We start from the raw sequence: 55,915 nt of genomic DNA on the forward strand, positions 1-55,915 counted from the left end.
TCGCCGTCCGCCTTCCCGCCGGTCGCCTTGCCGTGAAGGCTCCCGAGGGTGGCGTGAGCTCACTGCTGGCGGAGGTTGCCGACGAGCTCGGCGGACCGCTGCACGCCCTCTCCCGGGGTCAGAAGCAGCAGGCGGTTCTGATGCTCGAGGCCCGCGGTGCCTTCGAGTACCGGAAGTCCGCGGAGATCGTCGCCGAGGCGCTCGGCGTCACCCGTTTCACCGTCTACAACTACCTCAACCGGGCGCGCGACTGACCCGGCTTTTCAACAAACTGTTGACGACGGGCGAGGCGGATGCCACTCTCGTCATACGGAAAGTCGATTTCGGGATTCGAGAAGGTGTGATCCGTGGACCTGCAGGAGTTCAACTCCGCTCCGGCCGACCGGCTGCGTCCGATGCTGGCGGCCTGCTGTGACGTTCCGCGCTGGGTCGACGGACTCCTGGCCAAGCGGCCGTACGGCGACCTCGCCGCATTGACCGCGGTTGCCGACCAGTCGCTGCGAGAGCTCGACGACGACGAGGTCGATCGCGCTCTCCAGGCGCACCCACGGATCGGGGACCGCCCGCAGGGCGCCGGCACCGAGGCCGCCTGGTCGCGCCGGGAACAGTCCGGCGTCGGCGAGGATCCCGGGGTCCGGGAGGCCCTTGCCGAGGGCAACCGTGAGTACGAGCAGCGGTTCGGCCGGGTGTTCCTGATCTGCGCCACCGGCCTGTCGGCGGAGCAGATGCTCACCAGCCTCCGCCGCCGGCTCACCCATGACGACGCCACCGAGGTCGCCGTCGTACGCGAGGAACTGCGCAAGATCGCGTTGCTCCGACTCGCCAAGGTGGTGGAGGCATGAGCAGCCTGAGCACGCATGTTCTCGACACGGGCCTGGGCCTACCGGCGCACGGTGTTCCGGTTCGCCTGTCCAGGGTCACCGGCGACCAGGACGTCGTACTGGCGACCGGTACGACGGACGACGACGGGCGGATCGCCGAGCTGGATCCGGCGCTGCCGGCCGGCACGTATCGGCTGTGGTTCGACGTCGCCGCGTATGCGGCCGCATCCGGCCAGGACATCTTCTTTCCCGAGGTCACCGTGACCTTCACGGTCGCCGACGAGCGGCACTACCACGTCCCGTTGCTGCTCAGCCCATTCGCGTTTTCCACCTACCGAGGGAGTTGAGCCCGATGGCCATCCACCTGGGAGCCAACCAGTACGGCAAGGCCGAGAGCCGCGTCGTCCGGATCTACCGCGACACGCCCCGCCACCAGATCCGCGACCTGAACGTCTCGTCTGCGCTCCGCGGCCGGTTCGAGTCCGCACACACCACCGGTGACCAGAGCGACGTGCTGCCGACCGACACGCAGAAGAACACCGCGTTCGCCTTCGCCAAGGAGAAGGGCGTCGGCGCGATCGAGGACTACGCGCTGACGCTGGGCGCGCACTTCCTGGACGCGTCGCCGGCGGCCGACGGCGCGCGGATCGAGGTGGAGGAGTACGCCTGGGAGCGGATCTCGGTCGACGGCCAGGGGCACGACCACTCGTTCGTCCGGGCCGGCAGCGGCGTACGGACGACGGTCGTCAACGTGGAGGGTCGTGGTGACGAGCAGAAGCGGTACGTCGTCTCCGGCATTCGCGATCTGGTCGTGCTGAAGTCGACCGGGTCGGAGTTCCACGGGTTCCTCAAGGACAAGTACACGACGCTCCCGGAGACGAACGACCGCATCCTGGCCACGTCGCTGGTCGCGCGGTGGCGGTACGACCACACCGAGGTCGACTGGGACAAGTCGTACGACGAGATCAAGGGACTGCTGCTCGAGCAGTTCGCGAAGATCCACAGTTTCGCGTTGCAGCAGACGCTGTACGGGATGGGTGAGGCTGTCCTGCAGCAGCATCCGGAGGTCGCGGAGATCAAGTTCTCGGCGCCGAACAAGCACCACTTCCTGGTCGATCTGAGCCCGTTCGACGTGGAGAACCCGGGTGAGGTGTTCATCGCCGCGGATCGCCCGTACGGCCTGATCGAGGCGACTGTGGTCCGGGATGACGCGAGTGACGCCGGCAATGCGTGGCACGCCGTACCGGGTTTCTGCTGAGGCAGTGATGAACACGATCGTGATCGACGGGGCGGCCGTGGTCACGGTCGATCCGGAGCGGCGTGAGTTCACCGGGCATGTGGTTGTCCAGGGCAACCGTATTGTTGCTGTCGGCCCTGGTCCGGCGCCGGCGTACGGGGCGCGGGTGATCGACGGACAGGGATGTCTCGTCACACCCGGCTTCGTCAACACACATCAGCATCTGTATCAGTGGGTGACCCGCGGTCTCGCGGCCGACGCGACGTTGTTCGGCTGGTTGACCACGCTCTATCCGGTGTGGGCGGGGATCTCGGACGAGTCCGTGTACGTGGCTGCTCAGGGTGCGTTGGCCCAGCTCGCGCGGACGGGGTGCACGACCGCGGCGGATCACCACTACCTGTTCCCGCGGGACAGCAAGGATCTGCTGGCCGCGGAGATCCAGGCGGCCGCGGAGGTCGGGCTGCGCTTCCACCCGGCGCGTGGATCGATGGATCGCGGGCAGAAGGACGGCGGGCTGCCGCCGGACTCCGTGGTCGAGGACCGGGACGAGATCCTCGCCGCGACCGAGGCCGCGATCGACCGCTGGCATGATCCTTCGCCGGATTCGATGCTGCAGATCGTGGTCGCGCCGTGCTCGCCGTTCAGCGTGAGTGGCGACCTGATGCGCGACGCGGCTTCGTTGGCCCGGCGTAAGCGGGTCCGGCTGCACACGCACCTGGCCGAGACCACCGACGAGACCCATTGGTGCCGCGAGACCTTCAATTGCACGCCGTTGGAGTACGCCGCTGAGCTCGGGTGGACCGGGTCCGACGTGTGGTTCGCCCACGGCATCCACTTCGACGACGCCGAGATCAAGCGCCTCGGCCAGACGGGCACCGGCGTTGCCCACTGCCCCAGCTCGAACGCTCGCCTGGGCGCCGGCATCGCCCGAGCCGCCGACCTCCGCGCCGCCGGCAGCCCCGTCGGCCTGGGCGTAGACGGTGCCGCCAGCAACGAAGCCGGCAGCCTCATCGAGGAACTCCGCCACGCCCTCCTCTTCGCCCGAGCCCGCGGCGGCCCCCAAGCCCTCGGAGTCCGCGCCGCCCTCGAAATGGCCACCCTCGACGGCGCCAGAATCCTAGGCCGCGAATCCGACATCGGCTCCCTGGAACCAGGCAAACTAGCCGACCTAGCCCTCTGGAACCTCAACACCCTGCCCCATGCCGGCATCCCCGATCCGGTAGCCGCCCTGGTCCTCAGCACACCCCCACCCCTGGCCCTACTCCTCGTCAACGGCCGCCCAGTCGTGGAACACGACACAGTCCTCACTGTCGACGAAGGCACCCTGGCAACCCAGGTCGCAGAAACCCAGCACAACCTCCTCACCAAATTCGCCTGACTCCTGCTGTGCCAGCGCAGATTCTGCCCACCCCGCCTCTCGCGGGGTGGGCAGGCTGATTCTGGCTAGTGGTGGAGGAGTTCGCCGTCGATCCAGACGGCTTGGATGTCGGCGGGGGTGCCGAGGGTGAAGATGCGGGAGAGGGTTTCGTCGGCGTCGTTCGCGTGGGCGACGCCTACGGCGAGGGGAGAGCCGTCGGCGGGGCGGAGGAGTTGGGCGTCGAAGCGTTGGCCGACACTCAGGTGGCCGACCTCGTCGAGGCCGAGTGCCTCGGCGCCTGCGGCGGTGGCCAGATACAGCAGGTGGGCGGAGCTCAGGGCGAGCCCGTGGTCACCGAGCAACTGTTGGCAGAAGTAGGCCTGGAGGCCTTCCTTGAGGAGGGAGAAGCCGGTGCCGGCGCCGACGTCCGACCCGAGGGCCACGCGTACGCCGTGCTGAAGATGCCGGCCGAGTGGGAACAGCCCGCTGCCGAGCGCGGCGTTGCTGGTCGGGCAGTGCGCGACGGTCGCGCCACCGAGGGCGAGCGTCTTGAGCTCGACGTCGGTCGGGTGCACGTTGTGGGCGAGTACGCAGCGGCGGTCGACCAGTCCGTGCCGGTCGTACGTCGTGACGTAGTCGCTGCCGCCGAAGAGATCGGCCACGGTCGCGATCTCGGCCTCGTTCTCGTTGACGTGCGATGTGAACAGCGCGCCCGGGACGGCCTCCATCAGTTCGCGGCAGGTCGCGAGCAGGTCGTCCGTGCAGGACAGCGAGAAGCGAGGTGTGACGGCGTACCGGTTCCGGTCGACGCCGTGCCAACGGTTGGCCAAGGCAAGCGATTCGGCGTACGCGCGGACCGGCGTAGTCAGCAGCTCCGGCCGCAGCAGCCGGTCACTCAGGACCAGTCCACTGGTGATCCTCAGTCCGACATTCGACGCGGCGTTGAAGAGTGCATCCACGGCGTCGGAGTAGTGCGCCCCGAAGACCAGCGCCGAGGTCGTCCCGGCCGCCGCGAGCCCGCGGACGAACTCGCCGGCCACCCCGGTCGCGTAGGCGACGTCCGCCATCCGCGCCTCCTCGGGCAGCGCGTACCGATCCAGCCACTCGAGCAGCGGCAACCCGAGCCCGCCGACCGCCCGGATCTGCGGGAAGTGCACGTGCGTGTCCACGAAACCAGGCAGTACGACGCCACCGCTCAGGTCGACGACCCGCTCGGCCGGGTGCGCCTGCCGGATCTCCAGGAAGGGGCCTCGGGCAACGATGACGCCGTCCTCGACCAGCAGGCCGGCGTCGGAGTCGACCCGCAGACTGCCGCCGGTGAACGGGTTGTCCGGGGTGTCGAGGAACGTGCCTCGGAAGATGGTCATGCCTTCGCCTCACGCTGAGCCGGCGTAGGGCGACGCTCGGCAGATCGGGCCGACGCGGGATGCCGCTCGGCGGAGAATTGCTGCAGGAGCCAGGCCGCGACGCTGACCGCGATGACGACCGGTTCCTTGCCGGGCAGATCGGGGAGCCCGATCGGAGTCGTGATCCGATCGATCGCCTCCGAGGAGTTGCCGTCCTCGGCGAGCTTGCGGCGGAACCTGGCCCACTTCGCCCGCGAACCGATCAGCCCGATGGTGGCGAGCTGCTCGTTGCGGATCGCGGCGTCGCACAACGCGGCGTCCTCGGCGTGGTCGTGGGTCATCACCAGCGCGTGGGTGCCCGGCGGCAACTCGCCGACCACGAGCTCCGGCAGCAAAGGCACCTGATGGACGTGCACCTGAGCCACCGCGTCATCGAGCACCGCGAGCCGCGACGCGGTCAGCTGATCCGGCCGCGAGTCGACCAGATGCAACTCGATGTCGTGCCGGGCCAGGATCCGTGCGAGCTCGAGCCCGACATGGCCGATCCCGAAGATCGCCACCGACGGCACCACCGGCAGCGGCTCGAGCAGCAGCTTCACCTCGCCGCCGCAACACTGAACACCATGCTGGTACGGCGCTTTGTCCGACAGCGCGACCTCGAGCACTTCAGGCTCGACCACGCCGTCCGCGATCATCGCCCGGCCGCGCTCGACGGCCACCGACTCCAGGTTCCCGCCCCCGACCGTCGACCAAACGTTGTCAGCGGCAACGACCATCTTGGCCCCGGCCTCCCGCGGCGCGTGTCCACGGACAGACATCACCGTGACCAGCACGCCCGGTCGGCGCCCGGCGCGCAGCTGCTGGACAGCCTTCATCCACTCCATGAGTCACCACCCCGTGCGCGATCCAGCGCCCAATAGACCGCCTCCGGTGTGGCAGGCGACGGGAGGTCGACGCTAGTCCCGGCAGGACCGAACGCGGCCGCGGCCTGGCGCAGGGCCTCCCGGACGGCAAAGGCCAGCATCAGTGGCGGCTCACCAACCGCCTTGGAGCCGTAGACCGCGCCATCCTCGTGGGCCTTCTCCAGCAGCCGGACGTTGAAGACCTCCGGCATCTCGGAGAAGCTCGGCAGCTTGTAGGTGCTGGCCGCCTGCGTCGCGAGCCGTCCGCGTCGATCCCCGTCGCTCTCGTCCCAGCGCAGATCCTCGAGCGTCAACCAGCCCGTCCCCTGAACGAACCCGCCCTCGATCTGGCCGATGTCGATCAACGGGCTCAGGCTGTCGCCCACGTCGTGCACGATGTCGACCCGCCGCAGCGTGTAGGCACCGGTGAACCCGTCCACCTCCACCTCGGCCGCGGCAACGCCGTACGCGAAGTACTTGAACGGCTCGCCGTGCATGGCGTTCGCGTCCCAGTGCAGTCCCTCGGTGCGGTAGAAGCCGGCCGCCCACAACTGCACTCGCTGCAGGTAGGCAGCGCGGACGAGCTCGTTCCACTCGACGCCGTCTCCGGAGAGGCCGCGTACGACGCCGTCGACGAAGCGGACGTCGTGTGGGCTGATCCCGAGCCGCCCAGCCGCGACCTGCGCGAGCCGCTCCTGGATCTGCTCACAGGCGTTCTTGATCGCTGCGCCGTTGAGATCGGCGCCGGACGACGCGGCCGTGGCCGAGGTGTTCGGCACCTTGTCGGTCCGGGTCGGAGCCAGCCGCACCCGGGCCAGCGGCACGCCGAGCGTGGTCGCCGCGACCTGCAGCATTTTGGTGTGCAGGCCCTGGCCCATCTCGGTGCCGCCGTGGTTGATCAGCACCGACCCGTCCTTGTAGACGTGGACGAGCGCCCCGGCCTGGTTGAACGCGGTCAGGTTGAACGAGATGCCGAACTTCACCGGCGTCATCGCGATCGCCCGCTTCACATGAGCGTGCTCCGCGTTGAACCGCTCGACGGCAGCCTGCCGGGCGGCAACCTCTCCACCGTCCAGAACCTGGCTCCAGCAGGACTCGAGCCGGTCCGCGTGCCGCACCGGCTGTCCGTACGGCGTCGAGTCGCCGACCTGGTAGAAGTTTCGCCGGCGCAGCTCCAGGGCGTCGTACCCGAGCAGCGGCGCGCACCGACCGAGGATGTCCTCGATCACGAGCATGCCCTGCGGTCCGCCGAAACCGCGGAACGCGGTCTGCGACGTCTTGTTCGTCTGGGCGATCCGCCCGTCCACGCGGATATGAGGAATCTCGTAGGCGTTGTCGATATGGCACATCGCCCGCGCCAGCACCGGTTCGGACAGATCGAGGCTCCACCCGCCGTCCGCGGTCAAAGTCGCGTCCAACGCGACCAGCCTGCCGGCGACGTCGAACCCAACGGTCCACGAGCTGTGGAACCCGTGCCGCTTGCCCGACATCGTCATGTCCTGCGTGCGATTGAGCCGCAACCGCACCGGCCGGCCGGTCAACGTCGCGCCGAGCGCCGCGATCGCGGCGAAGCCATGCGGCTGCATTTCCTTGCCGCCAAAGCCTCCGCCCATCCGGAGGCACTGCACGGTCACCGCATGGCTGGCCAGACCGAGGACATGCGCGACGATCTCCTGCGTCTCGGACGGATGCTGCGTGCTGCTCTGCACGAAGATCTGACCGCCCTCGTCGACCAGTGCCAGCGCCGCATGCGTCTCCAGATAGAAGTGCTCCTGCCCGGCGAACTCGAACTCGCCTCGGAACACATGCGCCGCCCCGGCCAGCGCACCATCCACCTCGCCTCGCTCCAGGTGCCGCCCGATGCCCTGGAAGCTCTTGGCCGCGATCGCCTCGCGCACCGTCACCAGCGAGGGCAGCGGCTCGTACTCGACCTCCACCGCCAGCGCCCCGAGTCGCGCGGCCTCCAACGTCTCCCCGAGTACCCAGCACACCGCATGCCCGTTGAACATCACCTCACCCGGGAACAACGGCTCGTCGTGCTTCACCCCCGCGTCGTTCACCCCGGGTACGTCGTCCGCCGTCAACACCCGCACCACACCCGGCACGTCGTACGCCGGCTTCACCCGGAGGGCCGTGATCCGGGCGTGTGTGTGCGGCGATTGGACCGGCCACGCGTGCAGGACATCGCGGGTCCGTTGCACGAGATCGTCGGTGTAGAGCGCCGTTCCGGTGACATGCAGCGCGGCACTCTCATGCGGCAGTGGTACGCCGACCACCGCCTGCGCGGGCCGTTCGGACAACGAACTCATGCGCTGGCCCCCTCGTCAGCAAAGTAGAACCGGAGCAGCGACTGGCCGAGCATCGCCGAGCGGTACGACGCACTCGCGCGGTGGTCGTCCATCGGCGTACCCTCGGCAGCCATCACCGCGGCTGCCTCCCGGGCCGTCCGCTCGGTCCACGGTCGACCGATGAGTGCCGCCTCCGTGGCTCGCGCCCGCAGTGGTGTGGCCGCGGCGCCGCCGATTCCGATCCGGGCCTGCCGTACGACGCCGTCCACCACGTCGACGGCGTACCCGATGGCGACGCTCGAGATGTCGTCGAAGCGCCGCTTGGCGATCTTGTGGAACGCGGTCAGTGGCTCGAGCGGCAGCGGAAACACGATCGTCTTGATCAGCTCGTCGGGCGCCTTCAGCGTCTCCCGGTAGCCGGTGAAGTAGTCCGCGAGCGCGACCACTCGCTCGCCTCGGCGCGAGGCCAGGACGATCGACGCATCCAGGGCGAGCAGTGCGGGCGGGGTGTCGCCGATCGGCGAACCGGTGCCCAGGTTGCCGCCGATGGTCGCGCCGTTCCGGATCAGCCGGGACGCGAACTGCGGGAACATCTCGGCGAGCAGCGGTACCCGTCCGGCCAGCCGCCGCTCGATCTCCGTCAATGTGAGCGCGGCGCCCAGCCGGACCTCGTCCGGCCCGAAGGAGAACTCGCGTAGCTCGGCCAGCCGGTCGATCGCGACGGTCAGTGGCGGGCGGGAGCCGAAGATGTTCACCTGCACACCGAGATCGGTCGACCCCGCCACGACCTGCGCCTCGGGCCGATCGGCCAGCAACTCCAGGACGTCGTCGAGCGATCCGGGCCGGACGAACTCCGCCTCACCCTTCACCATCCCGGTGGCCGCGGCCGGAGGCGGCGCCGAGTCCCGGCGTACGGCGAGCGCGTCGTTCTCGGTCGGGTCACCGAGTGCGTACGCCGCGTCCCGGATCGGCCGGTAACCGGTGCACCGGCACAGGTTCCCGCTGAGCGAATGCAGGTCGAAGCCGTTCGGACCGTGCTCGTGATCGAGGTGGGCGGACGCCGTACGCCCGGGGCGGTAGTACTCGGCCGCCATGCTGCAGATGAAGCCCGGGGTGCAGTAGCCGCACTGCGATCCACCGCGGACGGCCATCTCCTCCTGCACCGGGTGCAGTGCCGCCGGCGATCCCAGCCCTTCCGACGTGACGATCTCCTGACCGTCCAGGGAGCCGATCGGCAGCAGGCAGGCGTTCACCGCGGTCCACTCGGTCTGGGTGTCGATGCCGGGCCGGGCCACCAGGACCGAACAGGCGCCGCATTCGCCTTCGGCACAACCTTCCTTGGCTCCCGTAAGGCCTCGGTCGCGGAGCCAGTCCAGCACGGTGGTGTGGACGGCGACATCGCCGATCGCGGTGTCCTCGCCGTTCACCTTCACCGCAGGTGCTCGGAGTGCCTGTGTTGTCATCGGTTACTGCTCCAGCGTGTTCTTGCACTATGAATCGGGTTGGCGTCGGAGAGGAAGTCGTCGAACCGGTATCCGGCGATCTTCGCGATCTCGAGCAGCGCGGCGGCGTGCTCCTGGTTCTCGCAGTTGCCGAGCCGCTCCCGGCCCTGCTCGACGATCCGGTCGAACGAGTCAGCGTCCCGGACCGAGATGACCAGCGGGAAGCCGAACCGCTCGCGGTACGCCTCGGTGATCGTGGCCAGCTCGTCCCGGTCCGGATCGGCCAGGAAGGTCAGGCCCTTGTCCGACTGGTCCCGCAGCGAAGCCTCGCCGCTGAGACCGTCGGCGACGAACTGCGAGCCGAGCTGCGGGTACGCCTCGATCAGCTGCCGCTGCTCGTCGTGCGAGCCGGAGAACAGCGCCTCCTGGAAGGACCGGCGCAGCGCGTGGGTGTCGGCGAAGGGCCGCATGTCCCAGGCCCGCTCGACCGCCCAGCGCGGCCCCTGGAACAGGCCGGCGAAGGTCTCGACGAATTCGTCGCGGCTCATCTTGTTCACCTGGTCCAGCCGGATCGAGTCGCCCGGTTGGCCGGCGACCGCGGGTCCGTAGTCCTTGCCGACGTGGTGGAACAGGATGTTCAGGCCGATCGCGGTCAGGCTGCCCAGCGTGATGCCGCTGCCGAAGATGATCTCGGCCCAGCCCGGGACCGCCTGCGCGACCTGCGGCTGCGCGGTGACGTACATCGCCAGGCCGACACTGGTCGCCACGATGACGACATTGCGGTGATCGTGGAAGTCGACCTTGGCCAGGGTCTGGAAGCCGACGACGGCCACGGTCGCGAACATGGCCAGCGCCGCGCCGCCCAGTACCGGGTGGGGGATGCCCGCGACGACCGCGCCCGCCTTCGGCACCAGGCCGATCAGGATCATGATCCCGCCGGCCGCGGCGACCACCCAGCGGCTGCGGACCCGGGTCAGCCGGACGAGTCCGACGTTCTCCGCGAAACACGTGTAGGGGAAGGAGTTGAAGACACCGCCGATCGTGGTGGCCAGGCCGTCGGCCCGCAGCGCACGGGCGATGTCGTTGCGGCCGATCCGCTTCTCCACGATCTCGCCGGTCGCGAAGACGTCACCCGTCGTCTCGACCGCGGTGATCAGCATGACCACGACCATCGAGATGATCGCCGCGATCGAGAACTTCGGCCAGCCGAAGTAGAACGGCTGGGTGACGCCGACCCAGGCCGAGTCGGCGACCGCGCCGAAGTGGGCGTCGCCGAAGGCCCACGCGACCATCGTGCCGGCGACCAGGCCGACCAGGACGGCGATCGTCGCCATGAAGCCCTTGAAGACCCGCTGGATCAGCACGATCAGGCCGAGCGTCCCGAGCGCGTAGGCCAGGTTCTTCCCGCTGGTCGGGTCGGCCTCCGGGCCTGCGCCGCCGACCGCGTCCCCGGCCGCCACCGGCAGCAGCGCCAGGCCGATGATCGTGATCACCGATCCGGTCACCACCGGCGGGAAGAACCGGATCAGCTTGCTGAAGAACGGTGCGATGAAGAAGGTGGCCAGACCGGCGACCAGTACGGCGCCGTAGATCACCAGCAGGCCGTTCGTGCCGCCGCCCGCGGCCAGGCCGATCGCGATCATCGGCGACACCGCCGTGAACGTCACGCCCTGCAGCAGCGGCAACCGGACGCCGACCTTCCAGAACCCGACGGACTGGATGATCGAGGCGATGCCGCAGGTGAACAGGTCGGCGTTGATCAGGTGGATGAGTTGCTGGGTGGTGAGCCCGATCGAGTTCGCCAGCAGGATCGGCACGATCACTGCGCCGGCGTAGAACGCGAGGACGTGCTGCGTGCCGTACACCGCGAGCTTGCCGACCGGCAGGACCTCGTCGACGGGGTGGCGGCTGGCACGGCGGCTCGGTCGCAGGGTGGCCTTCATCGGGACACGCTCCTTGGCGTCGGCAGGTTTGACCTGCACGCCAGCATCTGCTCACCGCGGCCGGGATTGCACCCGATGAACCTCCGAAGTTGAACCGCTGATGAACACCCGCCTTTGGAGGATCACACAATCACAGTGATTTCAGGGCCAGGAACACGTCGACCCGGTCCTCGAGCCGCGACAGATCGCGTCCGGTCAGTTGCTCCACGCGTTCGATCCGGTAGCGAACCGTGTTGACGTGCAGGTGCAGCGACTCCGCCGTACGCGACCAGGAGCACGAGCAGGCGAGGAACTCCTGGAGCGTCGCGAGCAGGTCGGCATGCGTCCGGCGATCGTGCTCGAGCACCGGACCGAGGACCCGGTGCGTGTAGGTACGCCGTACGTCGTCGGGCAGCGTGGCGAGCAGGAGCACATGCGATGCGACCTCGTCGGAGGTGACCACCGACACCGGCGCTCGTCCGGCCCCGGCCGCGCGCTGTGCGAAGCGAGCCTCCTCGAGCGCGCCTGCCAGCGCGTCGATGGTGGTCTCGCCGCTGATGCCGACCGCGAGCCGAGCCCGGACGAGCCCGGGAGCAAGCCGCCCGAACGCCCGCCGCATCTGCTCTGGCAACCCCGGTACGAACGGCAGGAACCCGACCAGCAAGCCGTCGCGGCCAGGCGCGACCACGGCCGGACCCACGGTGAGAGCGACGTCCTCGAACAGGCTGAGCGCCACCTCACTCGGTCCGTCGTCCCGCAGTTCGGCCACCGCGACGACCATCGGCCGCTCCGCGTGGGATCCGGCCTGCCGCAGCCGTACGGCGACCTCCGCATGCGGCGCCCCGGACTCGACCAACGCCAGCGCATCCGCCACCAGCGGCCGCAGTGCCCGTCGCCCTTCGTCGCGCCTCGCCCGGTCCAGCGCAGCGATCGCGCACAACTCGTGCACGGCCTCGACATGATCGTGGGACCACTGCGTGTGGTCCCCTTCGATGACCAGCACCCAAGCCGTGAGCCGATTGCCGAGCCCCGATCCCACCGGGAACAGGCTGTACGACGCACCGCCGGCCTCGGCCACCGCCGGTGTGCGATCGGCGGTCAGGAACCGCCGCGTGACCACGTCGAGCGTCTCGGCGTCCAGCTCACCCGGCCCGGGTACGACGTGCCGCCCGGTGGACGTGAGCACGCGGCAGTCGTGGCCGATCTCGGCGGAGATCCGGGCCGCGAGCTCGTCGAGGCTGCGGCCGGCCGCGATCGACGACAGCAGCTGGCGCTGCCGGACCAGACTCGCGGAGAGGCGGGCTCCGGTCTCGGCCGACCCTGCCGCGGCGACGTACTCGGTCACGTCCGCGAACGCGATCTCGATCGGTACCTCGATCAGGGTGACCTCGTGCCGGCGGCAGGCCGCGAGCAGGTCGTCCGGGACTTCGCCCAGTAACGCCTTGCCCGCCAGGATCGTGGCGGCACCCCGGCCGGCCATCGAGGCGACGAACAGTTCGCTGTCCGCCGGGCGCCGGCGCCAGACCAGGCCGGTGAGGACGACCTCGCCGCCGTTCAGGTAGCGGCCGGGTTCGAGCAGATCAGTGGTCACCAGGCGACCGGTCGGACGGTCGAGCGCACCGCCGGCGGAGTGCAGGAGGCGGAGCCCGAGCTCCGGCGCGTCCAGCAGTTCTGACAGGAGCACGACATACCTCCTCTCGGCCTGGTCTTAGAGGAACGTACAACGCGCGCCCGTACGCGAGACAGCGCTAGCGGCCGGCTTGGCCGGGCGCTTGACGGTCTCGACACGACCGCCTTATGGTCATTTCGCAGAACAGAATTTGACTTCCGCAATACGGAAAACATGGAGTTGCCATGAGCCACCCACTGCGCCACACGGTGAACTGCTCGCTGCTGTTCACCGAGCTGCCCCTGCTGGAGCGGCCCGCGGCCGCCCGGCGCGCCGGTTTCAGCGCCGTCGAGTTCTGGTGGCCCTTCGTCGAGGCGGTGCCGCCGGACCGGCAGGTCGAGGCGTTCGTCACCGCGATCGCGGACGCCGGCGTCCAGTTGACCGGCCTCAACTTCTTCGCCGGCGACATGCCGGGCGGCGACCGCGGCCTGGTGTCCTGGCCGAAACGGTCGAGCGAGTTCCGGGACAACGTCGAGGTCACCGTCGGGATCGGCGAGCGGCTCGGCGCCCAGGGATTCAACGCCCTCTACGGCAACCGGGACGACGCTCACACCGAGGCCGAGCAGGACGAGCTCGCGGTCGAGAACCTCGCCCTCGCCGCCCGCGCGGCCGCCCGGATCGGCGCCACTGTGCTGGTCGAGCCGGTCAGCGGTGCGGACCGGTACCCGCTGCGGACCGCGGCCGACGCCCTGGCCGTGATCGATCGCGTCCAGGCGGCGTACGACGTACCGAACCTCGGCCTGCTCGCGGACCTCTACCACCTCGCGGTCAACGGCGACGACGTCGACCGGGTGATCGCGGAGCACACCGACCGGGTCGCGCACGTGCAGATCGCCGACGCACCGGGCCGCAACGAGCCCGGCACCGGCACCCTCCCGCTCGACCAGCAGCTCAGCGCCCTCGCGGCGCAGGGGTACGACGGCTGGGTCGGGCTCGAGTACAAGCCGTCCACCACCACCGACGAAAGCTTCGCGTGGCTCCCGTACGAGCGCCGCTGACCAGGAGACTGACATGACGAACATCGCCTTCATCGGCCTCGGCATCATGGGGAACCCGATGGCCGTTCACCTCGCCAACGCCGGTCACACCGTGGCCGGGCTCGACCGCAGCCCGGAGCGGGCCCAGACCCTCGTCGACGCCGGCGGCCGGGCCGCCGGCTCGATCGCCGACGCGGTCAAGGGCGCGGACGTGATCTGCGTGATGGTGCCGGACTCGCCCGACGTCCAGGCCGTCCTCGAAGGAGAGGACGGTGTCTTCCAGCAGGCCGAGACCGGCACGCTGATCATCGACTTCTCCAGCATCCGGCCCGACGTCACGCAGCAGCTTGCCGAGCAGGCACGGGCGCTCGGCTTCCGGCTGCTCGACGCCCCGGTCTCCGGTGGTGAGGCGGGCGCGAAGAACGCCGCGCTGTCGATCATGGTCGGCGGCGAGGCCGACGACTTCGCCGCCGCCAAGCCGCTGTTCGACGTCGTCGGCAAGACCGTCGTCCACGTCGGCCCGAGCGGCTCGGGCCAGACGGTCAAGGCCGCCAACCAGCTGATCGTCGCCGCCAACATCCAGGCCGTGGCCGAGGCCGTCATCTTCCTGGAGGCGTACGGCGTCGACACCAAGGCGGCCCTGGAAGTCCTAGGTGGCGGGCTGGCCGGTTCCGCCGTACTGAACCAGAAGAAGGAGAACATGCTGTCGCGCTCCTTCCAGCCCGGGTTCCGGATCGACCTGCACCACAAGGACATGGGCATCGTCACGGCGGCCGCGCGTGAGGCGGGTGTCGTCGTACCGCTCGGTGCGCTGGTGGCGCAACTGGTCGCATCCGCTCGGGTGAACGGCGACGGCGGTCTCGACCACTCCGCGCTCCTGCGTGGCGTCGAGCGCCTGTCCGGAAAGGAGATCGGCTGATGACCCGGATGCGCGCGGTCGACGCCGCGGTCCTGATCCTGGAGAAGGAAGGTTCCACGCAGGCGTTCGGGCTGCCCGGTGCCGCGATCAACCCCTTCTACAGCGCGATGAAGAACCACGGCGGGATCAAGCATGTGCTGGCCCGTCACGTCGAGGGCGCCTCGCACATGGCCGAGGGCTACACCCGGGCCAAGGCCGGCAACATCGGCATCTGCGTCGGTACGTCGGGACCCGCCGGGACCGACATGATCACCGGCCTCTACTCCGCGTCGGCAGACTCGATCCCGATCCTGTGCATCACCGGCCAGGCGCCGGTCGCCAAGCTGCACAAGGAGGACTTCCAGGCCGTCGACATCGCGTCGATCGCCAAGCCCGTCACCAAGTGGGCCGTCACGGTGATGGAAGCGGCGCAGGTGCCGGGGACGTTCCAGAAGGCGTTCCAGGTGATGCGTGAGGGCCGGCCGGGGCCGGTGCTGATCGACCTGCCGGTGGACGTGCAGCAGACGCAGATCGAGTTCGACATCGACACCTACGAGCCGCTGCCGGTGTCACGCCCGGCCGCGACCCGGGCGCAGGCCGAGAAGGTGCTGTCCTTCCTCGCCGCCGCCGAGCAGCCGCTGATCGTCGCCGGTGGCGGGATCGTCAACGCGGACGCGGCCGACCTGCTGGTCGAATTCGCCGAGCTGACCGGGATTCCCGTCGTACCGACGTTGATGGGTTGGGGCGTGCTGCCGGACGACCACCCGCTGATGGCCGGGATGGTGGGGCTGCAGACGTCGCACCGCTACGGCAACGCGACCCTGCTGACCTCCGATCTGGTGCTCGGCATCGGCAACCGCTGGGCGAACCGGCACACCGGCGGCCTCGAGGTTTACCAGGGCCAGCGGAAGTTCATCCACGTCGACATCGAGCCGACGCAGATCGGGCGGGTGTTCGCGCCGGACTACGGCGTCGTGTCCGATGCTCGCGCCGCGCTGGAAGTGTTCGTCGAGGTCGGGCGAGAGTGGGCCGCCGCGGGCAAGCTGCCGGACCGTTCCGTGTGGGCGGCGGAATGCTTGAAGCGCCGTACCGTGCTGCAGCGCAAGACGCACTTCGACGTGGTGCCGATCAAGCCGCAGCGCGTCTACGAGGAGATGAACCGGGCGTTCGGACCCGAGGTCCGGTATGTCAGCACGATCGGGTTGTCGCAGATCCAGGCGGCGCAGATGCTGCACGTCTACCGGCCGCGGCACTGGATCAACGCCGGCCAGGCCGGGCCGCTCGGGTGGACCGTGCCGGCCACGCTTGGGGTCGCGGTCGCCGATCCGGACAGCACGGTGGTGGCGTTGTCGGGTGACTACGACTTCCAGTTCCTGATCGAGGAGTTGGCGGTCGGGGCACAGTTCAACATCCCGTACATCCACGTGGTGGTGAACAACTCGTACCTGGGGTTGATCCGGCAGGCGCAGCGCGGGTTCGACATGGACTTCTGCGTGCAACTCTCGTTCGAGAACATCAACAGCCCGGAACTCAACGGCTATGGCGTCGACCACGTCAAGGTCGCCGAAGGCCTGGGCTGCAAGGCCCTCCGCGTCTTCGAGCCCGAAGGCATCCTCCCCGCCCTCGAGCAGGCGAAGAAGCTGATGGTCGAACACCAGGTCCCGATCGTTGTCGAGATCATCCTCGAACGCATCACCAATGTCTCGATGGGCCTCGAGATCGACAACATCACCGAGTTCGAGGACCTCGCCGAGGTCCCCGAGGACGCGCCCACCGCCCTGGCGCTGCTCGACTGATGCCTTCGCTCCCAGGGCCTCGGGTGGTCGTTGCCTCCGACAAGTTCAAGGGCACGCTGACCAGCGCGGAGGTCGCCGCCGCGGTCGATGCGGGCGTACGGCGAGTCCGCCCTGACGCCACCGTGGTCGCGATCCCAGTAGCCGACGGCGGCGACGGCACCTTGGCCGCCGCCGTCGCCGCCGGCTTCCAGTTGGTGCCGGTCACTGCGACCGGCCCCACCGGCGAACCAGTCCACACCGCCTACGCCCGCCGCCGCGCATCCGCCGACCGCGGCGCTCCGCCCGACCGCGGCGGTCCACTCGACCGCGGTGCTCCGCTCGACCGTGGTGCTTCACCCGACCGTGGTGCTTCACCCGACCGTGGTGCTTCACCCGAAGGCGGTGTCGGTGGAGATGCGGCGCGCGGTGGCTCCAGCGGTCGTGGTGATGTCGCCGTCGTCGAGCTGGCCGATGTCTCCGGCCTGGTCCGGCTTCCCGGCGGCCGGCCGGCTCCGATGTCCGCGACCTCCTACGGCACCGGCGAGCTGATCGCGGCCGCCATCGATGCAGGCTGCAGCAAGGTGATCCTCGGCATCGGTGGCAGCGCCTCTACTGACGGCGGCGCCGGCCTGGTCCACGCCCTCACCAGGACCGAGTCTCTCGACCTGCCCGCACTCCGCCAACGGCTTCGCGGAGTGGAGATCGTCGTCGCGTGCGACGTCGACAACCCGCTGACCGGACCGAAGGGTGCCGCGGCCGTCTACGGTCCACAGAAAGGCGCCACCCCCGAGCAGGTAGCCGATCTCGACGCCGCGCTCACCCGCTGGGCCGACCTCGTCGCCCGCGAGACCGGCCGCGACCTGCGCGACGCGCCGGGCGCTGGAGCAGCAGGTGGGGTGGGGTTCGCCGCACTCGCACTCCTGGACGCCGACCTCCGCCCGGGGATTGAGCTGGTGCTGGAGCTGGTCGGCTTCGACGAGCAGCTCGCCGGCGCAGACCTGGTGATCACCGGCGAAGGCGCCCTCGACGAGCAAACCCTGCACGGCAAAGCCGTAGCCGGCATAGCCGCAGCCGCCGCGAGAGCACCCGCCCGAGCACCCAGCTCGGCCGGAGTACCCGGCTCGGCGGGAGCACCCGGCTCGGCCGGAGCACCCGGCTCGGCGGAGACACGCCGCTCCGCGCCCGGCTCGGGCGGGGCACCTGGCGCCTCTGGCTCCCCGGCAGCTCCTGGGATCCCGGTGGTTGCGGTGTGTGGGGTCAACCGGTTGGACCGTGAGCAGCTGCGGGCGGCTGGCGTGGTTGCGGCGTACGCGCTCACCGACCTGGAGCCCGACGTACAGCGGTGTATTGCTGAGCCCGCGCCATTGCTGGAGCGGGTTGGGGAGTGGATCGCGAGGGAGCACCTACGATGACTGCAAGTGAGAGGGGCATCGCATGAGCGCGCTGGACCTTCTGATCCGGGCCCGCCGGGTGGTGCGTGCCGTGGGGGAGACGGCCTGTGCCGTGGGGGTCCGTGACGGGCGGATCGTCGCGATCGCGCCGTACGACGCCGATCTCGCGGCCGAGCGGCACGTAGAGCTGGCCGACGACGAGGTGCTGCTACCCGGTCTCGTGGACTCCCACGTCCACGTCAACGACCCCGGTCGGACCGAGTGGGAAGGCTTCACCAGCGCGACGCGAGCAGCCGCAGCGGGCGGCGTCACCACGATCATCGACATGCCGCTCAACAGCATCCCGCCGACTTGCGACCTCCCGGCGCTCGAGCTGAAGCGCAAGACCGCGCAGCCTCAGGCGTACGTCGACATCGGCTTCTGGGGCGGCGCGATCCCGGACAACGTCCCGGAGCTCCGCCCACTCCACGAGGCCGGCGTCTTCGGCTTCAAGTGCTTCATGCTGCACTCGGGCGTCGACGAGTTCCCGCCGCTGGACCAGAGCCAGCTCGAGGCCGCGATGGCCGAGATCGGCGAGTTCGACGGGTTGCTGATCGTGCACGCCGAGGATGCGCATCGGATCGACGAGGCCCCGCCGCCCGACGGCGCCAGCTATCCCGCGTTCCTGCGCTCCCGCCCGCGCGTGGCCGAGAACGCCGCCGTCGTCGAGGTCATCGAGCTCGCGCGCCGGTCAGGCTGCCGCGTCCACATCCTGCACGTCTCGAGCGCCGACATCCCGCCGAGGATCGCCAGAGCCCGCGACACCGGCGTACGCATCACCGCGGAGACCTGCCCGCATTACCTGACCTTCAGCGCCGAGGACATCCCCGACGGCGCCACGCAGTACAAGTGCTGCCCCCCGATCCGCGAAGCCGCCAACCGTGAGATGCTCTGGGAGGGGCTCCGCGACGGCACGATCGACATGATCGTCTCCGACCACTCGCCGTCGACGGTCGACCTCAAACACCTCGACACCGGCGACTTCGGCACCGCCTGGGGCGGTATCGCCTCCCTGCAACTCGGCCTGCCGGCCGTCTGGACCGAGGCCCGCCGCCGCGGCTTCACCCTGGTTGACGTCGCCCGCTGGATGTCCGCCGCTCCGGCCGCGCAGGTAGGACTGAAGAGCAAAGGCCGGATCGAGGTCGGCTACGACGCCGACTTCTGCGTCCTCGCCCCCGACGACACCTTCGTCGTCGAGGCGAAGTCCCTGCAGCACAAGAACGCCATCACGCCGTACGACGGACGCACGCTCGACGGCGTCGTCCGGAGCACCTGGCTCCGCGGCCACCCCGTCGACATCGAGGCAGCCCCGCGTGGCGGCCTGCTGACCCGAGGAGCACAACGATGACCTACTACGCCCCGAAGGGTGGACTGCCTGCGCAGACCGACCTCACCACCGACCGCGCGGTCTTCACCGAGGCGTACGCCGTCCTTCCGCGCGGGACGATGCGCGACATCGTCACCAGCCGGCTCCCGTTCTGGGACGGCACCCGGCTGTGGGTGATCGCCCGGCCGCTGTCCGGGTTCGCCGAGACGTTCTCGCAGTACATCGTCGAGGTCGCGCCGGGCGGCGGCAGCGACAAGCCGGAGACCGACCCGGCTGCCGAGGCCGTCCTGTTCGTTGTCGAAGGCAACTTGGTACTCACGGTCGCCGGCGAGAAGCACGCGCTGGCGCCGGGTGGGTACGCGTACCTGCCGCCGGGTGGCGACTGGACGCTGCGGAACACGACTGACGCGACCGCGACCTTCCACCTGGTTCGGAAGGCGTACGAGCGGATCGAGGGCATCGACGTACCGCCGGCCTTCGTCACCAACGAGGCCGACGTCGAGGGTCGCGAGATGCCGGGCACCGAGGGTCGATGGAAGACGCAACGGTTCGCCGATCCGGACGACGTCCGACATGACATGCATGTCAACATCGTCAGCTTCGAGCCGGGCGGGGTGATCCCGTTCCCGGAGACGCACGTGATGGAACACGGCCTCTACGTCCTCGAAGGCAAGGCGGTCTATCTCCTCAACAAGGACTGGGTCGAGGTCCAGGAGGGCGACTTCATGTGGCTCCGCGCCTTCTGTCCCCAGGCCTGCTACGCCGGCGGCCCGGGCCGCTTCCGCTACCTCCTCTACAAAGACGTCAACCGCCACCCCAAACTCCCGCAGCGATTCCTCTAGCCGAGCCTCTTACTGAGGAAGATCCGGCTGACACCGGCCTCGCTCGGGATCCGCCCGAACTCGGTCCACCCGTGGCGTTTGTAGAAGTCGGGCGCCTGGAAGTTGATCGTGTAGACGACGCCGCTGACACAGCCCCGGTGCCGGGCCTCGGCTTCTGCCTGCTGAAGGATCCTGCTCCCGAGGCCCGACCCGCGCAGCGAATCCGGCAGGTAGAGCAGGTCGACGAACCACAACCCCAGCGAGGTCCGGCCGGTCAACCCGCCAAGGGTCTGCCCGGTCGAGGGGTCCTTCACGAACACAGCCAGTGCCCGCCGATCCTGAACCCCGCTCGCGCTAAGGTTGAACTCGTCCAGCGAATCCGCGACCACGGCGACGTCGGCATCGGCCGGCTCGTCGGTCAGTACGACGTCGAGCGCGGGCTGGGTGTCCACAATCGGACCGTATCCGCGGCCTCCGACAGTTCTGTCGACCAGTCTGGCGGAGCTGCACGCGGAGCCGGCTCTTGCGGTCGTGCTGTTGACGTCGCCTTGAAAGTGCCAGTAGGAGTGACACGGAAGACGAAGCCGTGGGGTGTGGTCCATTCCAGAGTCTTGTAGTCGAGGCGATGGACGGTCCAGCCGTGGGCGTGGGTCTTGACCCGGTGGCCGAAGCGTCCCAGCGGTGCGAGGTTGGTGGTGTTGGTTTGGCCTGGTGGGCCGAGGGGGTCGTAGGGCTGGATGTGGTCGAGGTCCATGGCGTGGTGGGTTTCTTGGGTGCCGAAGGGGAAGAGTTCGACGGGGTGGGTGAGTTTGACGCGTTCGCGGATCCGGTCGGGGATTTCGTAGGCGTCGACGCTGACGGCGTCGTTGAGGTCGATGACGGGCTTGACGCTGTAGGGGCCGTGCCCGATGAGTTCGGCCAGTTGGTCGGCGAGCAAGGGGCCGATGGCTTCGGCGCGCAGTACGCCGGTGCCGGTGGCGAGGGTGTGGTCGGTGAGGTGAACGTAGATCTCGGTCTGGCCAGGGCGTCGCCGTCCACTGCCGCTGGCCGCGCCCATGCGGTTGGTGCCGGTTGGAGTGTTGGGGTGGGTGTAGGCGTCGAGTTTGATCTTGGCCAGGCGGGCGTGCAGGGCTCGTTGGGCGGCGGCGTCCAGGGGCTCGCCGCCGTCGGGATCGATGCGCAGGCCGGGATCAAATGGGTCGAACGCCTGGATCGGCACGGTGTCTGGGGTGTCGAGGGGGTCAGGCAGGTCGCTGACGCTCGGGTGGGGTGCGTCGCGGTCGGCCTCGTCGTCCTGCCCCGGCTCGGTCCAATCGTCCGCTCGGTCATCGAGGAGGTCCGCATCGCACCGCCACGCAACGGATCTCGTCCCGGGGTCGGCGACAGCGCTTCCTCGTACGTCGGACTCGACCGGCGGGGTCGGGGCGATGAGGTGGCCGGGTTCGGCGAGGTGGTCGGTCAGACCTCCAGCCGGGCTGGTGTCGTGGCTGGTTGTGTGACGGCCATGGTTGTCAGCCTCAGGGTGCTCAAGGTCCGGAGTGGTGATACCCGAGGCGGAGGGGTCCGGCACGGTGATGTCCAGAGCCAGGATGCGCGGAGCGGCGTTCGGTTCGATGGTGTCCGTCGTTGCGGCGGTCGGCACGGTGGGACTCGGGGTGCCGGCGGTCGGCGCAGTGTCCGGAGCGGTGGAGGTCAGCGCGGCGTCTGGGGCGCCCGTGGTGACTGGGGCGTCGGTGGTGGCGGGGGCGTCGGTGGTGACTGGGGTGCCGGCGGCGGCTGGGGTGTGGAGGCGGTGGTGGCGGGCTTGGGTGAGGAGTTCTTCGGTGAAGCGGGGGTCGGCGATGATGCCGACCGCGTCGGCGCGGCGGTGCTGGACTGGGCGGGTGTCGCCGAAGGTCTTCAGGGCCTCGGCGATGTCGGCGATGGTCGCGTCGTGGCGGATCACCGCTCCGCAGGAGGCCTTGATGTACATCGTCTTGGTGCCGTGCTGGTTGGAGCGGCCGACGAACACGCCGCGTTCGCGGGCCTGCTCGGCGGCCTCGACCCTGGCCAGGTCGGGTTCGGCGTGCAGCTTGGCGGCCTTGACGATCTTGTCCAGCCGGTACGGCGTGATCGAGTCCACCAGTCGCGCGACCCGCTGGTCGACGTAGGCGGCGGCCTCCTCGGACAGCTTCGCGCAGTCGGCGACGATCCGGCACGCCTTCCACGGGGTCGCGTCGCCGGCCAGGACCCTGGCCCAGGTGAAGGGGAACCGGTGCCGCAGCGCCAGGGCTTGGCCGAGGTAGTCGGCGGCGACCCGCGGGGAGATGCCGAGCATCACCGCGAACTCGGCGATCGCGAACTCCAGGATCTCCGGGCAGCCGTCACCACCCAGCACCACCGCCCGCTCCCGCCCGTCGCAGGCACGCCGGCCCGGGCCGCCCGGGTGGGCCGGGTTGGTCAAGTTGCCCGGCTGGCCTGAGTGGTCCGGGTGGGCGGAGTGGGCCGCGTTGGTCAAGTTGCCCGGCTGGCCTGAGTGGTCCGGGTGGGCGGAGTGGTCCGGGTGGGCGGAGTGGTCCGGGTGGGTCAAGTTGCCTGGGTGGTCGCGGTGGGCGGGGTGGCCCGGGTGGGCAGTGTGGGCGGAGGGGTGGTGGCGGTCGGCGTAGATCAGGGCGTGTTCGAGGAGGCGGGCGTCGGATCGGTTGGCCTCGGCGCGGTGTTCGGCGGCCGATTCCAGTAGGTCGGCCGTCGACAGCGACTCCAGGTCTCCTTCGAACATGTGTGCGATTCTACGCACCGCCATAAGGCAGCGGCAACTCCATCGAGGCGCCGAAAGCCCTTATCCACAAGGGGAAACATCACACGGCTCTGGAGAGGAGAACTGGATAACCAACGCCGCCCGATCGACCCCGACTGCTTGTTGGGTGCAGATCCAGGCGGATGTCAGACGCTGATGGAGACTCGGCGTTCGGGCGGGGTCAGCGGGTCCGTGATCAGGCGGGCGTGGCGCTCGACGTCGTAGCGGGAGCCGTCGTACGCGAGGCGTTGGCGTTCGAGGCCCTCGGAGAGGAAGCCTGCGCCGGCGGCGACCGCGCAGGACGCGGGGTTGTTGAGGCGGTGGCCGAGCTCGAGCCGGTAGAGGCCGGCGTCGTGGTGCGCCCAGTCGGCGAGGGCGCGGAGCGCGTCCCGGGCGACGCCCTGGCCGCGGACGTCGGCGAGGGTCCAGTACCAGGTCCAGCCCACCTGGTGGCGGTCGATGTTCGTCACGGCCACGCACCCGATCGGGTGGTCGTCGGCATCGGCGACGGCGTACACGTGCCCGTTGTCCAGGTCCGCGACGCGGCCGATCCAGTCCACCGCGGACGCCCGGTCCACGATGCCGCCCTGGGTCCTCATCTCGGGATCCTGGTGAGCCGCGGCCAGCCGCAGCGCGTCAGCCGTCCGCCACCGCCGCAGCCCCAGCTCCCCGAGCGCGTATCCCATCCATCGAATCTACCGCCCACCCCGCAAGAGCAACCGGGCTCCCGGCGCGTTCACGCCAGCGCGATCACGCCGATGAGCCCTACCAGCCCGGTCAGGACCTCCACGAGCCGGTCGCCGGGTGGGATCTTCCCGTCGTAAGCCCAGTACGTCTGTTGCTGCGCCCAGGTGAACGTCACCCCGCGCGCCGTCGCGAGGCAGCCGCCGAGTGCGATCCCCGCTCCAAGGATGAGCCCGATCGGCAGTACCCGAGAGGTCGGCGTGGTTGTGGTCGCCACCACGACCGCAGCCAGCCACCCGATGCCGGCAGCCGCCAGGCGCCGGCGGCGGACTCTCGTGATCAGTCGCAGCAAGAGGATCGCGGCCGGCCAGGCGACATGCACGGCAATCAGAACGGTGCGTGGCACTAGGAGAGGATAGGGCGTATGGGATATCTGGATTTCAGGGATCAGGTTGTGGTGGTGACGGGCGCCAGTAGCGGGATCGGGGCTGCGGCGGCGGTGGGGTTCGCGGAGACCGGGGCGACGCTCGCGCTGCACTACCACCGCAACGAGGAGGGCGTGAAGCACACCGTGGGCGCGGTGCAGACGGCCGGCGGTACGGCGTCGTTGCACCAGGCGGACCTGGCCGACCCGAAGTCGGCCGACGCCTTCATCGACGACGTACTCGCGCAGCACGGCCGGATCGACGTGCTCGTGAACAACGCCGGTGACCTGGTCAAGCGGTCGCCGGTGGCCGACGTACCGGACGAGGAGTTCCACCGGATCCTGGACGTGAACCTGACCTCGGTGTTCGCGCTCAGCCGCCGGATCGTGCCGGTGTTCCGCGCGCAGGGTGGCGGCGCGATCGTGAACGTGACCTCGATCGCCGGCCGGCACGGCGGAGGCGGCGGCTCGGTCGTCTACGCGACCAGCAAGGGCGCCGTCAGCACCTTCACCCGCGGCCTCGCCAAGGAACTGGCTCCCGACGGCATCCGGGTGAACGCGATCTCACCCGGCGTCATCAAGACCCCGTTCCACGACCGGCACACCGGCGACGAGCAGATGACCGCGATGATCGCCACCATCCCGATGGGCCGCACCGGCACCCCGCACGAATGCGTCGGCACCATCCTGTTCCTGGCCTCCGACCGGATGGCCTCCTACGTCACCGGCCAGATCATCGAGGTCAACGGCGGCCAATTGATGCCGTGAGCAAGCTTTCCGGCCGGAACAGTGCGTTGTGGTCCAGCACCTCGCCGGCCGGCAGGTAACCCAGCTCGTCCAGGATCGTGTGCAGCCGCGCGCTCGACCCGCTTCGCTTGTCCTCGACCAGCAGAGCGCGTGGCTGCAACCGCTTGAGCGTGCGGGTCGCTCCCGAGAGGGCCGCGATCTCCCCGCCTTCGATGTCGAGCTTCACCACGTCGAGGCGGGTCAACGCGTGCTCCCGTGCCCAGTCGTCCAGCCGGATCACGGGCACCTCCTGGACGATCGCTCCGTCGCCGTAGAGGGAGCGCACCCCGGCGTCAGCCGCGTCGTACCGGCTGTCCGCGCGCAGGCTCGCGTGTTGCTTCCACTCGCCCAGCGCCGCCGGCACGACCTCCAGTGGGAGCCCGTTGCGCGCGGCCGCCGTACCGAGCTTGGCGACACAGTCCACGGCCGGCTCGACCGCGATCACCCGTCCGCCGCCGAGCTCCTCCAGCCGCTTCGCCACCGTCAGTGCGTGGACTCCGATGTTCGCGCCGACGTCGAGGACGACATCGCCCTTCTGGAGCTCGGCCCGCAGGAACCGTCGGACGGCGGGTTCGTAGCGGCCGGCGTAGTACAGGATCGCCTGGAGGTTGTCCCGCAGGTCCAGTTCCAGCCCCACGCCCTGCCTCCGGACGAGGACCGTCGTAGACCAGGTCGGCGGGATCTTCACGAGCTCCGGGTTCTGATCCGCGACGCGCGGCGAGATCCGCAGCGCGATCCGGTGCACTCCGGCGTCGCTCAGTCCTTCGAAGAAGCCGACCAGACGGGCGGTACGACGTGCCGCGGGTGATCCCAGCACACGCCCCACGGCGTGGGCCAGGCTCCACGCGGCTCGTCGTACCGCTCCGTCCCGAACGGCCATGACCGTCCAGTACCCAGTTAGCGCGAAAGTGTGCGGAACCGGTGTGCGGAGAGTGGCAGGAAGACTGCGATGAGCAGCAACGGGGCGATCACTGCGGCGATCTCCGCGTGGGTGCCGATCCAGGTGGCGGTGGCGGAGGGGTCGGGGTTGCCGAAGAGGGCGCGGGAGGCGGTGGCGGTCGCGGACAGCGGGTTCCACTGGGCGATGGTGCCCAGCCAGGACGGCATCGTCGACGTGGCGACGAAGGCGCTGGAGAGGAAGCCGATCGGCCAGACCAGGACCTGCACCATCGTCACGCTCTGCGCGTTCTTCACGGTCAGCCCGATGAAGATCCCCACCCAGAGCAACGCGAACCGCAGCAGCAACAGCAACCCGAACGCGGCCAGCGCGGACGGCACACCTTCGTGCCACCGCCAGCCGAGCGCGAGCCCGGTCGCGACCAGCACGAGCAGCGTCACCGCCGAGTCGAGCATGTCCGCGATGCACCGCCCGAGCACGACCGCCGCCGAACTCATCGGCAGCGACCGGAACCGGTCCGTGACACCTTTCGCGGCATCTGTCGTGACCGCCGTCATCGTGCCCTCCAGCCCGAAGAGCATCGCCAGCGCGAAGATCCCGGGCACGAGGAGCTCGTAGTACGACTCGCCGTCCGGGAAGTCCATCGCCCCACCCAGCAACGCACCGAACATCAGCAGCATCAGCACCGGGAAGAACCAGTTGAAGATCACGATCCCCGGCTGCATCCGCCAGTGCACGAGCGTCCGCCGCGCGATCGTCCAACTGTCCGCCAGCGCCCAGCCCAAGGCCGTCACGCCGCCATCTCCGTCCCCGTCAGATGCAGGAAGACCTCGTCCAATGTCGGTCTGCGCAACGTGATGTCCTCCGGCTCGATCTTTGCCTCGTGCAACGAGTTGGCCATCACCACGAGCGCCCGCGTACGGTCCTTCACCGGCACGCTGATCCGTACGTCGCCGACCCGGATCTCCCCGTCCGCCAAGGGTTCCGCCAACTGCAGGACCCGCGGCACGTCGGCGGGATCCGCGAGTACGAGATCCAGCCAGTCGGACCCGAGCTGCGTCTTCAGCTCGTCCGGAGTGCCCTCGGCAACGACCTTGCCGGCCTTGAGCATCGAGATCCGGTTCGCCAGTTGATCCGCCTCCTCCAGGTACTGCGTGGTCAGCAGCACCGTCGTCCCGCCGTCGACCAACTGCCGTACGGCGGACCACACCTCGAGCCGCCCGGCCGGGTCCAGACCGGTCGTCGGCTCGTCCACGAACAACACGGCCGGCGCCACGATCAGACTCGCCGCCAGATCGAGCCGCCGGCGCATCCCGCCGGAGTACTTGCTGACCGCCTGCCCCGCCGCCTCCGTCAGGCTGAATCGCTCGAGCAACTCGTCCGCCCGGCGCAGCGCCTTCGAGTGGCCCAGGTGGCTCAGCCGGCCGAACATGACCAGGTTCTGCCGCCCGGTCAGTACGTCGTCGATCGCGGCGTACTGGCCGACGAGTCCGATCCGGCGTCGGACCTCGGCGCCTTGCCGGCGGACGTCGTACCCCGCGATGGTCGCCGTACCCGAGTCCAGCTCCAGCAGCGTGGACAGGATCCGCACCGCCGTCGTCTTGCCGGCGCCGTTGGGGCCGAGCAGGCCGGTCACGGTGCCGGCGGTGACCTCCAGGTCGAACCCGTTCAGCCCTGCCCCCTCGGTGCCGCCCTGGTAGTGCTTCCGTACGCCGACGGCCTCGATCACACGTTCCGTTGTCACGTCCCACCTCTCGCCCGGTTGAGTCGTAGAGTGTACCGTACACTGTACGACTCAGGTACGATCGGGACAACGACGAGCGGCTGGAGTTAGTTCCTTGGCTGGAAAGAAGGTGGCGGCGCCCGATCCGGCGCGCAGTCTGGCGCTGCTCTGGGGGAGCCACACGAAGCCCGGCCGCTCCGGTCTGACCGTCCGCGCGATCGTCGATGCGGCGATCGAGCTGGCCGACGGCGGAGGGCTCGAGGCCCTCTCGATGCGGATGGTCGCCGAGCGGCTGAAGGTCGGCACGATGTCGCTCTACACGCACGTGCCCGGCAAGGGCGAGCTGACCGACCTGATGTTCGACCGCGTGTACGGCGACCTGTACGCCGACGTCGACGAGCCGGCGCGGCAGCTCGGCGGCTGGCGTGGTGCGCTGGAATTCATTGCCCACCGCAACTGGGACGTCCTGACCGCGCACCCGTGGATCCACGAGGTCCCGACCATGCGTACAGCGCTGGGCCCGAACATCACCGCGAAGTACGAGGCCGAGCTACGCCCCCTCGACGGCCTCGGCCTGACCGACGTCGAGATGGACTCGGCTCTGACCCTGGTCCTCACCCACGTCCAGGGCACCGCCCGCGCCGGTGCCGAACAACTCCGAACGCAACGCGACTCAGGCCTCACCGACGAGGAGTGGTGGCGTCAGATCTCCCCGACGCTCACCCACGTCATGTCAGGTAGCGCCAAGCACTTCCCCGTTGCCGGCCGCGTAGGCACCGCGGTCGGCGAACACTTCCAATCCGTCATCGATCCGGCCCACGCCCTGACGTTCGGGCTGACCAGGATCCTCGACGGCATCTCCCTGCTGATCGATTAGCTGTTGAGCAGGTCTTCGAAGGGAGTGGGGTTGTCGTACGGGTCGGCGTGGGTGGGGGTCTCGTGGTGGAGGGCGGCGACCAGTTCAGTGGCCGCCTGGGTGATGCGGCTGCGGAGTTTCGCGGCGTTGGGACCCCAGTCGGTGGAGGCGGCGTACACGCCGGTGGGGACGGGCAGCGCCTTCAGGTAGGCGAACAGGGGCCGGAGGGCGAACTCGAGCACCAGCGAGTGGCGCTCGGTGCCGCCGGTCGCGGCGAGCAGGACGGGCTTGCCGGCCAGGGCCTGGTCGTCCAGGACGTCGAAGAACATCTTGAACAGGCCGCTGTACGACGCGCTGAAGGTCGGGCTGACCACGATCAGCGCGTCGGCCGCGGTCACCGTGTCCAGAACGGTTTGCAACGACGCCGTCGGGAAGCCGGTGAGCAGGTTGTTGGTCAGGTCGTGGGCGTGGTCGCGCACCTCGATCAGCTCGACCCGGGACGCGATCCCGCGCCCGGACAGCTCGTCCTGCACCGCGGCCGCCAGTTGGTCGGCGAGCAGCCGGGACGACGACGGTGTCGTCAGCCCGGCGGTCACCACCGCGATCACCCGTTCCGCAGGTGCGGTCATCGGGTCGGCTCCTCGATCGTCTCCAGGTCGTGCGCCCGCTCGGCCGCGGCCTTCAGGGAAGCATGCGTCGGCGCGTCCGGCACATGCGCCGGCTTCTTCGCCGCGAACTCCTTCCGCAGCACCGGAACGACCTCTTCACCAAGAATGTCCAGCTGCTCCAGCACGGTCTTCAGCGGCAACCCGGCGTGGTCCATCAGGAACAACTGACGCTGGTAGTCGCCGAACTCCTCGCGGAAGGACAGCGTCCGCTCGATCACCTGCTGCGGGCTGCCGACCGTCAGCGGCGTCTCCCGGGTGAAGTCCTCCAGCGACGGGCCGTGTCCGTACACCGGCGCGTTGTCGAAGTACGGCCGGAACTCGTTGACGGCGTCCTGCGAGTTCTTCCGCATGAAGACCTGACCGCCGAGCCCGACGATCGCCTGGTCCGCGGCGCCGTGCCCGTAGTGCTCGAAGCGCTTGCGGTAGAGCTCGATCATCCGCTTGGTGTGCGTGACCGGCCAGAAGATGTTGTTGTGGAAGAACCCGTCACCGTAGTACGCCGCCTGCTCGGCGATCTCGGGAGACCGGATCGAACCGTGCCAGACGAACGGCGGTACGCCGTCGAGCGGCCGCGGGGTCGACGTGAACCCCTGCAGCGGCGTACGGAACTTGCCTTCCCAGTCGACGACGTCCTCGCGCCAGAGCCGGCGCAGCAGGGCGTAGTTCTCGACCGCGAGCGCGATGCCGTTGCGGATGTCCTGACCGAACCACGGGTACACCGGACCGGTGTTGCCGCGACCCATCATCAGGTCGACCCGGCCGTCGGCCAGGTGCTGCAGCATCGCGTAGTCCTCGGCGATCTTCACCGGGTCGTTGGTCGTGATCAGCGTCGTCGAGGTGGACAGGATGATCTTCGACGTCTTCGCCGCGATGTACCCGAGCTGCGTGGTCGGCGACGACGGCACGAACGGCGGGTTGTGGTGCTCACCCTGCGCGAACACATCCAGCCCGACCTCCTCGGCCTTCAGCGCGATCGCCACCATCGCCTTGATCCGCTCGGCCTCGCTCACGGTCGTCCCAGTCGTCGGGTCCTCGGTCACGTCCCCAACACTGAACACCCCGAACTGCATCGGTCCTCCTCGCCTAGATAGTTCACTATTAAACTACTCTTGCTGGGAGAACGCCAATCCCCCGCGAGTCATTCCATCCTGCCCGGTGAACGCCCGACGGCCCGCGATCCACGGGGGATCGCGGGCCGTCGGCTGCGCCGGTCAGAGCGTGTGCGGCTCGAGGAGCTCGTCGTCGCCGGTGAGGGCGGCGGCTATGCGGCGGTGCTTGGTGGCTTCGTCGCGGCGGGACTGGCGTTCGAGGGTGCGGGCGAGCATGAGGTGGGCGTAGTACTCGGTGGGCTCGCGTTCGACGACCTCGAGAAGGTGCTCTTCGGCGGGCTTGAGGAGGGCCGCGTGGTAGTAGGCGCGGGCCAGCAGCAGCCGGGTGCCGACGTCGTCGGGGGTTTCGTCGACGACCGGGCGGAGGGCGCGGATCGCCCCGCGGTAGTCCCGGTCCTCGAAGTATTGCCGGCCAAGGCCGTAGCTCAGTGCGCGCATGTCTTCCATGGCGGGCCTCCTGTCATCTCGGGAACGAGACAGGAACACCACGCGGCGCGGAGCTATTCCGCGCCGCGTTCCGGCGTCAGGCGGCGTCGAGGGTGGCGACCTGGTCGGCGGTGAGCTCGAGGTCGACAGCGGCGTACGAGTCGCGAATGGTCTCCGGCCGGCTGGAGCCGGGGATCGGGATGACGTACGGCGACTTGGCCAGCATCCACGCCAATGTCAGGCGCTGGGGGCTGACGCCGAGTTCGGCGGCGAGTTGGTGGAAGGCGGGGTGCTTGGTGCCGAGATCGCCCGCGTTGGAGATGCCGCCGAGCGGGGACCAGGGCAGGAACGCGATGCCGAGCTCGTCGCACAGGTCGAGCTCCGGCTCGCTGGAGCGGAAGGCGGGAGAGAACTGGTTCTGCACCGAGACGAGGCGGCCGCCGAGGATCTCGTTGGCCTGCTTGATCTGGGCCGGGTTCGCGTTCGAGATGCCGGCCAGCCGGATCTTGCCGGCGTCGAGCAGGTCGCGGATCGCCCCGATCGAGTCCTCGTACGGCGTCTTCGGGTCGGGCCGGTGGAACTGGTACAGGCCGATCGCCTCGACACCCAGCCGCTTCAGGGACGCGTCGGCGGCCTCGAACAGGTGCTTCGGTGAGCCGTCGACGGTCCAGCTGCCGTCCCCGGGCCGGAGGTGGCCGCCCTTGGTGGCGACGAGCACGTGCGACGTGTCGCCGCCGTACGACGCCAGTGCCTGAGCGATCAGGGATTCGTTGTGACCGTCGTCGGTCGCGGTCAGGTGGTACGCGTCGGCGGTGTCGATCAGGGTGATCCCGGCGTCGAGCGCGGCGTGGATGGTCGCGATCGACCGCTCCTCGTCGGGCCGGCCCTCGATCGACATCGGCATCCCGCCGAGCCCGATCGCGGACACCTCGACGTCGCCGATGCGGCGGGTCTTGTTCGTGTCAGCTGCCATGACTCCAACCTCGCGCGCGACCGGCGTCGATTCCAACAGGAATATCCGCACAGACTCAGCACTTCTGGTACTGAATCCGCGTCAAGGCAGGATGTTCCCATGCAGATTGACGAGCGGGTACGGCGAGCCAGGCCAGAGGACGTCCCGGCGATCGTGGAGCTGGTCTACGGACTCGCCGAGTACGAGCGAGCCCCCGACGAATGCCACCTGACCGCGGCGCAGCTGGAGACCGCCCTGTTCGGGGACGCCCCCGCGGTCTTCTGCCACGTCGCCGAACACGAGGGCGAGGTGGCCGGCTGCGCGCTGTGGTTCCTCAGCTTCTCCACCTGGCGCGGCGTCCACGGCATCTACCTCGAAGACCTCTTCGTCCGCCCCGAAACCCGCGGCACCGGCCTCGGCAAGGCCCTCCTCACCGCCCTCGCCCAGGAATGCGTCACCAACGGCTACGAACGCCTCGAATGGTCCGTCCTCAACTGGAACACCCCCGCCATCGACTTCTACAAGTCCCTGGGCGCCGGCCCCCAAGACGAATGGACCACCTACCGCCTAACCAACACCGCCCTAACCCACCTGGGCTCATAACCCCGGAAACGCCCGCCGCAGTTCGCTGATCCCCTCGCGCTCCCGCTCGTTGCCGAAGGCCCCTAAGGCGAGGACGATGGCGTCGAGTGCGGCACGCAGGGGGTCCTCGGCGTAGGCCGCGAAGAGCATGGTCGAGAGCTTCTCCATGGGGTCGAGATCGTCGTTCCAACCCCACTGCCGCGTAACCAACCGGTCGCCCGACTGGCCGTCGCCGACAGGACCGCGCATCTCGGCACAGGTGCGGAGGAGTCCCCAGAGATCCGCACCGCGATCCATCCCGTCGAGCGCGGCCGCGATCCACCCTAGGCGGCTCAGCCCTGCCTCCTGCAAGGCGCGCCGTGACGCCCACCGTGCGACGGAGCGTTGGACCTCCGGTTCAGCACTCACCAACCCGTCCACCAGCGGCCGGTCGAGGTGCGCCACTTCCTGCGCTGTCCAGGAGACCTCCCGCAGCCGTGGGGTCGGGAGCGCGCCACCCCATCGCTCCGCCTCCTCCGCGAGGCGTCGGTCCTCCTCGAGCTGCGCGCGTTCGCGCTTGATCTCCGCGAGTTGCGCCGGGGTCGGCTGTTGCCGTGCGTACTTGTGCCAGTACGCCGCCTGCTTGCCGGTCTGTCTGATCACGCGGTCAGGCGCAGATGGTGCCGGCCAGAACTGCAGGAGGTAGCGATCGACCAGCGGCTCGTCGTCCATCGGCGGTCCGGCCTGATGCCCGGCATCCATTCCCCAGCCGGAGTACCGCACCCGGTAGCTCACCTGCTCCAGGTCCAGCGGCCAGTACCCCTCACCGCCCCAACCCTGCAGCGCCGCCGCACCCAACGGCCGGTACGACGCCTCGACAACCTCGTCCGCGCTGAACTCGACCGACGGCATCTTGTCGTGCACCTCGACCACAAACCCGACTTTGCCAGTGTGCAACCCAGTGATCAGAAACAACTTCCCCTCGACCGCCGCCCCGCACAACCCGTTCCGCTGCCCGGCGAAACACTCACCGAGGTCGGCGTAGTTCTCCGAGCTCTCCACATAGATCTGCGCGTAGGCGACCCACGCAGGCCCACTCATCACCGTCCGCATCATTCGCCGTTCAGGTCCTTGAATTCGCGGGTCACTGTTGGTGTCGTCAGCCCAAGTCTCCGTAGCACTGTGGATCCCCCCACCTCGATGATCGGGCCCTATTTGAAGCACACGCGGAGGCGGCGGTTCAAGACTGGCCGGTTGCAGCTTCCTGCAATTCGTCGGCGTGGGCTTCGACCCACGCGCGCGTCAGGCGGATGTCGTTCGGTATGTCGAGGTCGCGGAGGTGCTGCATGGCCGGGTCACCGGCGGCGGCCTGGGCGTCGATGCCGTCCACGGTGCGGGACTGCCACCACAGCACCGTGGGGACGAGCGCGGTGAGATCGGCCGGACCGTAGCCGGCCAGTAGCGCCTTCCACTGCGGGACAGCCTGGTCGAGGCTCACGAGGTCGGCGTACTGCCAGCAGATGAAGGCAACGTCGTGGATGCGGGCACCCGGGGCGGCGATATCCCAGTCGATGAAGGCGATCGCGCGCGACCCGTCGTGGGTGTAGACGGTGTTCTTCGGGGAGAGGTCGTTGTGGCAGACCACCTCCTGGTCGCCGGCGAGCACCGTACCCGCGGTGAGGTCGTGGAACTCGCGGACCAAGCGGCCCACCGAGTGCAAGGCACCAATGGACGTGACGGCGGGCTTCCACGGCCGCTCCCACGCGACGTACCCGTCGACGAAGCTCAGCCGCTCCCGACCGTCCGCATCCACACCGAGAAACCGCGGCGCGCCACCCCACCCTTCCAGCAACCGCAGCAGATCATGGACGAACCCGGCTCGCTCACCGGGCTTCCGCAGTACGGCGTCTCCTTGCCGCACCACCACGTTCACGAACCCGCCGCGCAACTCCACCTCGTCCATCCGAGCAGCCTACGAGCGGCGGTGTTTCGCGGCGTACATAGCCTGGTCGGCCTCGTGGAGAAGGGTGTCGAGGTCGCTTGCGTCCGGCGTGATCGGGACGGTGCCGATGCTCGTCGAGACCTCGACCGCGATGTTCGGCAGTGGTCGGCTCACCGCGGACTCGAGGCGGGAGATCAACGTCGTCAGGTCCTCACCGGCGATGTCCTCGGCGAGTACGGCGAACTCGTCGCCACCGAGACGGGCCACGGTGTCGCCGTGGCGGACCGCGGTGGACAGTCGGGCGGCGATCTCGCGCAGGGCGTGGTCGCCGGCCTCGTGTCCGTAGCCGTCGTTCACGAGCTTGAAGTGGTTCAGGTCGCAGAACAGCAAGGCGCCTGGCCGGCCGGTCGCTCGGGTCCGCTCGAGGACTGAGGTGAAGCGGTGCTGGAGCAGCCGCCGGTTCGGCAGACCGGTGAGGGGGTCGTGGGCGGCGTGGTGGCGCAGCTCGCGTTCGGCGTCCTTGCGGGCAGTCACGTCGTCGATCTGGATCAGCAGGATCCGCGGCTGGCCGTCACCCTGCTCCACGAGCGCCGCCGTACCGCCGAGCCAGATCTCGTTCCCGCTGGGCTGCGAGAAGAGCCGCTCGAACCGGTACGCGGCGTTGCCATCAGCAACCTCGTCGAGTTCGCGCCGGGACTGCCCGGGCTCCTCGTCGCGGAGGAAGTCCGGCAGACGGGCGCCGAGCAGTTGATCGGCGTCGTACCCGGTGATCCGGCAGAAGGCGTCGTTCACCCGCAGCACCCGGCCCGCGTCGGGCCCGTCGAAGGCGATCGTCGCCATCCCGTTCCCGGCGCCCTCGAAGACCATCCGGAAGGTGGTCTCACTCGCCTCCAGCCGCGCTTTCTCGGCCCGGAGCTCATCGGTCAGCCGGGCCTTGTCGATCGCCAGCCCGGCCTGGGTGGCGAAGATCTCCAGCAACTCCCGGTGGATCGGCCCGGGCCGGCGCTGATCCTCGGGCAGGTCGACCGCCAGCATCCCAACCAGGTCACCGTCCGGCGAGTACAGCGGCGCGAACAGCGCGTCGAGTGGATGCCACGCGGACGGATCGTCGGACACCGGTACGTCGGGCACCCAGCCGACCACCTCGCCCTCCGGCAGCCGCTCGTGCGGCACGAAGCGCAGGCCGCCCCACTTGTCCGCGATGGCGAACTCGGCGTCGAAGATGTCCGCCGCGCTCACCCGGCCGAGCAGGGCCTCCCGAGCCTCGGGCGACCCGGCGACCGCGAACACCTCGAACTTCCCGTCGGCATGGCGCAGATTCAGTACGGCGATGCCGAACCCGAGCCCGTCGACGACCCCGTCGACCACAGCCTGCAGGGTCTCGGCCAGGCTGCGCCCCGCACCCATCCGCACGCTCACCTCGTAGAGGCGGCGTACGGCCGTCAGCCGGACCGATGGGTCGTCGTTGGGCACGCGTCGAGAATAGGCCGATCTCACCCGACGTGAGCAGTTGTCATCGTCGTTGATCCGGTTAAGCGTTTGTCAGTACCGGATTTCGGTCAGCCCGCGGTAGCTCCGTTCGGCCGACTGCCAGGCGTCGGCCGGCTTGTCGTGCTCGACCAGCCACTGCTCGACCCCACCCTCGGTCGCGTAGGCGAACATGCCCGCGAAGTCGAGCTTGCCCGCGCCGACGTCCTCCCAGGAACCGTCCGCGGCCATGTCCTTGACGTGCAGCGCCGGGAACCGCCCGGGGTGCTCCTGGAAGTACTTCGCCGGGTCGTGGCCGCCGTCGACCACCCAGTACAGATCCAGCTCGAAGCCCAGCAGTTCCGCGTCCACGTCGAGCAGGATGTCGTACAGAACCTGCCCGTCGATCGCATCGAAGTCGCGCCCGTGGTTGTGGAACAGCAGCTTCAGGCCGGCATCACGCGCGGCCTTGCCGGCCTCGGTGAACGCGGCCGCCGCCGTCTTGAACCCCTCCACGGAGTGCATCTCGGAAGGAATCGACGGTACGACGATCCATTGCGCGCCCAACGTCTGTACGTCGGCCAGCGCACCGGCCCAGTTGTCCGTCATCCGGGGGTAGCCGACGTGCTCGAGCACGATCGACAGCCCGGCGTCGTCGGCGAAGGAGCGGATCTCCTCGGCGCTGTGGTCGAACCGCCCACTCACCCCCACCGTGCGATACCCGATCCCGGCGAGCCGCTTCAGCGTCCCCGGATAGTCCTCGGCCAACACCTCCCGCATGGTGTACAGGTGCATTCCGATGCCGTCGGCGGGGATACTCATACAGGCAGCTCCTCAGCTACTAGATGACGTGTTCCTGATAGCGCGCCAGCGCCAGGTCGAAGACCTCTTGTCCCGGCGCGTCCCACAGCTTCTGGTTGAAGATCTCCACTTCGATCGGACCGTCGTACCCGGCCGCGTCACAGGCCTCGCGCAGCCGGCGCAGCTCGATCGAACCGTCGCCCATCATGCCGCGCCCGAGCAGCGTGTCCGCCGGCAGCGGAACCACCCAGTCGCTCACCTGGTAGGACAGGATCCGCTCGCCGGCCCGCTCGATCTGCCGGTAGACGTCGGCGTCCCACCACAGGTGATACGCGTCCACGATCACACCCACCTGCGACGCCGGGAACTGCTCGGCCAGGTCGAGCGCGCCACCCAGCGACGAGACCACGCACCGATCCGAGCAGAACATCGGATGCAGTGCCTCGACCGCCAGCTTCACCCCACGCTCTGCCGCGTACGGCGCCAGTTCGGCCAGCCCATCGCGCACCATCGAACGAGCGCCGTCGAGATCACGCGAGCCTGGCGGCAGACCACCGCTGACGAGCACGAGCACGGACGTCCCCAGCGTCGCGGCCTCGTCGATCGCCCGCCGGTTGTCCTCGATCTTCGCCTTCCGCTCGGCCGCATCGGTCGACGTGAAGAATCCACTCCGGCACAGCGACGACACCTTCAGTCCCGCGTCCGTGACCAGCCGCGCTGCCTTGTCGACGCCGTACTCCTGGATCGGCTCGCGCCACAGGCCGATCCACGACAGCTCGGCCTTGGCGCTGGCCGCGACCACGTCCTCGAGCGGCCAGTACTTCGTCGTCGCTTGGTTCAGGCTGTAGCGGTTCACGCGTCGACTCCACCTACACGCAGCAGTTGCCCGAACCGCTCGACGGCGAGCTCCGGATCCGTGAGTACGCCGGCTTGGTCGGCAAGGCGGAAGGTGTCAGCCAGATGCGGGAGCGACCGCCCGGTCTGCAGCCCACCCACCATCGAGAACCCGGGTTGGTGCCCGTTCAGCCAAGCCAGGAAGGCGATTCCGGTCTTGTAGTAGTACGTCGGCGCCGAGAAGATCTGGCGTGCCAGCGGGACCGTCGGCGCGAACACGCGGTCGTAGGTGTCGACGTCGCCGTCGTCCAGCGCCTTCAGGGCGGCCGCGGCCGCCGGGGCGATCGCGGCGAAGATGCCGAGCAGAGCGTCGCTGTAGCGGTTCTCGTCGCCCTTGATCAGCGAGGGGTAGTTGAAGTCGTCGCCGGTGTAGAGCCGGACGCCCTCCGGCAGACGGTTGCGCAGGGCAACCTCTCGGGAAGCGTCCAGCAGAGAGACCTTGATACCGTCGACCTTTGTCGCATTGTCGACAATCAGCTCGACCACGACGTCGGCCGCGGTGTCGAGCGAGTCGCTGCCCCAGTAGCCGTCCAGCGCCGGGTCGAACATCGAGCCCAGCCAGTGCAGAATCACCGGCCGGCTCGATTGGCCGAGCAGGTGGTCGTAGACCTTGCGGTAGTCGTCCGGCGAACCGGCCGCCGCGCAGAGTGCCCGACTCGCCATCAGAATCGGCTGCGCGCCAACGTCCTCGGCAAGCGAAAGCTGCTCCTCGTACGCCGCGGTCACTGCGTTCAAGGAGTGGTCGCCGCGCGAACCGGCGGCGGGTCGGGCCGCGGTGGTGAGCTGGTCTGTGCCGACCCCGACCGCGATCCGCCCATCGGGTGCTTCGGCTGCGGACCGCCGGATCAGCTCCTGGGTCGCCGACCAGTCGAGGCCCATCCCGCGTTGTGCGGTGTCCATCGCCTCCGCCACGGACAGCCCGAGTGACCACAGGTACCGCCGGAACCCCAGCGTGTGCTCCCAGTCGATCACCGCGGGCTGTCCGGGCGAGTTGTCGCCCAAGGGGTCGGCGACAACATGCGCAGCCGCGAAGGCGAGTCGCGACCGGGCCGGCAAATAGGGGCCCTGGGCAACTGGAGTTCCGGCCAACCGATAGGCCTCCAAGCCGCCGGAGCCGGTGGCGCCGACCGACGCGCCGGTCGGCAGGCGCAGTTCCAGCGTCACAGCCGGCCCTCGAGGTCGAGCGGCGGGACCTCGAGCTTGCGGCCCTCCCGCCACGACTGCAGGCCGAGCTCGGCGAGCTGCACGCCCTTGGCGGCCTCGACGAAGTCCCAGGTGAACGGCGCGTCCTCGACCACGTGCCGCAGGAACATCTCCCACTGCACCTTGAAACCGTTGTCGAACACCTCGTTGTCCGGCACCGTCGCCCACTGGTCGCGGAACTTCTCGGTGGCCGGCAGGTCCGGGTTCCAGACCGGCTTCGGCGTCGCGGACCGGTGCTGGGCCCGGCAGTTGCGCAGGCCGGCGACCGCGGAACCCTCGGTGCCGTCGACCTGGAACTCGACCAGCTCGTCACGGAACACCCGGGTCGCCCACGACGAGTTCAGCTGCGCGACGATGCCGCCCTCCAGCTCGAACACGCCGTACGCCGCATCGTCCGCGGTGGCGGTGTACTCGTTGCCCTGTTCGTCGACCCGGGTCGGGATGTGGGTCGCGCCCTGGCAGTAGACCGACTTCACCGGGCCGAAGATGTTGTCGAGCACGTACCGCCAGTGGCAGAACATGTCGAGGACGATGCCGCCGCCCTCTTCCTGCTTGTAGTTCCAGGCCGGCCGCTGGGCTTCCTGCCAGTCGCCCTCGAAGACCCAGTAGCCGAACTCGCCGCGGACCGAGAGGATCCGGCCGAAGAACCCGCCGTCGACCAGCCGCTTCAGCTTCCGCAGGCCGGGCAGCGACAGCTTGTCCTGGACGATGCCGTTCTTCAGGCCGGAGTCGCGGACCAGCCGGGCCAGGTCGACCGCGGCCTCCAGGCTCTCGGCGATCGGCTTCTCGCAGTAGATCGCCTTGCCGGCCTCGACCGCGGCGCGGACCCCCTTCTCGCGCAGCTGGGTGAGCTGGGAGTCGAAGTAGATCTCGACGTCCGGCTCGGCCAGTGCCTCGGCCAGGTCGGTGGTCCACCGGGTCAGGTCGTACTGCTCCGCGATCCGGCGCAGCTTCAGCTCGTTGCGGCCGACCAGGATCGGCTCGGGGATGATCATCGTGCCGTCGGCGGAGGGTAGGCCACCCTGCTCGCGGATCGCCACGATGGAGCGTTCGAGGTGCTGGCGCAGGCCCATCCGGCCGGTGACACCGTTCATCACGATGCCGACGCGTCGCTCGTTCACTGTTCTGCCTCTCGCGAAGTGATGTCGTAGATGTCGAGGCGACCGCACATGCCGTGCCGGCCGAACTCGGTGGGAGCGGGGAGTTGATGGAGTTCAGCGGTCTGTAGGTGGGGTGCCGTACCGGCTTCCAGCGCGTCGAGCGCGGCGCCGGTCTCGTCGGCCAGGCTGCGGGCGCCCTGCTCCCAACGCTTGCGCCAGTCCGCCAGCTGTGGCTGGACGATCCGTACCGCGGCTGCGTAGAAGTCGTCCAGGCCCGACGGGCCGTTCGCGTCGAAGGACTCACGCAGTACGGCGAACCCTTCGAGCGCGAGGTCACGCCGGGCGATCGCGGACGGCGTCCGGGCCGCACCCTCGCCGGTGAGCATGGTCGCCTTCAGGTACGTCTCGCGGTCGGTGAGGTGCTCGGGCGGGAGCGTCAGTACGGCGTCGCCGGCCTCGGGGAGACCGGAGTTCGACATCAGGGCGAGGATCTTGAGGCCGCCGCCGTTGACCAGCCGGTGGATCGTGCCGGGGTCGAACCAGACGACGGTGCCCACCTGCAGTGGGGTCTCGGTGAAGCCCTTCGGGTTGAGGGTCTGGACCGCACCGGAGCCGGCCATCACGTAGTAGCCCTCGGAGCAGGCCAGGTGGACGTGCGGCGCACCGCCGACCAGGCCGTCCGGTGCCGCGATGTCGTACACCGTCAGCAACGAGATGCCGATGCCGCCGGGCAGCGCCGCGGCGGAACCTGGCGCGTAGTCGCACATGCCGGCCTCCCTCCCAACCCCGGAAAGCCCTTTCCAAGGCTTGTGACCGCAACCTTAGGTGGGCTGTCACGAGGAGTCAACCTGTAACGGAAAGCGATCTCCGACCACATCCGGTCAGCTACAAGGAGTTACTTCGGGATCTGAACTGACGATGGCGAGGGAGAAGAAAGTGGGGCAAGTGGGAGGAGGGGTGGGTGGGACCAACCGGGTCACGGTCAGGCGCGGATTGACGCGATGGCGGCGGACCAGGTGGTGCGGCGGGTGGTGCGGGCTGCGGTGGCGAGGGTGGGTTCGAAGACGCGGTAGGTGCGGGTGCTGGACCAAGTGGTCGGCCGGCCGAGCGTGGTCCAGGCGAGTTCGGCGGCGCCGACGGCGGAGATCTCGGGGACGTCGGCGACTTCGACCGGGTGGCCGAGGAGGTCGGCCTGGGTTTGCATCAGGAGGTCGGAGACGGTGGCGCCGCCGTCGGCGCGCAGGCGTCGGGGCGTGCCGTCCGTGGCCGGGATGGTTTCCGCGATGTCGCAGATCTGCTGTGCGACCGCGTCGACGGCGGCGCGGGCGATGTGGGCGCGCGTGGTGGAGTTGCTCATCCCGGTCAGCGCGGCCCGGGCCTGGCGATCCCAGTGCGGCGCTCCGAGACCGGCGAACGCCGGCACCAGAACGACGCCGTCCGCAGCGGGAACCGTCGCCGCCAGCTCCGTCAACGCGCCGACATCCGGCAGACCGAGCATCGCGGCCGTCCAGGCGAGCGCCGCGCCGGACGACACGATGTTCCCCTCGACTGCGTACAGCGGCTGGTCGGTCAACCAGGCCAGCGTGCACCCGCCCGGGATGAAGCCCTCGACCGGAGTCATCACCGACGACCCGGTCCCGTACGTCGCCTTGATCATCCCGGCGCGCACGCACCCTTGTCCGTACATCGCCGCATGTGAATCCGCGAGTACGGCGACGATCGGGATCCCGTCGCGCAGCCCCGGAACCCCTGCTGTCTCGCCGAATCCGGCGTTCGACGCACGCACATCCGGCAGCGCCGACCGCGGTACGCCGAATGCGGCCAGCAACTCGTCCGACCAGTCGAGCTCGCGTACGTCGTACAGCAAGGTCCGTGACGCGTTGCCGGCGTCGGTCAGGTGCTCGCGGCAACCAGTCAGCCGGTGGATCAACCACGAGTCCACGGTGCCGACGTGATCAGCACCCGTCTCCGTCAGCAACCAGTGAAGCTTCGGCGCGGAGAACATCGCATCCACTCGCAGCCCGGTACGCGAACGCACAAGTTCATCGGTGGATGGAGGCAAGGATGCACACCATGCGGCCGTACGCACGTCCTGCCAACCGATGACCGGGCCGACGGCCTCACCCCGGCGGTTCCACCCCACCATTGACTCGCGCTGGGTGGACAAGGCGATCCCGACGATCTCCACCCGCCGCGCGAGTTCGCTGTGTTCCGCGGCGGCGAGGCAGGACGCGATCGCCCGCAGGACGCTCTTCCACAGGTCGTCGGCGTCCTGCTCGGCCCACCCCGGCCGCGGAGTGGAGAGGCCGACCGGCGCGGATCCGGTCGCCAGCACGCCGCCGTCGGCGCTCACCAGGACCGCCTTCGAGTTCGTGGTGCCCTGGTCGATCGCGAGTACCGCTCGCACCATCGAACCCTCCGGATCTGACAACTTTCAACCGAGCTCTTGACGGGACTCTAGCGTCGTGACGACACTCGTCGCGACAAGCTATGCACTACTGAATATCTATTCGCAGTAAGGGAGCCACGGTGAGACCGACCAGACGGCGGGTGATCATCGATACCGACGCCAAGAACGAGGCGGACGATCAGTTCGCGATCGTGCACGGGCTGTTGTCGCCCACCTTCGACATCCGCGGGCTGATCGCGGCCCACTTCGGCACGCGGCGGTCGGACCGGAGCATGGCCGAGTCGCGCGAGGAGATTGACCTCCTTCTGGACCTGATGGACCTCACCGGTCAGGTCCCGGTCGCGAACGGCGCGCCGACCGGCATCGCGGACGAGCAGACCCCGCTGGACTCGCCCGGTGCGCGGCTGATCATCGAGGAGTCCAAGCTGGCGTCGAAGGACGATCCGCTGTTCGTGTCCTTCCTCGGACCGCTGACCGACATGGCGTCGGCGATCCTGCTCGACCCGGAGATCGTGCACCGGGACGTGATCGTGATCTGGATCGGCGGACGCGGGTACTACGGGCACACGTCGTACCCGGGGATCGAGTTCAACCTGTCGAACGACATCCACGCCGCGAACGTGGTGTTCGGCTCCGGCATCCCCGTCTGGCAGGTGCCCAGCGACGTCTACACGAAGGTGTCGGTCGGATACGCCGAGCTGGACGAGAAGATCGGCGACGCCGGCCCCCTGGGCAAGTACCTGATCGAGCAGTTGCACGAGTGGAACGCGACGTACCACGGCGAACCGATCGAGTCCCGGTCCCTCGGCGACTCGCCGGCGATCGCGCTGATGCTCTACCCGAGCAGCGGGAACCTGCGCGTCCGTCCGGCTCCGCGATTCGGCGTCGACGGCTGGTACCTGCCCGGCACCAACAACCCGATCAGCGTGGTCGAACAGGTCGACGTCCGGTTCCTGCTCGAGGACATGTTCGCCAAGATCCGCCGCTTCGCCCGCCAAAGGAGCACCTCATGACCGACCTGCCGGTTTTCGGAGCGGGGATCTGGCACTTCGCGACGTACAAGGATCGCTATGCCACCGACGGCTACGGGCCGCCGGTGGGGCTGCTCGAGCAGATCGACCGGGCCGGTGCTGTCGGGGACCTGTCCGTGGTCGACCTGAACTGGCCGTTCGCCGGGTACGACGGGACCCTCGACGACGTCAAGGACGCGCTGAAACGCAACAATCTCAAGGCGATCGCGATCACGCCCGAGATCTACACCCGCGACTTCGTCAAGGGCTCGCTCACCAACCCGGACCCCGCCGTCCGCAGGCAGGCGATGGAGCTGTTGCATCAGGCAACGGAGTTGGCGAAGGACCTGGGCTGCTCGTACGTGAAGCTGTGGCCCGGCCAGGACGGCTGGGACTACCCGTTCCAGGTCGACTACCACGACATCTGGAACCTGGCGCTGGACGGCTTGAGGGAGCTCGTCTCCGCGCACCCGGACATCAACTTCGTGATCGAGTACAAGCCGCGCGAGCCACGGGTGAAGATCATCTTCCCGAACGTCGCCCGCACGCTGCTCGGGATCGAGAAGATCGGCCTGCCCAACCTGGGCATCCTGCTCGACTTCGGCCATTCGCTCTACGGCCAGGAGACGCCCGCCGACGCGGCCCAGCTGGCGATCGACTACGGCCGCCTGTTCGCCATCGACGTGAACGACAATCTGCGCGGCTGGGACGACGACATGGTCGTCGGGTCGGTGCACCTGGTCGAGACCTTCGAGTTCTTCCACACCCTGCGGAAGAACAACTGGGAAGGTGTCTGGCAGCTGGACCAGTTCCCGTTCCGGGAGGACAGCGTCGAGGCCGCGAAGCAGGCGATCCGGTTCCTGAAGGCGGTGCACCACGCGCTCGACGTACTGGATGACGACGCTCTGGCCGCGGCGCAGGCTTCGCACGACGCGCTGGCCGCGCAGAAGCTGGTGCAGAAGGTGCTGCTGAGTTCGATGGCGGAGCTGGCATGACGCTGACGGTCGAACACACGACCATGCCCGTGCTCGGGCGGCTGCCGATCCACAGCAGTCGCGCCGAGCAGGTCGCGCACATTGCCGAGGCCGCGCAGCAGATCCGGATCCAGGACCTCAAGCTGGTCCACCACGCCGGTGCCGGGCACATCGGCGGAGACTTCTCCGCCATCGACATCCTGGCGACCCTGTACGGCGCGGTGCTCGACATCTCGCCAGAGACGGTCGCCGACCCGGAGCGCGACCGGTTCATCCTGAGCAAGGGGCACGTCGCCGGGGCGCTCTACACCACGCTGGCGGCGTTCGGCTTCCTGCCGGTGAGCGAGCTGGCCACGTTCCTGAAGCCGCTGTCCGCCCTGAACGGTCACCCGAACCGGACCAAGGTCGCGGCGGTCGAGGCCAACACCGGCCCGCTCGGACACGGCCTGCCGGTCGCGGTCGGGCACGCCTTGTCGGCCAGACTCGACGGGTCGTTGCGCCGTACGTATGTGCTCGTCGGGGACGGCGAGCTGCAGGAGGGCAGCAACTGGGAGGCGATGATGGCGGCCTCGCAGTACCAGCTGGATCGGCTGACCGTGATCGTGGACCGGAACCGGCTGCAGCAAGGTGCGACCACCCAGGAGACCAACGACCTGGATCCGCTGCCGGAGAAGGCGACGGCGTTCGGGTTCGCGGTGGTGGAGGTGAACGGTCACGACCACGGCGAGCTGCTCGACGTACTGTCCGCCGCACCGGTCCGGTCGGGCAAGCCGACGTTCGTGATCGCCCACACGCACAAGGGCCACCCGATCTCGTTCATGAGCGACAACGTCGCGTGGCACCACCGGGTGCCGGACGCGGCGGAGTTCGAGCAGGCGCTGGCCGAGTTGGCGCGCTACGACAGGCGGCCGGCATGACCATCGTCAGCACCTCGATCGCGGACCAGCCGAGATACGACTGCCGGGACGCGTACGTCGAGACCCTGGCCGAGCTCGCGCACGCGGACCACCGGATCGTCGGCGTGGTGAACGACTCGGTGGGCTCGAGCAAGCTGAACAGCTTCCGCGAGGCGTTCCCGGACCGGCTGATCAACGTCGGCATCGCCGAGCAGGACATGGTCGGGGTCGCCTCCGGGCTGGCCAACGGCGGCCGGATCCCATTCGTCTCGGCCGCGTCGTGCTTCCTCACCGGGCGCGCGCTGGAGCAGATCAAGGCCGACGTCGCCTACTCGAACGCCAACGTGAAGTTGTGCGGTATGAGCCCGGGCGTCGCGTACGGCGAACTCGGCCCCACGCACCACTCGATCGAGGACATCGCGTGGCTGCGGGCGATCGCGAATCTGACCGTGATCGTGCCGGCCGACCCGATCGAGACGGCGGCGGCGCTGCGCTGGGCGGCCGCCTCTGAGGGGCCGGTGTTCATCCGGGTCAGCCGGATGAGCGTGCCGAAGGTCTACGCCGATGACTATGAGTTCGAGTTGGGCAAGGCGATCACGGTCCGGGACGGGAACGACGTGACGCTGATCAGCAACGGGACCGTGCTGTGGCGGGCGGTCGCCGCGGCCGAACGGCTCGCCGAGGAGGGCATCTCGGCCCGGGTGCTGTCGATGCCGACGGTCAAGCCGCTCGACACCGGCGCCGTGGTCGCGGCCGCGCGGGAGACGGCCGGAATCGTCACTGCCGAGGAAGCGGTGTCCGGTGGCGGTCTTGGCGGTGCCGTTGCGGAGACCGTCGTACAGCAGCATCCGGCGCGGGTGTCGATCCTCGGGATCCCCGAGTTCGCGCCCACGGGGTCGGCCGGCTATCTGCTGGACCGGTACGGGCTGTCCGCCGAGGGGATCGCGGACGCCGCCCGCAGACTCGTCACGACAGATACGTGACGAGATCCGCGACGTGACAGTTTGCAGGTTCATCTGACCTATAGTCCAGATTCCTGATCGTTTGTTAGGGGGTTGAGGTGAACGCCAACCGCGCAGTGCGTCAGCCGGGGCTGGACGAGCTGCGGTTGCTGGCGAAGGTGGCCCGGATGTACCACGAGAAGGGCATCCGGCAGCCGCGCATCGCCGCCGAGCTGAACCTCTCCCAGGCCCGGGTGTCGCGGATGCTCAAGCAGGCCGTCGAGGTCGGCATCGTGCACACCGTGGTGACCATGCCGAGTGGCGTGCACAGCGACCTCGAGGACGAGCTGCAGGGCCGCTACGGACTGCGGGACGCGGTCGTCGTCGACACCGCGGGGATCGGGGACGAGGTGCTGCCGGCGCTCGGCTCGGGCACGGCGGCGTATCTCGACATGACGCTGACCGGCGGACACGTGATCGGGATCTCGTCCTGGAGCGAGACGCTGATCAGCGCGGTGGACCGGATGCCGCGCAAGAGCGTGCCGGTGGTGGACAAGGTGGTCCAGATCGTCGGCGGGCTGGGTGACGCGGCGGTGCAAATGCAAGCCACCCGGCTGACCGCGCGGTTCGCCGAGCTGACCGGTGCGATGCCCGTCTACCTGCCCGCGCCGGGCCTGGTCGGGACGCCCGCGGTGCGGCGCGCGATGATGAACGACGTGTCCGTTCGGGACGTTCTGGGCATGTGGGGACAGCTCACCGACGCCCTGGTCGGGATCGGCAGCCTCGAGCCCTCGCCGCTCCTGCAGCGCAGTGGGAACGCGGTCGCCGAGGCCGACCAGGACGAGCTGCGCCGGCTCGGGGCGGTCGGGGACGTCTGTTTCCGGTTCTTCGACGAAGAGGGAAAGCACGTGCGCTCGACGTTCGACCAGCGAGTCATCGGGGTGACCGCGAAGGAGCTGCTCGCGGTGCCGCGCCGGATCGGGGTCGCCGGTGGTGAGCGGAAGTACTCCGCGATCCGCGCCGCGCTGCTCGGCGGCTGGGTCAACATCCTGATCACCGACCTGGCGATGGCCCACCGGCTGCTCGGCGAGTGATGGAGCTCGAGCAGCGGGAGGTCTACCGGACCATCGACCTGGCGTTGCGAGTGGGCGAGGTGCTGCTGTCCAGTGGCGCCGGTACGGCGGACGCGACCGCGACCATGCTCGGGGTCACCGCGGCCGGTGGGCTGCGCGGGTGCGAGGTCGACATTACCTTCACCTCGATGACGATCTCGTACCAGGCCGCGCCGGACGTCGCGCCCGAGACGCACATCCGCCTGGTTCGCTACCGGTCCCAGGACTTCTCCCGGCTGACCGACGTCGATCAGTTGGTCCGGCGGTTCGCCCGCGGTGACGTGACCCGGGATGAGGCGAGCCGTCAGCTGGCCCGCCTGACCTCGGCGGGTCCGCCGTACCCGCGCTGGAGTGCCGTCCTGGCCTGGGGTGTGATGGCGGGTGGCGCCACGCTCCTGCTGGGTGGTGGCTGGCTGATCACGCTGGTGGCGGTCGTCACGGCGATCGTGATCGACCTGAACAACCGGTCGTTCAACCGGCAGCGGCTGCCCGCGTTCTACCAGCAGGTGGCCGGCGCCTTTGTCGCGACCGCGGTCGCCCTGATCCTGTACGCCGTCCACGCGCCGGTGAAGCCGTCCCTGGTCGTTGCCGCAGGCATCATCATGCTGCTGGCCGGGATCGCGCTGACGGGTGCGGTCCAGGACGCGATCACCGGGTACTACGTGACCGCGGCGGCGCGAAGTCTCGAGGCGATGCTGCTGACCGGCGGGATCATCGCCGGAGTGTCGCTCGGTCTCGCGATCGGGCTCAAGTTCGGCCTGAGCGTCGGGATCGAGGCGCAGACGATCCAGTTGGCGAACCTGCCGATCATGGTCGGTGCGGGCGCGCTGATGGCGGTCGCCTTCGCCTACGCGTCGTACGCACCGCTCCGGGCGCTGCTACCGGCCGCAGTGATGGGCGCTCTGGGGGCGTTGGTGTTCACGCTGATGACGCGGGCCTCGTTCGGTCCGGCATGGTCGACCGCGGCGGCGGCCTTCGCCGTGGGTCTCGGAGGCTATTCGCTCGGCCGGCGGTCGGGAGTTCCGCCGCTGGTCCTGGTGGTGTCGGGCTCGATCCCGTTGCTGCCGGGACTGACCATCTACAAGGGGTTGTACGAGCTGATGGGCCTCGGCAACCTGCTCGGCATCTTCAGCCTGGTGACGGCGATCGCCATCGGCGTCGCGCTCGCGTCCGGCGTCATCCTCGGCGAGTACGTCGCGCAGCCGATCCGTCGCGAGGCCCGGCGGCTCGAGGATCGCCTCGCCGGACCCCGCCTGGTCGGACCACGCCGCCCGGTACGTCGTCGCACCGGCCGCCCGCGCCGCCGGCGGAGGGCCGAGTGACCTCTGCCCCGGACAGCCGTTAGAGTTACCGACTGGAAACATCGGCTGATCGCCGGGGTGGCCCGGCGGGCTCGGAGGATCGACGTGGCACTGGGTAGGACATCCCCGCGCGACCTGCCGCTGTTCGCGGATCTGTCCGGACGCGACATCAGGGACATCTTCCGGGCCGGCGAGGAGGTTTCGGTGCCGGCCGGCTGGTCGCTGATCCTGGAGCAGACCCCGCCGGACGCGGCGTACCTGATCCTGAGCGGTACGGCGGCGGTGCGGGAGAAGGGCAAGGAGATCGCCGAGCTCGGGCCCGGCGACATTGCCGGCGAGGTCGCGGTCCGGAAGAACACGTTGCGCACGGCAACCGTCACGGCCAAGTCCCGGCTGCAGCTGCTGCACTTCACCCGGGAGAAGTTCGACGACCTGACCCGCCGCCTGCCGGCCTTCCGCGACGCGATCGACGCGACCATCGCCGAGCGCCGCGGTGGTTCCTGACGCCGACCCCGCTGCCGGAGCTCAGGTAGATCTGGCCGGCATGCAGCGGGAGTTCGAGCGGACCCTGCTGGGTGGGGAGCGGAAGTTCACCCGGATCGAGGTGTCGGAACGGGCCGGGATCTCGAGCGAACGCGCCGAGCGGATGTGGCATGCGCTCGGGTTCGCGACCGTGCCGGACGACGAGGTCGCGTTCACCGACGACGACGTCGAGGCGCTGCGGCTGGTGGCGGCGCTGGAGGACGACGACTTCATCGATCCGGAGGTGGAGTCCTCGCTGGCGCGGAAGCTCGGGCAGACGCAGTCCCGGCTGGCGTCCTGGCAGTCGGCGATGTTCCTGGAGTTCCTGGGCGGGTCGAAGCTGGCGGCGGACGAGGCGCTCGAGGTGGCGGGGATGCTGCTGCCGGCGATGGAGCGGCTGCAGACCTACGTGTGGCGCCGGCACCTGGCCGCGGCCGCCGGGCGGGCGATGGCCGGGTCGGACGAGGTGGCGCGTGGCGTACGGGCGGTCGGGTTCGCCGACATCGTCAGCTTCACCCGGCTGACGCGGCGGCTGACGGAGGCCGAGCTCGGGCAGCTGATCGAGCGGTTCGAGGGGATGGCCGCCGACGTGGTCGCGCTGAACGGCGGCCGGGTGATCAAGTCGATCGGCGACGAGGTGCTGTTCGTCGCCGACACCGCAGCCGAGGGTGCGGCGGTCGCGCTCGCGCTGCAGGATGCGGTAACCGCGGCCGAGGATCTCCCCGAACTGCGGATCGGGCTGTCCTACGGCACGATCCTGATCCGGCTCGGCGACGTGTACGGCGAAGTCGTCAACCTCGCCGCCCGCCTCACCTCGGAGTGCAAACCCGGCCGTGTCCTGGCCGACCGTGAGCTCGCCGCCGCCCTCGACGGTCACCCCGGCTTCCGCCTGCGCCGCCTCCGCCGGGTCTCGGTCCGCGGCTACCACCACCTCACGCCGTACGCCCTCCAACGGCCTGAGGGACAATGATCGGGTGCGCGAGATCCAGACCACTGCTGACCTGATCCGGGCGAGTGGAGGCGATCCGCTGATCGTCTGGGCCGCCCAAGGCTTCGGTCCCGGCGTCCGGGCCTGGTACGACGGTGACGCGGTCGCCGTGGCGTCACCGGACCTCTCGAAGCGCGACCGGCTCGCGGTGTCCGGGTCCGCGGAACCGGCCGCTCGGTTGGCGGCCGGCGTCTTGGCCGAGGTCGGACCGAGCTTCCGCCCGTTCGGCTCGGAGGAGCTGCTGCGGGAGCTGGCGGATCGCGTGCCGGGGATGCAGTTCGCGGCCGCGTTCGGCTGGATGGAGACGGTGCAGACTCCGGACGTGACTACGACCGCGGCTTGGCTCGACGGTGACGCCGGGGTCGAGGACTTGCTGACCGAGGCGTCTCCTTCGTCGTACGCGTGGCCCGGGCGTGGCGGCGTACGACGCTGGGCTGCGGTGAGCGGTGATGGCGGGGAACTGTTGAGCATCGCGGCGGATGCGTGGAGCGCGCCGGAGGTCGGGTTCCTGGCCGGCGTCGCCACCCGGCCTGTTGCCCGGGGCAAGGGATTGTCCCGGCAGGTGTGCGGGTTCGTCACGGCCGAACTGATCAAGCGGCACGGCCGGGCCGCTCTGATGGTTGACGGTGACAACGCCGCTGCAATCGGGCTCTATCTCAAGCTGGGCTACACCTACCACCGCGTCGCCGCCGCGTTCGTCTGATCAGTCGGGAAGGTCGGCGATTCTGGTCGAGACTCGCTCCAGGACGGCGAGCTCCTCGGGGCTCAGGTGGTCGATGAAACGCTGCCGGACGGAGTCGAGGTGACCGGGCGCGGCTTCCGCGAGTACGTCGAAGCCGTGGTCGGTCAGGTGGTAGATCGAGCCGCGCGCGTCGGCGGGATCGGGTTCGCGCTCGATCAGGCCGCGGGCCTCCATCCGGGCCGCGTGGTGTGACAGCCGGCTGCGGGACCACTGCATCTTCTCCGCGAAGTCCTTCAGCGCCCAGCGCCGGCCGGGCTTCTCGGACAGGGTGCTGAGCACCTCGTAGTCGGCGGTGGACAGGCCGAGCTGGTTCAGGTCACGGGCGAGCCGGGACGGGACCACGGTCAGCAACCGGCGTACCGCACGCCAGGCCCGCTCCTCGTCGGAGTCCAGCCAGCGCGTTTCGGTCACGGGTCCGATCGTACTTCTTTGACGTGTCAAAGAACAGGAGTACGCTCGTTGACATGTCAAAGACAATTCTGCTGGTCATCGCCAGCACCCGCCCCGGGCGGTTGGGCCCGGCGGTTGCGCAGTGGTTCGCCGATGCCACCGCTGAGGTGGCGGCCGAGCTCGGGGTGCGCCTCGAGGTGGCGGATCTGGCCGAGGTCGGCCTGCCGTTCCTCGACGAGCCGGAGCATCCGTCGAGCGGGAACTACCTGCACGAGCACACCCGGTCCTGGAGCCGGCGGGTCGCGGCGGCGGATGCCCTCGTCTTCGTGACGAGCGAGTACAACTACGCGATGCCGGCCACTCTCAAGAACGCGTTCGACTATCTGTACGCCGAGTGGGCGTGGAAGCCGTGCCTGTTCATCGGGTACGGGAACACCTCGGCCGGGACCCGCGGTGTCCAGATGGCGCGGGGTGTGGCGGCGTCCTTGCGGATGCTGCCGATCGGGAGCGACATCTTTCTCCGGATCGCCGATGATCTGCAGGATGGCGTTGTGATGAACTCGGAGCGATTGGCCGCGCGGGCCCGCGATGCGTTGCGTCAGCTCGGTCGGGTGGCTGACGTCCTGCGGCCGTTGTACCGGGAGGTCGATGAGTCGGCGACCTCCGCGGAGGAGATCGTGCCGGCCGTGCTCGGGGACGCGGCCGAGCTGTTGGTGCTGCAGCGGTGCTGCTGGGTCGACGAGGCGATCGCCAACTCACGACTCGACCTGCCCGCGCTCGTGGAGACGGAGGCCGAGGTCGTCGCCGGTCTGCATACCTGGTCCACCTGGTGCGTGCGATCCGCCGGGCGTCTCGTCGGCTCGGTGCGCGCGCGACGCGACGGGGACAGCTGGGAGATCGGCCGGCTGATGGTTGCCCCGGACCACCGTCACACCGGCCTGGGCCGCCGCTTGCTGGCCTTCGCCGAGGCCCAGGCGCCGCACGGCGTCACGGCCGCTGCGCTGTTCACCGGCGAACACAGCGACCGCAACATCCGGCTGTACCAGAAGGCCGGCTACTCGCTCTCCACCGAATCCGCGCCGGACGGTGCTGTTCGTCTCACCAAGCCGCTCGCGACCTAGCGGCTGGGCTGCACCGTCAGCGTCACGCCGGGGCGCGGAGTCGACGGCTTCGGGGTCGGTCCAGCGCTGGGCTTCGCGGTCGGGGTCGGGGCTGTGCGGGTGGCCGGCGCCGGGGGCGGGACGAACGGGGCCTTGCTGGTGTCCTTGCAGTTCTCCGGATCCGAGTTGCCGTTCTCGTCCGGGCTGACCACGGCCTGCGGGAAGAGGTTGCTGGTCGTGTCCCGGCTGCCGGAGCCGTAGTTCGTCGCGCAGTCCTGCAGCGGCAGGCTGATCGGATTGCCGTCCTGGTCGTACAGCCGGACGTCGACCTGCTTGCCCTGGGCATCGAACGGGTAGATGTTCGAGACCTGGTTCCCGTCCAGCGTGAGGCCGTTCGACGGCGGGTTGTACGACGAGGAGCCGCCGCGGTAGTCGTTGTAGTTGGAGAACACGCCGAACGACGTCCCGGCGTACGCGGCGGCGAGGAACGCCGGGACCGCGATGGCCGCGACGACGTTGAGCGGTACGACGTACCAGAGCCAGCGCCGGTCCTGCTGCGTCTTGCGGCCGATCCAGATCGACACCGCGGCGCCGGCGATCGAGCCGACCACGGTGACGGAGTTCGCGCCGAACAGGGCGAAGAAGCCGCCGGCGCCGATCACACCGCGGGCGACCCACCAGACCGGCTGGCCGATGCTGACCAGCTCGCGGCGGATGTGCGGAGGGATCTGCTCGATCCACGCGTGGATGGCCGCCGCGCCACGGGCGCCGTGCGGGGTGTCGAGGACGATCCGCGGGTCGTTGCCGTGCAACGCCCGTACGCCGAGGAAGGCCCCGCCGAACAGCACCGCGAGCCCGAGCAGGCCGAAGAACGCGGTCGCGTCCTGCTGCCACGCGAAGATGCCGACGGCAATGCAGAACGGTCCGGCGGTGGCGGCGATCAGGCCCCAGTGCAGCGCCTTCCGGCCGGCGTCGAGATGGGCGTCGCCGACCGGCTGGGTCCGGGGTGGGTATCCGGCGGCGGTGCGCAACTCGTCGGCGTACTGCTGTGGTGTGCCCAGGCGCTCCTGCAGGGCCGCGATGGTCGGCTCGCCCTCGAGCTCGGCGGCCACTTCGGTGAGGTGACCGCTGACGTCGTCGAGCACGTCCTCCAGCTCACCCGGTGGCAGATCGCTGAGCTCGGCGCGCACCTGGGCCAGGTAGATCGCGACCGCTCCGGTCAGAGTGTTGTTCACGCGGCCTCCTTCTCCAGCAGCAACACCGACATCGTGTCGGCGAAGTGGTTCCAGGTCTTGGTGGACTGCCGGAGCAGCTCCCGGCCGGTCTTGTTCAGCCCGTAGTACTTTCGGTGCGGCCCTTCCTCGCTCGGCTGCACGTAGGACGTCAACGCGCCGGCCGCGAACAACCGCCGCAGCGTCCCGTAGACCGACGCGTCCGCGACATCCTCCAGCCCCGCGGCCCGGAGCCGCCGCAGCACGTCGTACCCATATCCGTCGGCATCGCGCAACACCGCAAGCACCGCCAGATCCAGCACGCCTTTGAGCAACTGGCTCGTGTCCATCCCGACCTCCCTAACGCACCGAGAGGCCGGACCCCTCAGACCGCCCTCCCGGTGCTCCGCCGACCACACTACTACACACTGCGGAGTACTCCGGTAGGCAGCACTCGGCGGCGGGGCGTGATTGGTAGGTCCGCAATTTCGATCAAGTACGGCGGGGGCGGGTCGGGCACAGTGGGGGCATGGCGGATGTGTTCGAGGAGTTCGTGGCGGTGGTGGCCGAGGGGATGGCCGGGCCGGGAACTGCGGTGGTGAACGGTGCCGGGCTGGCCGGGCGGGTGCATTTGTCGCGGTTCCATTTCGATCGGGTGATCGGGGCGGTGGCGGGGGAGTCGCCGTTCGCGTTCCGGCGGCGGGTGTTGCTGGAGCGGGCGGCGTACCGGTTGCTGGTCGAGCAGGTCGCCGTACTGGATGTGGCGGTGGAGGCCGGGTACGGGTCGCACGAGGCGTTCACCCGGGCGTTCGCCAGGGCTTATGGGATGTCGCCGCGGGAGTGGCGGCGGGAGGCGTCGCGGGTGTTCTTCCTGACGGCGCCGAGTGGGGTTCATTTTCAGCCGCCGGCGGGTTTGAGGCTGCCGGCGCGGAGAGAGGTGAGAGGGATGGACGTACTGGTCAGGATGGTTGAGCATCACGTCTGGTTGACCGGCGAGATGATCGAGCGCGGCGCCCGGCTGGACGCGGCGGCGCTGGACCGGCCGATCGAGCTGTCGGTGGAAGGGATCGACGACGACATCTCGATCCGGTACCTGCTGGATCGGCTGGTCTGGCAGGAGGAGATGTGGCTGGCGTCGGTGGAGGACCGGCCGTTCCAGGTGCCGGAGTGCGGGCGGCCGGTGGTCACGCCGATCTCCGAACTGCGTGAACGGCACGCGATCGCCGGTTCCCGCTTCGTTGCCCTAGTCAACCAGTTGAACGAGGAGGGCCGCTTCGACGAGAGCTTCGTCGACACCACCTGCGAACCACCACGAGTCTTCACGTACGGCGGCATGGTCGCCCACGTCCTCACCTTCGCCGCCCACCGCCGCTCCCTCCTGATCGGCGCCTTCTACACCGCCGGCATCACGGACCTAGGCTTCGGCGACCCCATGCACTACGTAGCCGAAGGCAAGTAGTTCGCCAAGTCGTGGATCCGGGCTGCGAGACGGCGGCGAGTCCGAGCCGGATTCCACGACTGGGTCAAGCGGCGGCTGGGCGGTGGCGGGTGCGGAGGTCTTGGGAGATACGGGCGACGACGGTGGTGGGGGCGTGGAGGAGGTCGTGCGCGGTGACGACGCGGAGCAGCCAACCGTCGCGCTCGAGGTTCTCGCGCCGGCGGATGTCTCGCCTCCATTGGCGGATATCGAGCAGATGGTGCTGACCGTCGTACTCGATCGCGATCTTGAGGTTCGGATAGCACAGGTCCGGTCGTGCCAGCCAGCCTCCGTCGGAGTCGTGGATCACGCGACCGACCTGAGGCTCAGGGAGATCGGCAAGGATCAGCAGGAGCCGTAGCCGCGACTCCATTGGCGAATCGACTCCACGGCGTACGAGTGCAGCCGCCTCCCTGGCCAGCCGGATTCCGCGTATGCCGATCGACGCCGACGCTGCCTCGATCAGATGCTCGGGACCCACGTCCGTACGTCGTACGAGCGCATCTCCGGCTGTGACGAGTTCAGTCAGGTCGCAGTACGGCGCTAGGTCGAGAAATGTGCGACGGGGAGGCGTCAGCGGCAACCCGGCGTGGGTCGAGTGCTCGAGCGTGCGTACTTCGTGAACTCGGAGACCCTGAACTCGCGGAAGACTCCGATGTGGATCGCGCTGAACACTCACATGTACGTCGTCGCCGGCCGGTGCCTCCGCGGACCACAAGGCGATGGCGGTGTGGTGACTCAGCACGACATCGGGTGTCAACAACAACGCGGCCTCGGCGCGCAACCGAGGTGTGGTCGGGACGTGCGCGGCGACGTAGACAGACCCGAGCACTCGCCGATACCGCACTCCGCGCAACACCCCACGCGAGATCCCCGCCGCCCGGGCCTGCGCCGTGAACAACACCTCACCATTCTCCCGATCCCACCCACCCTCGATCTCACTTATCCACAGCCGCTCATCGAGTCGTGGTGTACGGCTGCGCACCGAAAGCGCGAGTCGTGGATTGCGGTTGTGAAGGCAGGGGTGTCGGCAGCCGCGTTCCACGACTCGACGGAGGGTCGGCCAGGAGGTGGTTAGTTGGTGGGGTCGTGGAGGTCGGGGCGTTGGGTGGGGGTGGTGATGTCTACGTCGATGGGTTGGAGCTTGGTGGGGGCGGCGATGTTGCCGGAGGTGACCGGGAGGTTGAGTTTGCTGCCGGCGAGGTCGATGTCGATGGTGGCGCCGGTGTCGTTGGGGCTGGTCCACTCGGTGTCGGACAGGGTGATCGCGAGGCCCAGGACGCGGCCCTTCGGGATCACCTCGTCCTGGGCGCGGAGGGGGACGGTGACCGTGGTCCACTGGCCGGGAATGAGCGGAGT

At 69.2% G+C, this 55,915-nt stretch carries 56 protein-coding genes (2 of these 56 running past the window's edge); 25 read left to right on the plus strand and 31 right to left on the minus strand.

Going from position 1 to position 55,915, the window contains the following annotated elements:
* The 5 genes from OG876_RS13395 to OG876_RS13415 form a co-directional block, all read left to right on the plus strand.
* Positions 1–254, plus strand: partial view of a helix-turn-helix domain-containing protein gene (locus OG876_RS13395; RefSeq protein ID WP_328525157.1) — the 3' portion only. 133 nt of this gene lie to the left of the window's left edge; 254 of the gene's 387 nt are visible here — the last part of the coding sequence; its start codon lies off the left edge, out of view; the stop codon is at positions 252–254.
* Positions 255–347: 93 nt separating this feature from the next.
* Positions 348–842 (plus strand): 2-oxo-4-hydroxy-4-carboxy-5-ureidoimidazoline decarboxylase, encoded by a 495-nt coding sequence (uraD, locus tag OG876_RS13400; protein WP_328525158.1) that lies wholly within the window; start codon positions 348–350, stop codon positions 840–842.
* A complete protein-coding gene (uraH, locus tag OG876_RS13405) occupies positions 839–1,168 on the plus strand; it encodes a hydroxyisourate hydrolase (RefSeq protein ID WP_328525159.1) in 330 nt (109 codons plus the stop codon). Before uraD (OG876_RS13400) ends, uraH begins: the two co-directional genes overlap by 4 nt.
* Before the next feature lie 5 nt (positions 1,169–1,173).
* On the plus strand, positions 1,174–2,079 hold the full coding sequence (gene pucL, locus OG876_RS13410) for a factor-independent urate hydroxylase (protein ID WP_328525160.1): 906 nt from the start codon (positions 1,174–1,176) through the stop codon (positions 2,077–2,079).
* A 7-nt stretch (positions 2,080–2,086) separates the two neighbouring features.
* The gene (locus OG876_RS13415; RefSeq protein ID WP_328525161.1) at positions 2,087–3,436 is read left to right on the plus strand and encodes an 8-oxoguanine deaminase; all 1,350 of its coding nucleotides are present in this window, start codon (positions 2,087–2,089) and stop codon (positions 3,434–3,436) included.
* A 65-nt stretch (positions 3,437–3,501) separates the two neighbouring features.
* Here OG876_RS13415 and guaD read toward each other — a convergent pair whose 3' ends face one another.
* The 6 genes from guaD to OG876_RS13445 form a co-directional block, all read right to left on the minus strand.
* A complete protein-coding gene (gene guaD / locus OG876_RS13420; RefSeq protein ID WP_328525162.1) occupies positions 3,502–4,782 on the minus strand; it encodes a guanine deaminase in 1,281 nt (426 codons plus the stop codon).
* The gene (gene xdhC, locus OG876_RS13425) at positions 4,779–5,645 is read right to left on the minus strand and encodes a xanthine dehydrogenase accessory protein XdhC (RefSeq protein WP_328525163.1); all 867 of its coding nucleotides are present in this window, start codon (positions 5,643–5,645) and stop codon (positions 4,779–4,781) included. The genes guaD and xdhC overlap by 4 nt, the downstream gene beginning before the upstream one ends.
* On the minus strand, positions 5,633–7,972 hold the full coding sequence (gene xdhB, locus OG876_RS13430) for a xanthine dehydrogenase molybdopterin binding subunit (RefSeq protein WP_328525164.1): 2,340 nt from the start codon (positions 7,970–7,972) through the stop codon (positions 5,633–5,635). Before xdhB ends, xdhC begins: the two co-directional genes overlap by 13 nt.
* Positions 7,969–9,414 (minus strand): xanthine dehydrogenase small subunit, encoded by a 1,446-nt coding sequence (locus OG876_RS13435; RefSeq protein ID WP_328525165.1) that lies wholly within the window; start codon positions 9,412–9,414, stop codon positions 7,969–7,971. Before OG876_RS13435 ends, xdhB begins: the two co-directional genes overlap by 4 nt.
* Positions 9,411–11,336, minus strand: coding sequence for a 2-oxo-4-hydroxy-4-carboxy-5-ureidoimidazoline decarboxylase (gene uraD, locus OG876_RS13440; RefSeq protein ID WP_328525166.1), 1,926 nt, complete (start codon positions 11,334–11,336; stop codon positions 9,411–9,413). Before uraD (OG876_RS13440) ends, OG876_RS13435 begins: the two co-directional genes overlap by 4 nt.
* Positions 11,337–11,466: 130 nt before the next feature.
* The gene (locus OG876_RS13445; protein WP_328525167.1) at positions 11,467–12,999 is read right to left on the minus strand and encodes a PucR family transcriptional regulator; all 1,533 of its coding nucleotides are present in this window, start codon (positions 12,997–12,999) and stop codon (positions 11,467–11,469) included.
* Positions 13,000–13,169: 170 nt separating this feature from the next.
* On the opposite strand from OG876_RS13445, the gene OG876_RS13450 reads away from it, so the two are divergent.
* The 6 genes from OG876_RS13450 to OG876_RS13475 are packed head-to-tail and all read left to right on the plus strand — an operon-like array spanning position 13,170 to position 20,233.
* Positions 13,170–13,982, plus strand: a complete 813-nt coding sequence (locus OG876_RS13450; RefSeq protein WP_328525168.1) for a hydroxypyruvate isomerase family protein — start codon at positions 13,170–13,172, stop codon at positions 13,980–13,982.
* A gap of 13 nt (positions 13,983–13,995) precedes the next feature.
* Positions 13,996–14,880, plus strand: a complete 885-nt coding sequence (locus tag OG876_RS13455; protein ID WP_328525169.1) for a 2-hydroxy-3-oxopropionate reductase — start codon at positions 13,996–13,998, stop codon at positions 14,878–14,880.
* Positions 14,880–16,655, plus strand: coding sequence for a glyoxylate carboligase (gene gcl / locus OG876_RS13460; RefSeq protein ID WP_328525170.1), 1,776 nt, complete (start codon positions 14,880–14,882; stop codon positions 16,653–16,655). The genes OG876_RS13455 and gcl overlap by 1 nt, the downstream gene beginning before the upstream one ends.
* Positions 16,655–18,046, plus strand: coding sequence for a glycerate kinase (locus OG876_RS13465; protein WP_328525171.1), 1,392 nt, complete (start codon positions 16,655–16,657; stop codon positions 18,044–18,046). Before gcl ends, OG876_RS13465 begins: the two co-directional genes overlap by 1 nt.
* A gap of 22 nt (positions 18,047–18,068) precedes the next feature.
* Entirely contained in the window at positions 18,069–19,412 is a 1,344-nt protein-coding gene (allB, locus tag OG876_RS13470; protein ID WP_328525172.1) for an allantoinase AllB, read from the plus strand.
* Positions 19,409–20,233, plus strand: a complete 825-nt coding sequence (locus OG876_RS13475; protein ID WP_328525173.1) for a bifunctional allantoicase/(S)-ureidoglycine aminohydrolase — start codon at positions 19,409–19,411, stop codon at positions 20,231–20,233. Before allB ends, OG876_RS13475 begins: the two co-directional genes overlap by 4 nt.
* On the opposite strand, the gene OG876_RS13480 is transcribed toward OG876_RS13475, so the two are convergent.
* The 4 genes from OG876_RS13480 to OG876_RS13495 form a co-directional block, all read right to left on the minus strand.
* Positions 20,230–20,664, minus strand: coding sequence for a GNAT family N-acetyltransferase (locus OG876_RS13480; RefSeq protein ID WP_328525174.1), 435 nt, complete (start codon positions 20,662–20,664; stop codon positions 20,230–20,232). The two genes, OG876_RS13475 and OG876_RS13480, sit on opposite strands and share 4 nt — an antisense overlap.
* Complete coding sequence (locus OG876_RS13485; protein ID WP_328525175.1) at positions 20,631–22,970, minus strand: hypothetical protein; 2,340 nt, start codon at positions 22,968–22,970, stop codon at positions 20,631–20,633. Before OG876_RS13485 ends, OG876_RS13480 begins: the two co-directional genes overlap by 34 nt.
* A gap of 164 nt (positions 22,971–23,134) precedes the next feature.
* Entirely contained in the window at positions 23,135–23,674 is a 540-nt protein-coding gene (locus OG876_RS13490) for a GNAT family N-acetyltransferase (RefSeq protein ID WP_328525176.1), read from the minus strand.
* A gap of 50 nt (positions 23,675–23,724) precedes the next feature.
* Positions 23,725–24,078 carry a hypothetical protein gene (locus OG876_RS13495; protein ID WP_328525177.1) on the minus strand — a complete coding sequence of 118 codons (354 nt, stop codon included), beginning with the start codon at positions 24,076–24,078 and terminating at the stop codon, positions 23,725–23,727.
* Between the two features lie 18 nt (positions 24,079–24,096).
* On the opposite strand from OG876_RS13495, the gene OG876_RS13500 reads away from it, so the two are divergent.
* Positions 24,097–24,864 (plus strand): SDR family NAD(P)-dependent oxidoreductase, encoded by a 768-nt coding sequence (locus tag OG876_RS13500; protein WP_328525178.1) that lies wholly within the window; start codon positions 24,097–24,099, stop codon positions 24,862–24,864.
* Here the strand turns inward: OG876_RS13500 and OG876_RS13505 are convergent.
* Genes OG876_RS13505 through OG876_RS13515 form a run of 3 tightly spaced genes read right to left on the minus strand, consistent with a single transcriptional unit; the run spans position 24,839 to position 27,524 of the window.
* Positions 24,839–25,762, minus strand: coding sequence for an FkbM family methyltransferase (locus tag OG876_RS13505; RefSeq protein WP_328525179.1), 924 nt, complete (start codon positions 25,760–25,762; stop codon positions 24,839–24,841). The two genes, OG876_RS13500 and OG876_RS13505, sit on opposite strands and share 26 nt — an antisense overlap.
* Positions 25,763–25,779: 17 nt before the next feature.
* Positions 25,780–26,574, minus strand: coding sequence for an ABC transporter permease (locus tag OG876_RS13510; RefSeq protein WP_328525180.1), 795 nt, complete (start codon positions 26,572–26,574; stop codon positions 25,780–25,782).
* Positions 26,571–27,524 (minus strand): ATP-binding cassette domain-containing protein, encoded by a 954-nt coding sequence (locus OG876_RS13515; protein ID WP_328525181.1) that lies wholly within the window; start codon positions 27,522–27,524, stop codon positions 26,571–26,573. Before OG876_RS13515 ends, OG876_RS13510 begins: the two co-directional genes overlap by 4 nt.
* Before the next feature lie 94 nt (positions 27,525–27,618).
* Between OG876_RS13515 and OG876_RS13520 the strand changes: the two genes are divergently transcribed.
* Positions 27,619–28,380, plus strand: a complete 762-nt coding sequence (locus OG876_RS13520) for a TetR/AcrR family transcriptional regulator (protein ID WP_328525182.1) — start codon at positions 27,619–27,621, stop codon at positions 28,378–28,380.
* Here OG876_RS13520 and OG876_RS13525 read toward each other — a convergent pair.
* From OG876_RS13525 to OG876_RS13540, 4 genes are all read right to left on the minus strand, one after another.
* The gene (locus tag OG876_RS13525; RefSeq protein WP_328525183.1) at positions 28,377–28,988 is read right to left on the minus strand and encodes an FMN reductase; all 612 of its coding nucleotides are present in this window, start codon (positions 28,986–28,988) and stop codon (positions 28,377–28,379) included. The genes OG876_RS13520 and OG876_RS13525 overlap by 4 nt on opposite strands.
* Positions 28,985–30,097 (minus strand): LLM class flavin-dependent oxidoreductase, encoded by a 1,113-nt coding sequence (locus OG876_RS13530; protein ID WP_328525184.1) that lies wholly within the window; start codon positions 30,095–30,097, stop codon positions 28,985–28,987. The genes OG876_RS13525 and OG876_RS13530 overlap by 4 nt, the downstream gene beginning before the upstream one ends.
* A 141-nt stretch (positions 30,098–30,238) precedes the next feature.
* Positions 30,239–30,583, minus strand: a complete 345-nt coding sequence (locus tag OG876_RS13535; RefSeq protein WP_328525185.1) for a tetratricopeptide repeat protein — start codon at positions 30,581–30,583, stop codon at positions 30,239–30,241.
* A gap of 76 nt (positions 30,584–30,659) precedes the next feature.
* A complete protein-coding gene (locus OG876_RS13540; RefSeq protein WP_328525186.1) occupies positions 30,660–31,535 on the minus strand; it encodes an aldo/keto reductase in 876 nt (291 codons plus the stop codon).
* Positions 31,536–31,634: 99 nt separating this feature from the next.
* Here OG876_RS13540 and OG876_RS13545 point away from each other — a divergent pair, with 99 nt between their 5' ends.
* Entirely contained in the window at positions 31,635–32,117 is a 483-nt protein-coding gene (locus OG876_RS13545) for a GNAT family N-acetyltransferase (RefSeq protein ID WP_328525187.1), read from the plus strand.
* On the opposite strand, the gene OG876_RS13550 is transcribed toward OG876_RS13545, so the two are convergent.
* The 9 genes from OG876_RS13550 to OG876_RS13590 all read right to left on the minus strand — a co-directional run bounded on the left by OG876_RS13550 (position 32,112) and on the right by OG876_RS13590 (position 41,892).
* Positions 32,112–33,176, minus strand: a complete 1,065-nt coding sequence (locus OG876_RS13550) for a hypothetical protein (protein WP_328525188.1) — start codon at positions 33,174–33,176, stop codon at positions 32,112–32,114. The genes OG876_RS13545 and OG876_RS13550 overlap by 6 nt on opposite strands.
* A 139-nt stretch (positions 33,177–33,315) precedes the next feature.
* Complete coding sequence (locus OG876_RS13555; RefSeq protein ID WP_328525189.1) at positions 33,316–34,038, minus strand: phosphotransferase; 723 nt, start codon at positions 34,036–34,038, stop codon at positions 33,316–33,318.
* A 9-nt stretch (positions 34,039–34,047) separates the two neighbouring features.
* On the minus strand, positions 34,048–35,490 hold the full coding sequence (locus OG876_RS13560) for a diguanylate cyclase domain-containing protein (RefSeq protein ID WP_328525190.1): 1,443 nt from the start codon (positions 35,488–35,490) through the stop codon (positions 34,048–34,050).
* Positions 35,491–35,559: 69 nt separating this feature from the next.
* Positions 35,560–36,306, minus strand: a complete 747-nt coding sequence (locus OG876_RS13565) for a sugar phosphate isomerase/epimerase family protein (protein ID WP_328525191.1) — start codon at positions 36,304–36,306, stop codon at positions 35,560–35,562.
* A 19-nt stretch (positions 36,307–36,325) separates the two neighbouring features.
* Positions 36,326–37,141, minus strand: a complete 816-nt coding sequence (locus OG876_RS13570) for a sugar phosphate isomerase/epimerase family protein (RefSeq protein ID WP_328525192.1) — start codon at positions 37,139–37,141, stop codon at positions 36,326–36,328.
* Entirely contained in the window at positions 37,138–38,343 is a 1,206-nt protein-coding gene (locus tag OG876_RS13575) for a dihydrodipicolinate synthase family protein (protein ID WP_328525193.1), read from the minus strand. The genes OG876_RS13570 and OG876_RS13575 overlap by 4 nt, the downstream gene beginning before the upstream one ends.
* Positions 38,340–39,503 (minus strand): Gfo/Idh/MocA family protein, encoded by a 1,164-nt coding sequence (locus OG876_RS13580; protein WP_328525194.1) that lies wholly within the window; start codon positions 39,501–39,503, stop codon positions 38,340–38,342. The genes OG876_RS13575 and OG876_RS13580 overlap by 4 nt, the downstream gene beginning before the upstream one ends.
* Positions 39,500–40,249: a cupin domain-containing protein gene (locus OG876_RS13585; RefSeq protein WP_328525195.1), complete on the minus strand. Its 750-nt coding sequence runs from the start codon at positions 40,247–40,249 to the stop codon at positions 39,500–39,502. The genes OG876_RS13580 and OG876_RS13585 overlap by 4 nt, the downstream gene beginning before the upstream one ends.
* Positions 40,250–40,464: 215 nt before the next feature.
* On the minus strand, positions 40,465–41,892 hold the full coding sequence (locus OG876_RS13590) for an FGGY family carbohydrate kinase (RefSeq protein ID WP_328525196.1): 1,428 nt from the start codon (positions 41,890–41,892) through the stop codon (positions 40,465–40,467).
* Between the two features lie 119 nt (positions 41,893–42,011).
* On the opposite strand from OG876_RS13590, the gene OG876_RS13595 reads away from it, so the two are divergent.
* From OG876_RS13595 to OG876_RS13635, 9 genes are all read left to right on the plus strand, one after another.
* The gene (locus tag OG876_RS13595) at positions 42,012–42,905 is read left to right on the plus strand and encodes a nucleoside hydrolase (RefSeq protein WP_328525197.1); all 894 of its coding nucleotides are present in this window, start codon (positions 42,012–42,014) and stop codon (positions 42,903–42,905) included.
* The gene (locus OG876_RS13600; RefSeq protein WP_328525198.1) at positions 42,902–43,897 is read left to right on the plus strand and encodes a sugar phosphate isomerase/epimerase family protein; all 996 of its coding nucleotides are present in this window, start codon (positions 42,902–42,904) and stop codon (positions 43,895–43,897) included. Before OG876_RS13595 ends, OG876_RS13600 begins: the two co-directional genes overlap by 4 nt.
* On the plus strand, positions 43,894–44,793 hold the full coding sequence (locus OG876_RS13605; protein WP_328525199.1) for a transketolase: 900 nt from the start codon (positions 43,894–43,896) through the stop codon (positions 44,791–44,793). Before OG876_RS13600 ends, OG876_RS13605 begins: the two co-directional genes overlap by 4 nt.
* Positions 44,790–45,755 carry a transketolase family protein gene (locus OG876_RS13610; protein WP_328525200.1) on the plus strand — a complete coding sequence of 322 codons (966 nt, stop codon included), beginning with the start codon at positions 44,790–44,792 and terminating at the stop codon, positions 45,753–45,755. Before OG876_RS13605 ends, OG876_RS13610 begins: the two co-directional genes overlap by 4 nt.
* A 77-nt stretch (positions 45,756–45,832) precedes the next feature.
* Complete coding sequence (locus tag OG876_RS13615; RefSeq protein WP_328525201.1) at positions 45,833–46,807, plus strand: sugar-binding transcriptional regulator; 975 nt, start codon at positions 45,833–45,835, stop codon at positions 46,805–46,807.
* Complete coding sequence (locus tag OG876_RS13620) at positions 46,807–48,147, plus strand: threonine/serine ThrE exporter family protein (protein WP_328525202.1); 1,341 nt, start codon at positions 46,807–46,809, stop codon at positions 48,145–48,147. Before OG876_RS13615 ends, OG876_RS13620 begins: the two co-directional genes overlap by 1 nt.
* A gap of 84 nt (positions 48,148–48,231) precedes the next feature.
* Positions 48,232–48,630 (plus strand): cyclic nucleotide-binding domain-containing protein, encoded by a 399-nt coding sequence (locus tag OG876_RS13625; protein ID WP_328525203.1) that lies wholly within the window; start codon positions 48,232–48,234, stop codon positions 48,628–48,630.
* Positions 48,620–49,618 (plus strand): adenylate/guanylate cyclase domain-containing protein, encoded by a 999-nt coding sequence (locus OG876_RS13630; RefSeq protein WP_328525204.1) that lies wholly within the window; start codon positions 48,620–48,622, stop codon positions 49,616–49,618. Before OG876_RS13625 ends, OG876_RS13630 begins: the two co-directional genes overlap by 11 nt.
* A 4-nt stretch (positions 49,619–49,622) precedes the next feature.
* Complete coding sequence (locus tag OG876_RS13635) at positions 49,623–50,339, plus strand: GNAT family N-acetyltransferase (RefSeq protein WP_328525205.1); 717 nt, start codon at positions 49,623–49,625, stop codon at positions 50,337–50,339.
* On the opposite strand, the gene OG876_RS13640 is transcribed toward OG876_RS13635, so the two are convergent.
* A complete protein-coding gene (locus OG876_RS13640; RefSeq protein WP_328525206.1) occupies positions 50,340–50,789 on the minus strand; it encodes a MarR family winged helix-turn-helix transcriptional regulator in 450 nt (149 codons plus the stop codon).
* A 53-nt stretch (positions 50,790–50,842) separates the two neighbouring features.
* Between OG876_RS13640 and OG876_RS13645 the strand changes: the two genes are divergently transcribed.
* Positions 50,843–51,889 carry a bifunctional NAD(P)H-dependent oxidoreductase/GNAT family N-acetyltransferase gene (locus OG876_RS13645; protein WP_328525207.1) on the plus strand — a complete coding sequence of 349 codons (1,047 nt, stop codon included), beginning with the start codon at positions 50,843–50,845 and terminating at the stop codon, positions 51,887–51,889.
* On the opposite strand, the gene OG876_RS13650 is transcribed toward OG876_RS13645, so the two are convergent.
* Together OG876_RS13650 and OG876_RS13655 are read right to left on the minus strand one after the other, a co-directional pair.
* Positions 51,886–53,103 (minus strand): DUF1700 domain-containing protein, encoded by a 1,218-nt coding sequence (locus OG876_RS13650; protein ID WP_328525208.1) that lies wholly within the window; start codon positions 53,101–53,103, stop codon positions 51,886–51,888. The genes OG876_RS13645 and OG876_RS13650 overlap by 4 nt on opposite strands.
* Positions 53,100–53,429 carry a PadR family transcriptional regulator gene (locus OG876_RS13655; RefSeq protein WP_328525209.1) on the minus strand — a complete coding sequence of 110 codons (330 nt, stop codon included), beginning with the start codon at positions 53,427–53,429 and terminating at the stop codon, positions 53,100–53,102. Before OG876_RS13655 ends, OG876_RS13650 begins: the two co-directional genes overlap by 4 nt.
* 179 nt (positions 53,430–53,608) lie before the next feature.
* Between OG876_RS13655 and OG876_RS13660 the strand changes: the two genes are divergently transcribed.
* Complete coding sequence (locus OG876_RS13660; protein WP_328525210.1) at positions 53,609–54,538, plus strand: AraC family transcriptional regulator; 930 nt, start codon at positions 53,609–53,611, stop codon at positions 54,536–54,538.
* A 64-nt stretch (positions 54,539–54,602) separates the two neighbouring features.
* Here OG876_RS13660 and OG876_RS13665 read toward each other — a convergent pair whose 3' ends face one another.
* The gene (locus OG876_RS13665) at positions 54,603–55,460 is read right to left on the minus strand and encodes a hypothetical protein (RefSeq protein WP_328525211.1); all 858 of its coding nucleotides are present in this window, start codon (positions 55,458–55,460) and stop codon (positions 54,603–54,605) included.
* Between the two features lie 170 nt (positions 55,461–55,630).
* Positions 55,631–55,915, minus strand: partial view of a Xaa-Pro dipeptidyl-peptidase gene (locus OG876_RS13670; protein WP_328525212.1) — the 3' end only. 1,653 nt of this gene lie beyond the right edge of the window; 285 of the gene's 1,938 nt are visible here — the last part of the coding sequence; the start codon falls outside the window, past its right edge — the gene reads right to left on this strand; it ends in the stop codon at positions 55,631–55,633.

This window comes from Kribbella sp. NBC_00359, from assembly GCF_036097425.1.
In the GTDB taxonomy this organism is placed as follows: Bacteria; Actinomycetota; Actinomycetes; order Propionibacteriales; family Kribbellaceae; genus Kribbella.

Excerpts from the sequence above, each read along its gene's own strand:
- OG876_RS13415 (WP_328525161.1), top strand. The coding sequence starts at position 2,087 with ATGAACACGATCGTGATCGACGGGGCGGCCGTGGTCACGGTCGATCCG.
- uraD (WP_328525166.1), bottom strand. The coding sequence starts at position 11,336 with ATGAAGGCCACCCTGCGACCGAGCCGCCGTGCCAGCCGCCACCCCGTC.
- OG876_RS13505 (WP_328525179.1), bottom strand. The coding sequence starts at position 25,762 with ATGGCCGTTCGGGACGGAGCGGTACGACGAGCCGCGTGGAGCCTGGCC.
- OG876_RS13565 (WP_328525191.1), bottom strand. The coding sequence starts at position 36,306 with ATGAGTATCCCCGCCGACGGCATCGGAATGCACCTGTACACCATGCGG.
- OG876_RS13530 (WP_328525184.1), bottom strand. The coding sequence starts at position 30,097 with ATGCAGTTCGGGGTGTTCAGTGTTGGGGACGTGACCGAGGACCCGACG.
- OG876_RS13590 (WP_328525196.1), bottom strand. The coding sequence starts at position 41,892 with ATGGTGCGAGCGGTACTCGCGATCGACCAGGGCACCACGAACTCGAAG.
- OG876_RS13500 (WP_328525178.1), top strand. The coding sequence starts at position 24,097 with ATGGGATATCTGGATTTCAGGGATCAGGTTGTGGTGGTGACGGGCGCC.
- OG876_RS13660 (WP_328525210.1), top strand. The coding sequence starts at position 53,609 with ATGGCGGATGTGTTCGAGGAGTTCGTGGCGGTGGTGGCCGAGGGGATG.
- OG876_RS13485 (WP_328525175.1), bottom strand. The coding sequence starts at position 22,970 with ATGTTCGAAGGAGACCTGGAGTCGCTGTCGACGGCCGACCTACTGGAA.
- gcl (WP_328525170.1), top strand. The coding sequence starts at position 14,880 with ATGACCCGGATGCGCGCGGTCGACGCCGCGGTCCTGATCCTGGAGAAG.
- xdhB (WP_328525164.1), bottom strand. The coding sequence starts at position 7,972 with ATGAGTTCGTTGTCCGAACGGCCCGCGCAGGCGGTGGTCGGCGTACCA.
- OG876_RS13555 (WP_328525189.1), bottom strand. The coding sequence starts at position 34,038 with ATGGACGAGGTGGAGTTGCGCGGCGGGTTCGTGAACGTGGTGGTGCGG.
- OG876_RS13465 (WP_328525171.1), top strand. The coding sequence starts at position 16,655 with ATGCCTTCGCTCCCAGGGCCTCGGGTGGTCGTTGCCTCCGACAAGTTC.
- OG876_RS13600 (WP_328525198.1), top strand. The coding sequence starts at position 42,902 with ATGACCGACCTGCCGGTTTTCGGAGCGGGGATCTGGCACTTCGCGACG.
- OG876_RS13535 (WP_328525185.1), bottom strand. The coding sequence starts at position 30,583 with ATGGAAGACATGCGCGCACTGAGCTACGGCCTTGGCCGGCAATACTTC.
- OG876_RS13585 (WP_328525195.1), bottom strand. The coding sequence starts at position 40,249 with ATGTGCGACTACGCGCCAGGTTCCGCCGCGGCGCTGCCCGGCGGCATC.
- OG876_RS13655 (WP_328525209.1), bottom strand. The coding sequence starts at position 53,429 with ATGGACACGAGCCAGTTGCTCAAAGGCGTGCTGGATCTGGCGGTGCTT.
- OG876_RS13525 (WP_328525183.1), bottom strand. The coding sequence starts at position 28,988 with ATGACCGCACCTGCGGAACGGGTGATCGCGGTGGTGACCGCCGGGCTG.
- OG876_RS13450 (WP_328525168.1), top strand. The coding sequence starts at position 13,170 with ATGAGCCACCCACTGCGCCACACGGTGAACTGCTCGCTGCTGTTCACC.
- OG876_RS13435 (WP_328525165.1), bottom strand. The coding sequence starts at position 9,414 with ATGACAACACAGGCACTCCGAGCACCTGCGGTGAAGGTGAACGGCGAG.
- OG876_RS13550 (WP_328525188.1), bottom strand. The coding sequence starts at position 33,176 with ATGAGTGGGCCTGCGTGGGTCGCCTACGCGCAGATCTATGTGGAGAGC.
- OG876_RS13610 (WP_328525200.1), top strand. The coding sequence starts at position 44,790 with ATGACCATCGTCAGCACCTCGATCGCGGACCAGCCGAGATACGACTGC.
- OG876_RS13620 (WP_328525202.1), top strand. The coding sequence starts at position 46,807 with ATGGAGCTCGAGCAGCGGGAGGTCTACCGGACCATCGACCTGGCGTTG.
- OG876_RS13605 (WP_328525199.1), top strand. The coding sequence starts at position 43,894 with ATGACGCTGACGGTCGAACACACGACCATGCCCGTGCTCGGGCGGCTG.
- pucL (WP_328525160.1), top strand. The coding sequence starts at position 1,174 with ATGGCCATCCACCTGGGAGCCAACCAGTACGGCAAGGCCGAGAGCCGC.
- guaD (WP_328525162.1), bottom strand. The coding sequence starts at position 4,782 with ATGACCATCTTCCGAGGCACGTTCCTCGACACCCCGGACAACCCGTTC.
- allB (WP_328525172.1), top strand. The coding sequence starts at position 18,069 with ATGAGCGCGCTGGACCTTCTGATCCGGGCCCGCCGGGTGGTGCGTGCC.
- OG876_RS13645 (WP_328525207.1), top strand. The coding sequence starts at position 50,843 with ATGTCAAAGACAATTCTGCTGGTCATCGCCAGCACCCGCCCCGGGCGG.
- OG876_RS13475 (WP_328525173.1), top strand. The coding sequence starts at position 19,409 with ATGACCTACTACGCCCCGAAGGGTGGACTGCCTGCGCAGACCGACCTC.
- OG876_RS13540 (WP_328525186.1), bottom strand. The coding sequence starts at position 31,535 with ATGGCAGCTGACACGAACAAGACCCGCCGCATCGGCGACGTCGAGGTG.
- OG876_RS13490 (WP_328525176.1), bottom strand. The coding sequence starts at position 23,674 with ATGGGATACGCGCTCGGGGAGCTGGGGCTGCGGCGGTGGCGGACGGCT.
- OG876_RS13545 (WP_328525187.1), top strand. The coding sequence starts at position 31,635 with ATGCAGATTGACGAGCGGGTACGGCGAGCCAGGCCAGAGGACGTCCCG.
- uraH (WP_328525159.1), top strand. The coding sequence starts at position 839 with ATGAGCAGCCTGAGCACGCATGTTCTCGACACGGGCCTGGGCCTACCG.
- xdhC (WP_328525163.1), bottom strand. The coding sequence starts at position 5,645 with ATGGAGTGGATGAAGGCTGTCCAGCAGCTGCGCGCCGGGCGCCGACCG.
- OG876_RS13455 (WP_328525169.1), top strand. The coding sequence starts at position 13,996 with ATGACGAACATCGCCTTCATCGGCCTCGGCATCATGGGGAACCCGATG.